Origin of the sequence: Streptomyces sp. NPDC099050 (genome assembly GCF_044759865.1) — a bacterium.
Taxonomy (GTDB): domain Bacteria; phylum Actinomycetota; class Actinomycetes; order Streptomycetales; family Streptomycetaceae; genus Streptomyces.
In genome coordinates, this window is record NZ_JBIWAE010000031.1 from 1 (window position 1) to 57,494 (window position 57,494).

Consider the following 57,494-nt stretch of genomic DNA (forward strand, 5'->3'; position numbering starts at 1 on the left):
GCCGCCGCGATCTGGCACAACCACAAGACCGGCCAACCCGTCACACGATCCTTGATCGCCTACGACCACTGATCACATCGGAATGACTCGTCTAGGGCACAAGGGCCGGAAAAAGGGGACCAAAGCCCGCAAGGGCCTCCACCATGCGTTGTTAGGGTCGCCTTACTCCATTCGAACGCAAAGTGGTCGGCCGCTGCCTGCCCGAGCAAAGGGACAGGTGAGGCATGCGTGGACACCGCCACGCCCAAGAGGCGACCGCCGGCAATCCCTCGGCGAGCGGGCCCGCCGGCACCGCGAGTACGGCCGGCACCGCGAGTACGGCCGGCACCGCGAGTACGGCCGGCACCGCGAGTACGGCCGGCACCGCGAGTACGGCCGGCACCACGGGCACGGCCCCGACTCCCGGCGCGGCCCGCCCCATGCACCGCGCGACGGTCATGCGGTCCCTGGGCCTCGTCGCCCTGGCGGCCCTACTCCAGAACAACCCGAAGGTCGACGCCAAGGCGGGTGGCTCCTTCTTCACGGAGATCTCCCGCGAGGACCTGGACACGCTCGATGCCGACCTCATGATCATGGTGCCGATCGGCGTGCCCGCCGCCAAGGCCGAGGACGACGCCCTCTTCAAGGAGATCCCCGTCGTCAAGGCCGGCCACGACCTCGTCTTCGAGCCCGAGTCGACCCTCAGCTCGGCCTTCGCGACCGACTCCGTCCTCTCCGTCTCCTACGCCCTGGACCAGGTCGTTCCCGAGATCGCCAAGGCCCTGAAGTAGCGGGGGAACCGACCGACCCGCCGGGGAGCCGCGCATGTCCGCGCCCACCGTCCGACCCGTCTGGGGCTCCCTGAACCCCGAGGTCCGGGCCCGTGTCGAACGGGAACTGGGGTCGGGCGTCGCCCGGGCCCGGTCCTGCGGAGACGGGTTCAGCCCCGGACTGGCGTCCAGGCTCCTGCTGGAGGACGGCCGCAGGGTGTTCCTCAAGGGAATCCACGCCCGGCACCCCTGGGCCCCCCGGTACGCGGACGAGATCGCGGTCACCACGGCCCTGCCCGCCGGCACCGGCCCCGGGGTGTGCTGGTCGGCGGCGCCCGAGGAGTCCGGGGGCTGGTGGTGGCTGTGCCTGGAGGACGTACCGGGCACCCACCCGGTCCTCGCTCCGGGAGCCACCGGCACAGCGCGGGCGGTGGCCGCCGTCGACCGGGCCCTGCGGCGGCACACCCCGTCACCCGCCCGGGGGACCCGGCCGGTCGCGGACGTCGTGGGACCGTGGCTCACCGGCTGGTCCGCCCTGCGCACGGCCCCGCCCGCCGGCCTGGACCCCTGGGCCGGCCGGCACCTGTACCGGCTCGCGGCCATCGAGCGGGACTGGTGGCGGGCCTCCCGCGGCGACACCCTGCTCCACTGGGACCTGCACACCGCCAACATGCTCCACCGGCCCGCGGCCGGGAGCGCCGCCGATGAGGTCGTGCTCATCGACTGGTCCTACCGGCTGCACGGCGCGGCCTGGATCGACGCCGCCGTACTGGTGCCCCAGCTGATCCTCGGCGGGCACACCCCGGCCCAGGCCGAGCGGGCGACCGCCCGGCTGCCCCGACCCGCCGCTCCCGGGGCACTGACCGGGTTCGCCGCGGGCCTGGCGGGACTCTGGACCGCGGCCTCGCGCCAGCCACCGCCCGCCACGGCCCCGGCCCTGCGCGGCCACCAGGCAAGGACGGCCGACGCCACGCTCACCTGGCTCCGCCACCGCACGGGCTGGCCCTGACCCCCGGGACTCCTGACTCCCGGACCCCGGACCCGGACCCGGACCCGGACTCCGGACCCCGGACCCGGACCCGGACTCCGGACCCCGGACCCGGACCCGGACTCCGGACCCCGGACCCGGACCCGGACCCCGGACCCGGACCCGGACCCCGGACCCGGACCCGGACCCCGGACCCGGACCCCGGGACCCTGACCCCGGGACCACGACCGGCGGTCGCTCCGGGAGGACGGCCGACCGGCCCTACCCCCGGACCCGGACCGTCACCGCGTGCCATCCGGTGGCGCCGTCGGGGAGGGTTCCGGCGCGGTCCCCCGTCTGTACGGCGCCGCCGCCGTCCGTGGCGCGGACCTCCAGGGTGTGCCCGCCCGGAGCCGCCGCCCAGGGCCACACCCACTGGCGCCAGGTGTCGTTCCCGTCGGGCGTTCCGAGTCGGGCCTCGTGCCACGGGCCCCCGTCCACCCGTACCTCGACCCGCGCGATGCCCCGGTGCGGCGCCCACGCCACCCCGGCGACGGCCACCCGGCCCGCCGCGACCTCGGCGGAGGGGCGCGGGGTGTCGATGCGCGACTGGGTCTTGACCGGGGCCCGCTGCGCCCAGGACCGGCGCACCCAGTACGCGTCGTACGCGGCGAAGGTGGTGAGCCGGAGCTCGCGCAGCCACTTGCACGCGGAGACGTACCCGTACAGGCCCGGCACGATCATGCGTACGGGGAAACCGTGCCGGAAGGGGAGCGGTTCGCCGTTCATGCCCACCGCCAGCAGCGCCTCCCGGCCGTCCATCACGGTCTCGACGGGGGTGCCGAGGGTCATCCCGTCCACCGAGCGGGCCACGAGCTGGTCGGCGCGGCCGCCCTGCGACGGCGGTCGCACCCCCGCCTCGCGGAGCAGATCGGCGAGGCGCACGCCCAGCCAGCGGGCCGTGCCCGCGTACGGGCCGCCGACCTCGTTCGACACGCAGGTCAGGGTGGCGTCGTGCTCGACCAGGGGCCGGGCCAGCAGCTCCCGCAGGCCGAGGGTGAGGGGCGTGGCGACCCCCTCCCCGCGCACGGTCAGCCGCCAGGTGCCCGCGTTCACGCGCGGGACGACCAAGGCGGTGTCCACGCGGTAGAACTCCCGGACGGGTGTGATGAACCGGGTGGCTCCGGGGATCCGCAGGTCCGCTCCGGCCGGGACCGGCGGGGCCGCCGCGGCGGGCGGCGGCAGGACGAGACCGGCCCGCGAGGCCGTGGCTCCCGCGTCCCGGAAGGCGCCGAGCCGCCGCCCCGCGTACCCGGCTCCGGCCGACAGGGCCAGCACGGCGACGGCGAGGCGGCCGAAGCCCCGTCGGTCCAGGGCGCCGGGCGGGTCGGCCCCCGAGGGCCGCAGACGGGGCCGCGCGATGGCTCTGACCAGCAGGTACAGCACTCCGGCGGCCGCGCACCCGCCCACCAGCGAGGGCAGTGCGTCCTGCCAAGCGGCCCCGGGTCGGCCGAGCGCGGCCGCCGCGCCGAGCACACCGAAGGCGGCCGCGAGCGCCGTGCCCGCGGCCGGGCGGCGTACGGCGAGCAGCCCGGCCGCGATCGCCACGACGGCCGGCACGGCGCCGATGCCCAGGGTCAGCACCAGCTTGTCGTCCGTACCGAAGCTGCGGATCGCCCACTCCTTGACGGCGGCCGGGGTGCCGTCGACCACGGCCCCGCCGACGGCGGTGAGCGGGGCCGCCTCGGGCCGGACGGCCGCCGCGACCAGCTGGGCCAGGGCCAGTCCGGCGAAGGCGGCGAGCAGTCCGCCGGCGGCGCCGAGCGCGTACCGGCCCCTGCCCGAGGCGTGGGCCCGACCCGCTCTCGTACGGATCACGCTGAGTCACCGCCCGCCCCGCTCGGTGGGATGGAACCCCCAGGTACCAGGGTGCCTCCGAACCGGGGGTGCGCGCCCGGGGCGAGCGGCCGGGCCGTGCTATCCGAGCGGCCGCGCCGTCCTAGCCGAGCGGCCGGCGCTTGCGCAGTTCCACGATCCCGTCGGTGAGCCGTGCGCGCAGGGCGGAGCGGTACCGGAGCTGCTGCTCCCGGTCCGCGGGCGGGCGTAACCGGCCGGTGGGAGCGGCGGCGGGTACGGGGCCGGGCATGGTGGTCCCGCCGGTGAGGAGCTCCAGCAGCTCCAGCGACGCGGACGTGCGGTGCGGGTCGGTCTCGGACATGGCGGGCGTCCTTCCGGCGATGGCGGGCGTCGGAAAGGGCGGTCGCCGGACGATGGCTCCGGTGACCGCCCCTGCTCCGTTTCCGGCAGTGTCCTTCAGTGAACCCGGTGCCGCGCTAGAGCGTCGGCCGGTCGGCCCGGTTGTCCCCCGGGCGGGTGGGGGGCCTCCCCCCGGAGGGTGAGCGCCGCTTCATCGGGCGATCTCCACCTCCCCCAGGGTGTACGTCAGTTGACAGCGGGAAGGGTGGCGGCGATGCCGGCCGCCAGGACGTACGGGTCACCGGTCGGCCGCACCGGGTGGCGGGTGGTGAGCCTGGCCCAGTCTTCCTCGAAGGCGTGCCAGTCGATCGCCCTCGGTGCGGCGCGCCGCACCAGGGCCTCCTCCAGCGAGGCGAAGTAGGAGGCCCAGCGCCGGGCGTACAACTCGCCGACCAGGCCGCTCCATTCGCGGTTCGCGTAGTCGTGCAGGAAGCCGCCCTCGCTGGTGCTCTGTCGCCCCCACACGCTCAGGAGCGAGCGGGCGTCGTACTCGTACCGGTCCTGCTCGGCCTTGTCCCCGCCGTGCGCGCGGGCCGCCGACAGCCAGGAGCCGAGCAGGAAGTTCGGATCGGATCCGACGAGCGCGTCCAACTGCCGCTCCCAGTAAGCCCAGTCGGCGGTCAGCTCGCGGAACAGGGCCAGGTCCCGGGCCTCGTAGGCCGCCTTGATCCGGGGCAGCAGCACCCGCGAGTGGTTGGCGAGGGCCTGCCGGGCGGTGTCCACCAGGTCGAAGCGGTAGGCGCTGGAGCCGCGAAGCCGGGGGTCCACCTCGAGCAGGTGGTCCAGGGCCCGGCGCACCGAACCCGCCGGATACCGCATCGCCTTGGGGCTCCAGTAGGCCGACCCCACGGCCGTCAGACTCGGCCGGGCGGAGAACAGGCTGTCCTGGGACTCCGACCACAGCCCCGAGGAGGTGCTGTACGGGCCCTTGCGCAGCTCCTCCCAGGCCGCGGCGGCCCGGGCGTCCGGGGCCCCGTACCGGCGGGCCGCGAAGTCCGCGAACCACTTCCGCTGGTCGACGGGGCCGGGCTCCCACGCGAGGTCGGTGAAGAGGTCGAAGGCCGCCGGATTGGTGCCGGTGGCCTCGGGCAGGTAGGCGATGCCCTTCAGCGCGCTGTCGGGCTTCGCCCGCCAGGACTGGAACCGGTCGATCCACACCGAGGTGTTCGCGCCGATCGTCGTGTGCCCGCCGAAGTTGTAGATCGAGCCGATGGCGTACGAGGTCCCGCCCCAACGGGTCTCGCGGTCCAGCCGGTTGTACCGGTCGGAGAGCCCGTCCAGGATCAGCAGCTTCGAGGTGTCCACCCCGGCCAGCAGCTCCTTGGTCGGATCGTCCTGCCAGCCCAGCACCGCCCACAGGGCGCCCGGATGCGCCGCCCAAAGGGCCTGCTGCACCGCCCCGGCGGCCGCCTTCACGTCCACCGAACCGGTCTGGCCGCCCTCGTGCAGCGGGCTCATCCGGTACATCGTGCTGTCCCCGAACACCGCGCGCTGCTCGGCGTAGTACGCGGCCGCCAGTTTGGCGAAGGGCGGCGACATCGGGTCCAGCCAGTCGGGCCGGTCGAAGCCCGCCCAGTCGCCCTGCGGGACCGTGATCGCACCCGGGTTGCGCCCGGCGAAGGCCGGCGGAACCGTCCCGAAGTAGCCCGGCAGGACCGGGGTCATGCCGAGACCGCGCAGCTGCTCGGCGATTCTGCCGCCCAACTCGGCCCGGCCGCGCATCAGTTCCTCGGACACCGGGCCGCCGAAGCCGCTCAGGTTCTGCAGCAGCCACCAGCTCTGGTGACCGGGGCCCGGGATCCACTCCCGCAGCTCCTCGGCGGTGTAGCCGAACCGCTGGAGCGCCTTGTAGTACGGGTACTCGGCGCCGACCTGGACGAACACCTCGTTCATGCCGTGCAGGGCGAGCAGGTCGATCTGCCGCTGGTGTTCCTCGAAGGTGCGGTACGGGCCGCTGTACCCGTCGTCGGTGTCGTTCAGCGCGTACCGGTGCGCCACCTGCGCGGTGCGGGTGACCGGGGAGGGCACCGCCGGCAGCTCGGCGGGCAGCAGGCCGATGCTGTCTCCGGGCCAGCCGATGTCGGCTCCGGCGACGTGCTGGAGGTACCAGCCGACCCCGGTGAGCAGCGTGGCGCCGGTGGAACCCCGGACGGTGATCGCGCCGGCGGTACCGGACACGGTGAAGGCGTCGGGCCCGGATCCCGGGTCGGACACCAGCGTGAACTGCCCCGCGTGGCGCGGCAGCAGCCGCTTCAGGGAGGCCCGGGCGGGGGCGGTGTCGAAGACCCGCGGCCGGGGAGCGGGCGGGGTCGCGGCGTGTCCCGCGCCGGCCGGCGCGGGGGAGCGGGCGGGGGCTCCCGCCGCGGGGGCCGTCGCTCCGGGGGCCGCCCCGGCGAGGGTCAGGGTGAGCAGGGCCGCGGGCAGCGCGGCCAGGGTGATCCGGCGGCGCGCCCGCCGGGCGGCGGCCCGGCCGCGTCGTGGGAGGGGGACCGGCATGCGCGTCGTCCTCGTCTCGGCCGGCCGCGGCGCTGCGGCCGGCTCGCTCGGCTCGGTGGGTGGGTGCTTCCTCGTCTGGTGCCTCGTCGGCTTCCCCATGGGGCGGGCCGTCAGACCGGCAGGGCCCAGGCCTGGTCGACCTGGTGGTCGCCGCAGGGCGTCAGCCGCAGCCGCTCGGCGGGGGTGCCCGGTTCGACCGGGGCCGTCGCGGGGGCGGGCGCCGTCAGGCAGAGTCCGCTCGCGTCCTCGACCAGGGCGCCGTCGCGGCGGGGGGTCCAGCTCTGACCGGGCTCGCGGTGGCGCCGGTCGCCCGAGCAGTCGGCCAGCTCCACGAGGCCCTCCTCGCCCGCCGACAGGCACGCTCCGGCCTGGCGCAGGCTGCCGTCCCGGCCCAGGGTCCAGCGCTGGTCGGGTGCGCCCGTACAGGCGGCCATCACGACGGCGCCGACGCCGGTGGTGTTCGCCCCGTCGGCGCAGGCGGCGCTCGTGCCGGGGCCCCGGCCGGCGATCTGCCCGGTCGGTACGGCCTCGGCGCAGCCGGTGCGCGGGGTGAGCCGCCAGACGCCCGTGTCGTGCGGGGCCAGCGTTCCGGTCAGGGTGTCGGACAGTTCGCGGGTCTCACCGTTCCACAGGTTCTTCGCTTCGACGGTGCAGGAGTCCAGCCCGAGCTCGTCGAGCGGTACGCGGATGTCGCGGGCGGCGCCGGACCGGTTGAGCACGGCGACCGCGCGGTCCCCGTTCGCCAGCGGCCGCACCAGGATGTCGAAGGTGGCGTTCGAGGAGACCACCGCGCCCTGGCGGCCCATCGGGTCCTGGTCCAGCGCGATCAGATCGGTGTTGCCGAGGGCGGCGAGCCCGTCCGCGGAGAGTTCGGAGACCTGCGAGGACAGGATGAACGGCGCGGCCATCATGGCCCACAGGCCGACCTGGCTGCGGCTCTCCGCCGCGGTGAGCCCGGGGGCGCCCGCGATCAGGAAGTCGGGGTCGTTCCAGTTGCCGGGGCCGGCGTACCGGCCGAGCCAGCGGTTGTAGCCGTAGTTGCCCATGACCGAGCTCCAGCGCGAGGTGTCCGGGGCGGTCGGCTTGTAGACCTTGATGTCCCGGCCCTCGCGCCACAGCTGGCCGGTCTCGCCGACCCAGTCGATCACCTTGTGCCAGTCGGATCCGCCCCACTCGCCCTGCTGGAAGTAGGCGGGCGCCGAGGCGGACAGCGCCATGTCCCGGCCGCTGCCGCGCAGGGCCCTGGCCACGGAGTTGTAGGCGTCCCGGTAGGCCTGCTCCTTGGTCTTGCCCTCGGGCACCCAGAGGTTGCAGCCGTCCATCTTGACGTAGTCCACCTTCCAGGAGGCGAACTGCCGCGCGTCGCGGGCGTAGTGGTCGGGGCCGCCGCCTTCGGGGGAGCCGCTGCCGGGGTAGCGCTCGCAGGTGAGGGAGCCGGCGTCCTGGTAGATGCCGAACTTCAGCTTCCTGGCGTGCAGGTACGCGCCGAGCCAGGCCATCCCGTGCGGGAACTTCTGCGTGTCGACGACCAGATTGCCGTCCGCGTCACGGCTCTTGGTCATCCAGCAGTCGTCGATGGTGACGGTGTCGTAGCCCTTGGCTGCCAGGCCGGTGGCCACGAGCGCGTCCGCGTTCGCCACGACCTTGGCCTCGTCGATGTCGCACATGTAGTGCGCCCAGTTGTTCCAGCCCATGGGCGGGGTGAGCGCGAGCGGCGTGTCCGACGTCGCGTGGGGCTCGGCCGTCGCCGGAGCGGGACAGAGCGCGAGGGCGAGCAGGGCGGCCGCGGTCAGGCAGGGGAGCGACGCACGCAGGCGAGGCGGCACGGAGTCTCCTTGACGTGGGGGCTGTCGAGGGCTCAGTGGAGCGGTGTGACTACCCGCTGTCAACATAAGTCGCGGTTTATTGATCAATGACCAGCAATATGGGTGTAGTCGAGCGCGCAGGCGGCGGCTGATACGTCGTACGGTACGGTGTTCGGTACGGCGGTTGTTACGACGGATGTGACAGCGGCTGATACGGTGTATCCCATGCCGAGAAGATCAGCCGCCCTGGACCGTGCCACCCCCGAGGCGATCGCCGCCGCCGCCCTGCGGATCCTCGACGAGCAGGGACCCGCCGCGCTCAGCTTCCGCGCGCTCGCCGAGCGGCTCGACGTCTCGCACGCCACCGTCCAGCGCCGGTGCACCGACCTCGCCGGCCTGCTCGACCTCTGCACCGAGCACCTCGCCGCGCAGCTGCCCCGGATCCCGGCCGCGGTGGGCTGGGCCGAAGCCACCGAGCAGCGGTTCGGCGCCCTCTACCGGCTTCTCGCGGACCACCCCGGGCTGATGATCCTGCGCGGCGGCCGCCCCTGGCTGGGCCGGCAGCTGCTCGCCCGGCTCGTGGAGCCGGCGCTCGCCGACAATGTGGCCGCCGGGATGACCGCCGCCGAGGCGATGACCGCTTACCGGCGGATGTACCTGCTGACCCTGGGCAGCGCGGCCTTCGTCGACCACCGGGACCCGGCCGCCGCCACCGCCGCCTCGCGGGGGGCGCTGGCCGCCCTGGACCCGGCCGAGTTCCCCGTGCTCTCGGGCGGGCTGGCCGACGTACTGCCCGCGCTGACCGACCACGAGGTGTACTACGGCGCCTTGCGGCAGCTGATCGAGGCCAACCGGCCCGCCGGAGCCTGAGGGCGGGGCCGAACCGCTCTGACGGTTCCGAACGATTCCGAGAGTTTCCGAGCGTTTCCGAGAGTTTCGAACGACAGGAGTGCGGGTTCATGGATCAGCAGCCGGACACGGTGCAGCTCGACGGGGTGCCCCTCGACGCGGTGCCCCTCGACTACGGCGCCGTGCGCGCCGCCGCCGCCCGGATCGCCGGGGCCGTGCGGCCTGTCGCGGTGATACCGGCGGGCGGCGGGATCTCGTACGCCCTGGAGCACCTCCAGCACACCGGCTCCTTCAAGGCGCGCGGAGCCCGCAACTTCCTCGCCGCCCACCGCGCCGCCGGCAGCCTCACCGGCGCCGGGGTCACCATCGCCTCCGGAGGCAACGCGGGGCTCGCCTGCGCCTGGGCGGCCCGCGCCGAGGGCGTGCCCGCCACCGTGTTCCTGCCGGCCACGGCCCCGCGCGTGAAGGTGGAGCGGCTGCGCGGCTACGGGGCCGACGTCCGGCTCGTCGGCGACCGGTACGCCGAAGCGCTCGCCGCCTGCCGGGAGTTCGCGGCCGGGAGCGGGGCGCTGAGCAGCCACGCGTACGACCACCCGCTGATCGCCGCGGGCGCCGGGACCCTGCTCGACGAGATCCGCGCCGCCCTGCCCGGCCTGGACGCGGTCGTCGTCGCGGTCGGCGGAGGCGGGCTGTTCGCCGGCATCGCGACCGCCGCGCGGGAACACGGCGTACGGGTCGTCGCGGCCGAGCCGGAGAACTGCCGGGCCCTGAACGCGGCCCTCGAAGCCGGCCGGCCCGTGGACGTCCCGGTGGACTCGGTGGCCTCCGACTCGCTCGGAGCCACCCGGGTCTCCGCGGACGCGCTCGCCGCTGTGCGGCAGCCGAACGCCGTGTCCGTCCTGGTCCCGGACGCGGCGATCACCGCCGCCCGGCGCGCGCTCTGGGACGAGCACCGCATCGTCGTCGAAGCGGGCGCGGCGACCGCCCTGGCGGCCGTACGCACCGCGCCCGGGCCGCTCGGCGAGCGGGTCGCCGTGGTGCTCTGCGGGGCCAACACCGACCCGGCGGACCTGAGCGCGGCGCCGGCCTAGGCGCCGGCCCAGGCGGTGGCCCCGACCGGGGCCGGGGTCCTCAGGCGGAGCCGTCCTCGCGGACCACGACGACCGTGCTGGCCGCGTACTGCACCACCTGCTGGCTCACCGAGCCCAGCAGCGCGCCCTTGATCCCGCCGTAGCCGCGGGTGCCGACGACCGTCAGCGCCGCCTCCTTCGAGGCCTCCACCAGCACCCGCGCGGGCGAGCCCTGCTCCACCCGGCGGAAGACCGGAACGCCCGGCGAGGTGCCGACCGCCTCCGCCACGGTGTCGGCGAGCTTCTGCCGGGCCGCGTCCTCGGCGTGGACGAGCTCGGTCTGCTCGGCCGGGCTGACGCCGAAGGGATTGGTGTTCCACTCCCAGCTCATCACGGCGTGCACGCGGCCGCCGATGGCCTTCGCCTGGGCCACGCCCCAGCGCAGGGCCTGCTTCGAGTGGTTCGAACCGTCCACGCCGACGACGATCAGAGGCTCGGTGTTCTGGCTCACGATGGTTCCTCACGTTTCGTCCGAATGATCGTCCTCGTCCCTGTATACACGCCGCACCCGGTCCGACCTCGAACGACGATCGTTGCGCGGTCCCGAGACTTTGGAGAACAGAAGCGGCCGATCCCGCTTGCGAGAGTCGGGAGGACAAGCAGACAGAGGAACCCAGAGGAACGAGGAGTTCGACGTGGCGCGACGCAAAGGATGTCTGATCGGCTGTGCGGTGGCCGGGGTGCTGGGGATCGGGCTGCTCGTGGCGCTGCTCTTCGGGGTCGGCAAGGTGATGGACGTGGCCGAGAAGACCCTCGTCGACCAGAAGGTGTACGAGTCCGTGAGCGTGGGCGATTCCGAGGCCGAGGTCCGCGCCAAGCTGCCCTCCGGCGAAAGCTTCGTCACCTCGGCCCTCAAGGGCGGCGGCCCCGCCGTGCCCGCCGGCAGCCAGTGCTCCTGGTACCTGTCCGACTCGGGGAACGGCGATACGGTGCTGCGCTTCTGCTACAAGGACGGCAAGCTCGCGGAGAAGGCCGACTACCGCGTGGAATAGGCCCTTCGGCCCCTGCCCGCCGGTCCCGCCCCGCCGGAGGGTGGAGACATGCAGACCAACTCGGCCGCTGCCGCCCCCGTCCGCCCCGCCCGCCCCGTCCTGGCCGCCGTGGACGGCTCGGAACACAGCCTGAGGACCCTGGACTGGGCCCTCGACACCGCCCGTACGCGCGGGGCGGAGCTCTACGTGGCCCACGTACGGCCCGACGCCCCGCGGATCCACGCCCACGGTGAGGCTTTCGTACCGCCGCCCGGCGGGGAGGGCGATCCGGTACTGGACGCGGTACGGGAGCGGCTGGCCGGGCGGGACGACCTGCCGCCGGTCACCTGTGTCTCCCGCGACGGAACCCCCTCCGCCACCCTGATCGAACTCGCGGCGGGAGCGCAGCTCCTGGTCATGGGTTCGCGCGGGCTCGGAGGCTTCGCCAGCCTGCTGCTCGGCTCCAACAGCCGGGTGTGCGCCGCCTTCGCGGAGGCCCGCCGCCGGGGCGCGGTGCTCCAGGTCGTCTCCACGCACCTGGTCCCGCTCTCCTCGCTCACCCTGGTCGGCTCCCTCGTCGCGGAGCGCGGCGGCGGCCACCCGCCGGGCACCGCCGGCGGCGAGGCTACCGAAGCGGCCCGGGAACTCGCCGAGAACCAACGCACGTGACTCCAGCCGTACCTGACGAGGCGTTACCCCGACGTCACCGTCGCAGCGGTCGTCGCCCCCGGTGACCCGGCCGGCCGCCTGGTCACCGTCTCCCAGCGCGCCGAACTCATCGTGGTGGGCCGCCACCGCCGCCGCCTGCGGGCCGACTCCCTGCTGATGGGCTCGGTCTCCAACGCGGTGCTCCTGCACGCCCTGTGCCCGGTGGCGGTGGTTCCCGCACAGGGTTAGGGCGCGCACGAAGGCGGGCCGGCCCCTGTCCGGCGGGCCCTGCGAGGCCTGGCGGGCCCCCGGCCGGCAGGCCCTACGCGGCCTTGCCCGGCGCCGGTCGGGGCAGTTCGGCGTGCCGCACCGCGCCGGAGGCCAGGGCGATGGCCACGCCCAGGCTGCCGAAGGCGCCGCAGCCGACGAAGACCGGGGCGGAGCCCCAGACTCCGATGGCGGCGCCGACGAGCGGGTAGCTGAGAGGGGCGAGCCCGACCATGGTGAGCATGAGGACGGAGGTGACCCGGCCGAGATACGCGGGGTTCGCCGCGGTCTGTATCAGGGCGCTGTTCAGGCCGCCGAAGACGCCCGCGCCCAGTCCGACGACCGCCGCCAGCACCACGGCGATCCACAGGACCGGCACCAGCGCGATGGCGGCCGCGCCCGCGCAGCCCATGAGGAGGGTCCCGCAGAGCACCAGGCCGGCGCGGGGCAGCCGGCCGAGGAGGGCGAGCAGCGCCGCACTGGCGGCCGCTCCCGCGCCGAAGCCGCCGACGATCCAGCCGTAGCCGGAAGCTCCCCAGCCCCGCTCCGCGTTGAGCAGCACCATGCCGACGTTGAGCGTGCCCGTGAGGCCGAGCTCGCAGACGGCGCCGGCGGCGACGAGCGGGCCGATGAGGCGGTGGCGGCGGATGTAGCGCAGGCCGTCGAGCAGGTCCTTCCACGCGGTGCCCGGCTCCGGCGGGGTCTCCGGGGGTGCCTCGACGGGCCGTATGCGTACCGACAGCAGGAGCGGCAGGGACAGCGCGAAGAGGAGGCCCGCGACGGTGAAGGCGGCCGCGGGGCCTCCGAGTCCCATGGCCAGGCCCCCGAGGGGAGGGCTCACGATCTGACCGAGGCGCATGGACAGGGAGCGCATGCCGGTGACGCGGGTGAGCTGATCGGCGCTGGTGATCCGCGGCGGGAGCGCACCGATCGCGGGGACGAACAGGGCGTCGACCGCGCCGAAGACGAGCGCCACGGCCACCAGGAGCCACAAGGCCGGTGCGGTCAGGGCGACGGCGGCGGCCACCGAGAGGAGCAGGACGCAGCGCAGCGCGTCGCTGCCGAGCAGGACCCGGCGGACATCGAACCGGTCGGCCACCACGCCTCCGCCCAGCATCAGCAGGGCCCGGGGCAGCGCCCCGGCGGCCATGATGAGGCCGACCTCGGCGGGACCGGCGGACTTCTGCGCGGACCAGGCCAGGGCGACGAAGTACACGTTGTCGCCGACGAGGGAAGCGGTGTACGCGGCGAGCCAGCGCAGCACGTTGCCGTCGCGGTGGGCGGGCACGGTGGCGTGTCCGGGCAGGGCTCTCTCTGCGGTGGCCAAGGCGGGCTCCAGTGGCTCGGGGGCGCGGGCGGGATCCGGCTCGGGGGCGCGCGCGACACGGCTGGGGGACGCGGGTGCGGGGACGCGGTTCGGGATGCGGCGCGGAGTGCGGAGCGGAATGCGGCGTGGGACACGGCCCGTCAGAGCCGGAACGGGAACCCGTAGAGGTGCACGGACACGTGCTCGCGGTCCTGGGTGTCACCCTCCGCCCGGGCGGCCTTGCCGCGCTCCCGCCAGCGCCGGGTGAGGGCCTCGAACTCGGCGCTCATCTCGGCGAGTTCGACGGGGGTCAGCTCGAGCATCCATTCGGAGGTGAACGCGGCGTCGGTCCATTCCGGGCTCCACGTGCCGGTCTGGTCCAGGTACCCGCGGTACTGCGCGGTGCGGTTGTCGAGGATGCCGCGGGTCACCGCGTCGACGGCGGCGGCCCCTTCGGGCGTCTGCGCGAAGTCCGAGTCGCGGTAGCCCCAGCCCTCGTCGGACGCCACCTGCCACCACCGCTCGCGGCCGTCGGTGCCCCGGCCGCCGGCCTCGGCCACGAAGCCGTGCTCGGCCAGCTTGCGCAGGTGGTAACTGACCAGCGACGGAGCCTGGTCGACCTGCTCGGCCAGCTGGGACGCGGTGGCCGAGCCGGCGGCGTACAGCCGTCGGTAGAGCTGCATGCGCAGGGGGTGTGTGAACGCCTTCAGGCGGGACAGGTCGGTGATCCGCTCGGGCGCGTGCTTCGGCCGCATGCGTGCACGGTAGATCTGAAGCAGAATTTGCGCAATAAACATTTCAGAACTGTCCATGGAGGAGCCCCGGACCGGTCGTCGACCGGTCCGGGGCCCCCGTCCGCGTCCGCGGGGAGCGGACGGATCAGTCGGGGGGTCGCACTGCTGGAGGAGGCCGTCCGCGAGGACCGCCACGCGGTCGCCCATCGTCACGGTCCGCCTCCACCGGGCCTGACCACCGCCGCGGCGCGCCCCCTGGACCGGGGCGCCCAGCGGCGCTGTCCCACCCGTGCCGTATGTTCTGCCTTCCCGCCCCCCCGTGGGCGGGTTTCCGCATGTCACGCACCCGTGGGGGGTCCCTCGTCATGTCCGCCGGTTCCGCAAGACTGTCACCGCTCGGCGCGCCGCCGGCGCGCTCGCTGCTCCGCTCGCCGAAGGGACTGGCGACGGCGCTGACGGTGCTGCTGGGCCTGTGCGGCGCGACCCGGCTGCTCTCGGCGGCCGCCGGGGTCAACCGGTACCGGACGCTGGACAGCTACGGGTTGGCCACGGGGCTGGGGCATCCCGGGACGCTGGTCACGATCTCCGCGAGCCTGGTCATGATGGCGATGGTCCCCACGGCGGTGGTCTTCATCGTCTGGTTCCACCGGGTCCGGGTGAACGCCGGGGTGTACGCGCGGGGAGCCATCCGCGGCGGCGCCGGCTGGGCGATCGGAGTCTGGTTCATCCCGGTCGTGGGCTGGACCGTTCTGCCCTGCCTGATCGCGATGAAGGTGTGGTCGGTCAGTGCGTCGAGGCTGCCGGGCAAGGCCGCGCTGACCTCACCCGCCCCCGTCTTCACCTGGGCCGGAACGTTCGGAGCGGCGCTGCTGGCGTCCGGTGGCGCGAACTGGTTCGCCGGCAGGGCCGCGAGCGATGACGCCGTGGGCGACGCGATCCTGCTCGCCGCGGGATCGGACCTGGTCTACGCGGTGGCGGCGGTGTCGGCCGTCTTCTTCGTACGCCGCCTGTCGGCCCTGCAGTCGGCCGGCTGACCGGAGTCCGGGCCGGATTGCGACCCGGGATCAGGCCGCGAGGAACGCCGCCACGGCCGCCGTGAACTCCCCGGGCGCCGCCGCGTGGATCAAGTGGCCGTACGGGAGGGTGATCAGGCGGGCGTCCGGGATGCGGCGGACCACCTCGTCGAAGGACGCGGGCGGCAGATGGCTGGTGGGGCCGCCGTACACGACCAGGGTCGGGGCCGTGATCCGCGCCAGGTCCGCGAGCCAGGCCGGGTCGGGGCGGTCGAGCTGGGGGCGGACCGCGAGCACCATCGCCCAGTCGAAGGCGAGTTCGCCGCCGGGGCGTTCCGGGATCACGGGCTCGCGGGGGAGCGGCGCGGGTGCGTCCTCCAGGACGAGGCGGCCGATGCGGTGCGGCTGCGCGGCGGCGGCCAGATACGCGACCACGCCGCCCAGGGAATGCCCCACCAGGTCCACCCGGCCGAGCCCGAGGGCGTCCAGGAAGCCCAGTACGTCGTCCCGCATGAGCGGCAGCGAGTACGCCGACGGCCACGAGCTGGCTCCGTGGCCGCGCAGGTCCAGCGCGAACACCCGCCGCTCCCGCGCGAGTTCGTCCCGTACGGACGCCCAGTCCGCGGCGGTCTTGCCCAGCGCCGGGAGCAGGATCACCGGCGGTCCGGCCGGCGGGCCGGCGACCTCGTAGGCGAGGCGCACCCCGCCGTTCACCGTCACGGTGTGCTGCTCGGCCGGCCGGGTGCTGCTGGGCTTCCGCGTCATCCGGCAGAGGGTACCGGGCGGGCGCGGGCCCGGGGGCGGGCCCGGGGGCGGGCCCGGGCGCGGTCGGCGGTGTGGTGGGGAGGCGGCCGCGTCCACTGCGTCCACGGCCTTCGCCGTGTCCACCGCGTCCGCCGCGGACGCCGCGGCCGAGCCGGTCGGTGGCGGACTCGGCGATGGCGCGGCCGACGAGCAGTGCCGTAGCCCGCGGCGGCGGCCGGGGCCGCGCGCAGAGTGGGGGCGCCGTGGCGCACGCGGGCGTCACGGCCCTCGGGGGCGGGGAATGCGGGCATCCCCCCGTCCTTCGCGGTCACCCGGGCCGTGAACTGCGCCACAGGTCCCGCAGGCGCGGGCCCTGGGGCCGGGGAATCCCCGGATCCGGGGGCCGTGGGGTTCCACACTCCCTTGTGCACCTAGTTGCATAATAAGCGCCCGCTCAGCTAGAACAGGTTCATCACCCCCGCGCGAGGAGGCGCCCCTCATGAGTCCCCAGAGCCGGTACCCGCACCTGCTGAGCCCCCTGGACCTCGGTTTCACCACCCTGCCGAACCGCGTGATCATGGGCTCCATGCACACCGGCCTCGAAGAGCACGAGCGGGGCTTCGAGCGCCTCGCCGCCTTCTACGCCGAGCGGGCCCGCGGCGGCGCGGGTCTGATCGTCACCGGTGGCATAGCCCCGAACGACGCCGGCCGGCCCTTCGAGGGGGGCGCCCGCCTCACCACCGAGGAGGAGGCCGCCGAGCACCGCGTGGTCACCGACGCGGTGCACGCCGAGGGCGGGAAGATCGCGATGCAGATCCTCCACTTCGGCCGCTACGCCTACCACAAGGACCTGGTCGCCCCCAGCGCCCTCCAGGCCCCCATCAGCCCCTTCGTCCCGAACGCGCTGACCGACGCCGAGGTCGAGCGCACCGTCGAGGACTTCGTCCGCGCCGCCCGGCTCGCCAAGCTGGCCGGGTACGACGGCGTCGAGATCATGGGCTCCGAGGGCTACCTGATCAACGAGTTCATCGCCGCCGCCACCAACAAGCGCACCGACCGCTGGGGCGGCGCCTACGAGAACCGCGTGCGCTTCCCGCTGGAGATCGTCCGGCGCACCCGCGCGGCCGTCGGCGAGGACTTCATCCTCATCTACCGCCTCTCGATGCTCGACCTGATCCCCGGCGGCTCCACCCTCGACGAGGTCGTCCACCTCGCCAAGGAGATCGAGGCGGCCGGCGCCACCATCATCAACACCGGCATCGGCTGGCACGAGGCCCGCATCCCCACCATCGCCACCTCCGTTCCGCGCGGCGCCTACACCTGGGTGACCAAGCGGCTGATGGGCGCGGTCTCCGTCCCCCTCGTCACCAGCAACCGCATCAACACCCCGGAGATCGCGGAGGAGTTGCTCGCGGACGGCCGCGCCGACCTGGTCTCGCTCGCCCGCCCCTTCCTCGCCGACGCCGATTTCGTCGCCAAGGCCGCCGCCGGGCGCTCCGAGACCATCAACACCTGCATCGGCTGCAACCAGGCCTGCCTGGACCACACCTTCAGCGGCAAGCTCACCACCTGCCTGGTGAACCCGCGCGCCTGCAACGAGACCGAACTCATCCTGTCTGCGACCCAGTTGAAGAAGCGCGTCGCCGTCGTCGGAGCCGGCCCGGCCGGTCTGGCCTGCGCCGTCTCCGCGGCCGGCCGCGGCCACGCCGTCACCCTCTACGAGGCCTCCGGCCACATCGGCGGCCAGCTCGACATCGCCCGCCGGATCCCCGGCAAGGAGGAGTTCGAGGAGACCATCCGCTACTACGGCACCCAACTCGCCGAGCACGCGGTCGAGGTCAAGCTGAACACCCGCGCCGACGTCGAGACCCTGCGCGGCTACGACGAGGTCGTCGTCGCCACGGGCGTCGTCCCCCGCATCCCCGACATCGAGGGCGTCGACGGCCCGAACGTCGTCAGCTACCTCGACGTCCTGCGCGACGGCGCCCCCGTCGGGCAGCGCGTCGCCGTCCTCGGCGCCGGCGGAATCGGCTTCGACGTCGCCGAGTTCCTCACCGACAGCGGTGAGGGCGCCTCCCAGGACCCGGAGGTCTACTTCCGGCACTGGGGCGTCGACACCGCCTACACCGGCCCCGGCGGCCTCACCGCCCCCGAACGCCCCGCACCGCCGCGCCAGGTCCATCTGCTCCAGCGCAAGGCCACCAAGGTCGGCGCCGGGCTCGGCACCACCACCGGGTGGATCCACCGGGCGGAGCTCAAGCACCGCGGTGTCGTCTCCGTCGCGGGGGCCGCGTACGACCGGATCGACGGCGAGGGCCTGCACATCACGGTGGAGGGCGAGCAGCGCCTCGTACCCGCCGACACGGTGGTCCTGTGCACCGGCCAGGAACCGCGACGCGACCTGTACGAGGCCCTGCGCGCGGCCGGCATCGAGGCGCACCTGATCGGCGGCGCCGACGTGGCCGCCGAACTGGACGCCAAGCGGGCCATCCGCCAGGGCACGGAACTGGCCGCCGCGCTCTGAGGCGCGCCTGACGCAAAGGGAGTTGTGGCGGTCCGGGCCGGACCGCCACAATCACCCGGTGACGACGCTGACACCGGCAGACGCGGACAAGATCCTCCACGACAACTTCGCCCCCTGGGTGCTCGCCCTCGGACTCACCGTCCAGGAGACGGGTGACCGGCACGCCGTACTGCGGCTGCCCTGGTCCGACACCCTCGCCCGCGACGGCGGGGGCCTCAGCGGGCAGGCCCTGATGGCCGCCGCGGACACCGCGAGCGTCATCGCGATCTCCGCCGCGCGCGGGGCCTACGGTCCGATGACCACCGTCCAGCAGTCCATCAGCTTCCAGCGGCCGGTGGTCGGCGCCGATGTGCTGATCGACGTACGGGTCACCAAACTCGGCAAGCGGATGGCCTTCGCCGACATCACCATGACGCCCGAGGGCGCCGGGGAACCGGCCGCGAAGGCCTCCACCGTCTACGCCCTGCTGGGGTGAGCGGTCCGCGGAGCGGACTGCGGCACAACCGCCCCTTCACCATCTTCTGGCTCGGCCAGGCCCTCTCGGTGCTCGGCGGCTCGGTATCGATGCTCGCCCTGCCGCTGGTCGTCCTCGACGTCACCGGATCCCTGGTCGGGATGGGCCTGATCACCGCCCTCTCCGGGGTCTGCGCCATCGCCACGGGAACCTTCGCCGGCCACGTGGTGGACCGGGTGGACCGCCGCCGCCTGATGATCGGCTGCGACCTCGCGCGGGCGGTGCTGCTGGGCTCCGTACCGCTGGTGTGGTCCCTCGGCGGCCCGCGGATCTGGTGGCTGTACGTACTGACCGCGCTGGTCACCGTACTGAAGACGCTCTTCGACGTGGCCTACGTGAGCGCCGTGCCCTCCCTGGTCGAACCGGCCGACCTGATCGCCGCCAACGGCCGGCTGATGGGCACCTTCGCCCTCGGCACCCTCCTCGGCCCGGTCGTGGCCGGCCTGCTCGTCGCGGGGGTCGACGGGTCCTGGGCGCTCGCCCTGGACGGAGCCACCTTCCTCGTCTCGGGGATCAGCCTGCGGTGGGTCCGCTTCCGCACCCGGGGGGGCGCGGCCACGGCCCGGCCTTCGCGGCCGGACACCTCACTGCGCGAGGTGTTCGTGGTCGGCTTCCGCTTCCTGTGGTCGCACGCCCTGCTGCGCCCGCTGACGGTCCTGCTCACCCTCCTCACCTTCGTCACCATCGGCGCCACCGACCTGCTGATCTTCCGCCTCCAGGACGACCTCGACCGCACCCCGGCGACCATCGGCTACGTGATGGCCGTGAGCGGCATCGGCGTCGTCTGCGCCTCCTTCGCCGCCGGGCCGCTGCGCCGGACCCTCGGCTTCGGCCCGTGCTGGCTCGGCTCGACCGCGCTGATCGGCCTGTCCGTGGCGGGCATGGGGGTCAGCCGCAGCGTGCCGGTGATCGCGGTGATGGCCGTCCTGTTCATGTTCGGGGTGACGACGGGCGGCGTCTGCTCCATGACCCTGCGCCAGGAAGTCACCCCGGACCACCTGCTCGGGCGGGTCACCTCCGCGTTCTGGACGGTCCACAACGCCTCGGGCCCGGTGGGGGCCGCGGTGCTCACCACCCTGGCGGCCCGGCACGGGGTCCCGTCGACCAGCCTGGCCGCGGGAGCCTTCTGTCTCCTGATCGCCGCCACGGGCCTCCTGACCCCCCTGCGCGCCGCCCGCCCGGGCCCGCCGCGCAAACCGCCGACGGGCACACCGCCGGCGGGTACGGACGGGGGGCCGGCGGACCCCACCGCCACCGCTTCGCGGCGCAGCCCACGACCGGGCCGCCGCCGGTGAGCGGCCGGCCCGGTGCCGGGCGGTTCAGCCGAAGCAGACCCGGTCTCCGTCGGCCGGGTCGCCCGGAGTCACGCACGAGCGGACGCCGGCGGTCCCCCGGGGTACCGGGGCCATCGGAGTCGCCGCGTACCGACCGAGATCCGCCTCGCTCACCCACAGTTCCTGCGGCTCCGGGACACCGGGGACGAACAGCTCCACGTGGTCCCCGGGTCGCAGGCCCGAGGTCCGCACCCACACGGCCTGGCACAAGGCCCCGTACCGCAGTTCGAGCTGACGGGTGCCGGGCCCCGCGTCCGTGCGCAGGTCGGTGACCATGCCCGCACCCCCGCACCCCATGCGCACCGGGTCCTTGCCGGCGCAACTCGCCGCGGAACAGCCGGGGTTGCGAATCGGCTTCTCCGTCGACCCGGCGCCGTCGGCGTGCTGCGGTCCGCTCCCGCGGAGCAGGAGCAGGCTCGCGGTCACGATGAGGGTGATGCCGCCGACCGCGGCGACCGCCGGCACCGTCCGCCGGCGCCGGCCACCCGGTAGGGGGCGGGGTCCGGTGGCGGAGGTGGGAACGGCTCGCCCGCTCCAGGCGGTGTCCGCGAGTTCCCACAGCGCGAGCAACTCGCCGGGCTGCTCGCGTGCGAGAGCGCACAGCGCCTCGACCGCCTGGCGGGGCGGCGGCTGCTTGGCGTTGAGATAGCGCTCCCAGGAGGATTTGCTGAACGGGGTGCGCCGGCCGAGGTCCGCGAGGCTCAGGCCGGTCCGCAGGCGAAGCCGCCGGAGCTCGGCGGCCAGGTGCCCGCACTCCGCCGGCAGGGTCACTTGCGCAGCTCCGCCCAGGTCTTCGGGCCGACGATCCCGTCCGCTATCAGTCCGCGCGCCGTCTGGAACCGGGTGGCGGCGTTCTTGGTGTCCTGGCCGTACAGTCCGTCGGTGCTCTTCGGGTCGAAGCCGTGCTCACGCAGCAGGCACTGGACCTCGACGACGTCGAAGCCCGTGCTGTTGGTGTCGAGCAGGATCTCGCGGCTGGTGCTGTGCCCGGCGCGCAACGCACCCTGTTGCCGGCTGATCTCGCAGTCGTACGCCACTCCGCGCCGGTAGCCGGACGTACCGGCATCCCCGCCACCCGCCCCGTCATCGGCCCAGGCGCCGCCGGCCAGGAGCCCCGCACCGAAGGCCACGACCACGGCCGCCGCGATCCCCGCGAGGAAGGTGCGGAACGGGACGGTGCGCGCTCCCGGGCCGGCCGCGGGCCGGGGCCGTGGCGCCGCACCGTCCGTTGCCCCGGCCGCGGCCGGGGCTTGCTGTCGGGCCCGTACGGCGACGTCGTGCAGGACCACCAGCCGCGTCGGGTCCGCCCCGCAGAGCTGGGCCAGTTCCTCGACGGCCTCGCGGGGCACGGACTGCTTCCCGTTGAGGTAGCGCTCCCACGAAGAGCGGCTGTAGCCGGTCTTCGCGGCGAGGGCGGCCAGGCTCAGGCCGCTGTGGTCCTTCAGGCGCCTCAACTCTGCCACGAGCCGACGTTCCCGGCCGTCGAGGCCGGCAGGCAGTTCCTTCCAACGAGCCACTGTGGCTTCCCCCCTCGATCCAGGGCACAGCATCGGGCCGCCACCCGCGGATTGGCCAGTGCCCCGGGGGCTTTGGCCCGATCCCCCCTCGTCCCGGCGTCCCACCAAGGTGTCCCGGAGCGGCACGTCCCAGCAGTTCAGAGCGTGGGACGTCCCACGCTGACCCCCGTCTCCGGGCTTGCTGGACACCGCCGATGTTGGCGCAGGAGAGTCGCTGCCAGCACCGGGCCGGATGCCCGGTCGTCGACAACGGAGGCACAGCAGATGAACCTTCGCAAGCAGATCGTGGTGACCGTGGCCACGGCCGTCCTCGGTGGCGGACTCGCCCTCGGCGGCGTCGCCAGCGCGGCCCCCGTCCCCTCGGAGCGGAGCGCCGCCCACACCTGCAACTACTACAGCGGCACCGCGCTCACCAAGACGGGCCAGACCGGCACGGAGGCGGTGAAGCGCATCAAGCAGGTGCAGTGCCTGATCAACCAGAACACCAGCTACCCGACCTGGCTCGCGGAGGACGGCCAGTTCGGATCGGCCACCTACAACGCCGTGAAGAGCGTGCAGAGCCACGCCGGCATCTCGGTCGACGGCCAGGTCGGCTCCAACACCTGGAGCAAGCTCCGCGCCGGCGTCTGGTGGTAGTCCGCGCCTGACACGGTCCACCCGACCGGCCACCCAACCGGTCACGCGCACGTGGCACGTACCACCTGCTGCTGCCCCCTGACGGGAGACGGACGTCATCGTGGGACGGAGATGACCGTCTGACCCCGCGGCCACTGCAGGGCGTTCGCCGAACGGTTGCCACAACCGTTCGGCGAACGCGTTCGCGTTTCCGGGCCGGACGAACCCCGGACGAACCCCGGACGAACCCCGGACGAACCCCGGAGGATGCCCTGAGGATCCCCGAACGGCGAGGCGCGCACGCTCCTGTCGAGTTGGTCCCTGCGCCAGAGCCGACGGACGGCGGCCCGGGGCTCCGGCCGGGGGCTCAGGGCCGCTCCTCGCCCGCGACGAGGAGCTCGCCCACCTCCTCCGCGAGCGCGGCGCGGGCGGGCGCGGGCAGACCGGCATCGGTGACGAACCAGTCCGCCTGGCGGAGCGCCGCGAAGCCGCTGAGCCCCACCACCCCCCACTTGCTGTGGTCCGCCACGACGGCGACCCGGCGCGCCGAGGCGACCAGGGCGCGGTTGGTCTGGGCCTCCATGAGGTTGGGGGTGGTCAGGCCGGCGCCCTGCGCCACCCCGTGCGCGCCGAGGAAGAGCAGGTCCACGTGGAGGGATCCGATCGCCAGGTCGGCGAGCGGCCCGACGAGGGCGGCCGAGGGCGTGGGCGAGCCGCCGGTGAGCAGCAGGGTGGGGGAGCCGGCGCCGCGCTCCCGGCCGTCGGCCCACACCAGTTCCGCCACCGGGAGGGAGTTGGTGACGATGGTGAGCCGCGGGATGCCGAGGAGCCGGGCCGCGACCGCGTGCGCGGTGGTGCCGCCCGAGACGGCTACCACGCTGCCCGGTTCCACCAGGGTCGCGGCCGTGTCCGCGATGGCGGCCTTGGCGTCGCCCTCCAGGTCCGACTTGGCCTCGAACCCGGGCTCGTGCGTGCTCGCCCCGGCCGGGGCGACGGCTCCGCCGTGCACCTTCTCCACGAGCCCTTGCCGGGCGAGGGCGTCCAGGTCCCGGCGTACGGTCATGTCCGAGACGCCCAGCTGCCCGACCAGCTCCGCCACCCGTACCGCGCCCTCGCGCCGGACCGAGTCCAGGATCAGCGCGCGTCGCTGGTGGGCCAGTTGGGCAGCCTGCTCGGCCACGGGTCGCTCCCGGGAATCGGCAAAACCGGTCAGAAGGCAGCAAGATAACACGGCAATGTTGTTCAAGTCTGGGGGAAACCTCGGCGCGGGCTGGTGGAAAATGTTCGAGAGTGTTTATTCTCGGTAGGTGAAGAAGACCCTCGCGAAACTCGCGGACGGCCGCGAACTGATCTACTTCGACACCGACGAAGGTGCCGTGCGCGACGCGCCCGACCTGCGCCCACTGGATCCCGTGGACAGCAGGCCGGAACTGCGGCGGGACGAGGCCACCGGTGACTGGATCACCATCGCCTCCCACCGCCAGAACCGGACCTACCACCCGCCCGCCGGCGAATGCCCGCTCTGCCCCTCCCGGGACGGCCGGCTCAGCGAGATCCCCGCCGCCGACTACGAGGTCGCCGTCTTCGAGAACCGCTTCCCCTCCCTCGCGGGCGAGGCCGGACGCTGCGAAGTCGTCTGCTTCACCCCCGACCACGACGCCGGCTTCGCCGACCTCACCCCGGCCGCCGCCCGGCTGGTCCTGGACGCATGGACCGACCGCACCGCGGAGCTCTCCGCGCTCCCCGGCGTCGAGCAGGTGTACTGCTTCGAGAACCGCGGAGCCGAGATCGGCGTGACCCTCGCCCACCCGCACGGCCAGATCTACGCCTTCCCCTTCGTCACGCCGCGCACCGCCAAGATGACGGCCGCCGCGCGGGCGCACCGCGCCGCCACCGGCCGCAACCTCTTCGAGGACCTCCTCGCCGGCGCCCGCGCCGCCACCGACAGGGTCGTGTCGGCCGGGGAGCACTGGACCGCCTTCGTGCCCCACGCCGCCCGCTGGCCGTACGAGGTCCACCTCTACCCCCACCGCCGGGTCCCCGACCTGACCCGCCTCACCGAAGCCGAGCGGGCCGAGTTCCCCGGGATCTACCTCGACTTGCTCCGCCGCTTCGACCGGCTGTTTCCCGTACCGCAGGCAGAGGCGGCGGCGCCCACCCCGTACATCTCCGCATGGCACCAGGCGCCCCGCACCCACGGCGGGGAACTCGCGCTGCACTTGGAGCTGTTCACCATCCGGAGGACACCCGACAAGCTCAAGTTCCTCGCCGGGACGGAGTCCGGGACGGAAGCCTTCATCAACGACGTGGCCCCCGAGACGGCCGCGCGACGACTGCGGGAGGCCCTGGCGTGAACCGGACCGAACAGGCCGCGAGGACCTTCGCGAAACTCTTCGGCGGTTCCCCCGACGGGGTCTGGGCGGCGCCCGGCCGGGTCAACCTGATCGGTGAACACACCGACTACAACGACGGGTTCGCGCTGCCCATCGCGCTCCCGCAGACCACCCTGCTCGCCGCCCGGGCCCGTACGGACGGCCGGCTGCTGCTGCACAGCGCGCAGGGCGACGGCCGGATCACCGAACTGGCCGTGGCCGGCCTGACCCCCGGAACCGTGCCGGGCTGGGCCGCGTACCCGGCCGGAGTGGTCTGGGCCCTCGCCGGGGCCGGACACCCGGTCGGCGGCGCGGACCTCCACTTCGACAGCACCGTGCCCACCGGCGCGGGGCTCTCCTCCTCCGCCGCGCTGGAGTGCGTGGTCGCGGTCGCCTACGACGAGGTGTAGGGACTGGGCCTGGCCCGGCCCGAACTGGCCCGGATCGCCCAGCGGGCGGAGAACGCCTTCGCCGGCGTCCCCTGCGGGATCATGGACCAGATGGCCTCCATGTGCTGCACCACCGGGGCCGCCCTCCACCTCGACGCCCGCACCCCCGAGGGCCACCGGCAGGCCCCCCTCGACCTCCCGGGGCAGGGGCTCGGACTGCTCGTGATCGACACCCGGGTCTCGCACGACCTGGGCGACGGGGCGTACGCGGCCCTGCGCGCGGGCTGTGAACGGGCGGCCGGGCTGCTCGGCCTGCGCGCCCTGCGGGATCTGCCCGCCCGGGACCTCGCGGGGGCCCTGGAGGAACTCCCGGGGGAGCTCGTACCGCTGGTCCGTCACGTGGTGACCGAGAACGGTCGGGTCACCGAGGCCGTGGCCCGGCTCCGGGAGGGCGACGCGGCGGCTCTCGGCCCGATCCTGACGGCCGGTCACGCGTCGCTCCGCGACGACTTCCGGGTCTCCTGCCCGGAGACCGACCTGGCGGTGACCGCCGCGCTGGGCGCCGGGGCGCTCGGCGCCCGGACGACGGGAGGCGGCTTCGGCGGCTCCGTCATCGCGCTGGTGGAGGCGGGGCGCGAGAACGCGGTGGGCGATCGCGTCACGGCGGCCTTCGGCGCGGCCGGCCACCGCTTCCCGCGGCTCCTCACCGTCACCCCGGCGGAGGGCGCCCGACGGCTGTAGCCAGGGCGGGGTCCGGCGGCCCGCCCGGTCGGGCGGTGAAGAGCGGCCCGCCCCGCCGGGCGGGGAACAAGTGTACGAACTCCCGCCGGAGCGCACCGTTCCCGGGCCGACCGGCACCACTTGGGCGGGCCCGGGTAGTGACCCGGGCCCGCCCAAGTACGGCCTGCCGAGCGGCTACCAGAGGACGGGGAGCCGCTCGGGGAGGCGCTTCATGAACCGGGTGCGCCAGACGAGCTGGTCGACCGGCACGGCCAGCTGGAGGCGGGGCATCTTCTCCAGGAGCACCTCGATGGCGATCTCGGTGTGCCGCTTGCCGAGGGCGGTGGCGGGGCAGTAGTGCGGCCCGCCGCCGAAGGAGAGGTGGGTGGCGGCGTTCTGCCGGTCGATGTCGACCACGTGGGGATCGCTGAACACGGCCGGGTCCGTGTTGGCGGCCTCGACCAGCACGAGGAGGAGCTCCCCCTTCTTCACCTCGACGTCCCCGAGGGTGACGTCCTCGAGGGCCAGGCGGGGCAGCCCGTCACCGATCGAGAGGTTGACCCGCAGGAGTTCGTCCACGGCGCCCGGGATCTTCTCCGGCGCCTTCCGCAACTGCTCCCACACGTCCGGGTTCTGGAGGAGGGAGAAGACCGCCATCGTCAGGAAGCCCATGGTGGAGATGACCCCGGCGCCGAACAGGGTGACGCCGACCGTGGCGAGCATCTCGTCGGTGAGGTGCGCGTATTGGGGGTCCGGGCGCAGGGCCGCCAGCTCGGAGACGAGACCGGTGGTGGAGGGGTCGTCGAGGCGTTCGACCATATAGGCGATGTCCCGGTCCCAGTTGAGCTTGGCACCGGTGACGGGGCAGGCCGAGTTCATGAACGCGATGTCGAGGCTGGACGCCAGGCGCGGGGCGTCGGCCACCGGTATGCCGAGGATGCGGCAGTGCAGGTTCTCGGCGTACGGGTTGGTGAACTGGCCGCGCAGGTCGACCGGGGCCCCGTGGGTGAGGAGGCCGTCGACGAGGGCGGAGGCCTCGGCGCGCATCCAGTCGGTGAGTCCGTCGGTCTTGGGGTTGATCGCCTTGAGGACGGCCTTGCGCAGACCGGCCCCGGTGATGTTGCCCATGTTGTTGACGACCTCGGGCGGGATCGTCAACGCGTACTGGCGGGGCACCCCGGGGGCCGAGGTGTCCTTCAGGCTGAACCTGGGATCTTCCAGGACCTGCTTGCACAACTCGTAGGAGGAGACGAGCCAGGCTTCGTCACCGGCGATCGTGCGGACCCGCTTGACCGGCTCGTCGCGCAGCTCCTCCACCTCGGCGGGAAGCTGGTCGCCGCGCGCGGAGAACGGGAAGTCGAGAAGGGTCTCAGTGGACATCGGGTGCTCCTTCGGCGGGGGTGATGACGGCGTGTCCCTGGTTGCGCGAGGCGCGCAGGCCGGAGCCGCGTGAGTAGAGCAGTTCCGCCATCGGCAGGAGCTGGTGGTAGCAGTTGAGGGAGGACGGCACCCCGAGGATCGCGGGGGTGTCCAGGAAGAGCGGCGCCTCGGCGCAGACGTACTCCAGGCAGACTTCGCGCTGCCGCGTGGTGGCGGTCTTGCCGCCCAGCACCTTGGAGGAGAGGAACGCGTCGACCAGGGAATTGCAGGTGCTGCGGAACTCCGGGTCGGTGTCGAGCAGGTTGTACAGGTGGGTGTGGAGCGCGCGGTACGCGGGAATGTCCGTGAGGGCCGACATGGGCCGCGCACGCAGACGCGTACCGGTGGGGTCGGCTTCCGCCGCGGCGTTGTTGACCTTGGCGCGGACGCCCCGCAGGTTCTTGACCGCCTTGCGCCGGGCTTCGTCGGCGTCGTAGCCGAGGGCCTCGTACATCTCGGCCACGTGCAAGTCGGTGTAGATGAGATCGACCTGCGCGAAATGACGCATGCCCCACTGGGCGAGGTCGAGAACGCGCTGGGCGGAGAAGTAGCTGTTTCCGGGCGAGATGCCGATCACGGCGTGATCGCCTTCGGCGTGAATCACCTGGCAGTGCGGGGTGTACGGCCGGACTGTGAAGACTTCGGTCAATGTCGTCAACAGGTGTCGGGTCCTTCGCGCCGCAAGTCCCATGGGGCCCTGTGCCCCGGGTGTGGCGGCGACGTGACGGAAAGGTACCGGACGAGTGCGCACGGTCCTATGCCTTCCGGCCGGTAACTCACCTGCTGGACAGCACGGTTGCCCGGGGCTACGAGCAGGTGGCGGGCCTTGCGGCACCTGGAAGAGCGCTCGCCGCCCCGGGCCCGCGGCGCGTACGGGAGGTCACCCGCCGCACGGAGACGGCCTCCGAGGGTGACCGGTTACCGCCCTGCGGGGTGGTGCGGGCGCCGCCAGTGACCCGCGAGGTCGCCTCCGGGAGCCCAGACGCTGAGGGTGACCCACCCCGCGCCGGCACGCGTCGGCGCGGTCACGCGTCCGCGGCGGCGGTGAGCTGCTGTTCCAGCGCCGCCAGCGTCCGGTAACAGGGAAGGACCTGGGCGATGGACGAGTTCGGCTCGCGGCCCTCGCGGATCGCGGCGACGAACTCGCGGTCCTGGAGCTCGATGCCGTCCATCGACACGTCGACACCGCTCACGTCGATCGGCTCGTCCTTGCCCGTGAACAGGTCGTCGTACCGGGCGATGTAAGTGCCGGTGTCGCCGATGTAGCGGAAGAAGGTGCCCAGCGGCCCGTCGTTGTTGAAGGACAGCGACAGCGTGCAGATCGCGCCGCCGGCCGCGCGCAGCTGGATCGACATGTCCATCGCGATGCCCAGCTCGGGGTGGATCGGACCTTGCACCGCGTTGGCCTGCACGATCGGTGAACCGGTCTGGTACGCGAACAGATCCACCGTGTGCGCGGCGTGATGCCACAGCAGGTGGTCGGTCCAGGAGCGCGGCTCCCCGAGCGCGTTGAGGTTCCCCCGGCGGAAGAAGTACGTCTGCACGTCCATCTGCTGGATGTTGAACCGACCGGCCTCGATCCGCCGGTGCACCCACTGATGGCTGGGGTTGAAGCGGCGGGTGTGGCCCACCATCGCGACGAGCCCGGTGCGCTCCTGCGCCGCCCGGCACGCCTCGGCATCGGCGAGGGAGTCGGCGAGCGGGATCTCGGTCTGCACGTGCTTGCCCGCGTCGAGGCAGGCCAGGGTCTGCGCTGCGTGCATCTGGGTGGGGGTGGCGAGGATGACGGCGTCGATGTCGTCCATCGCCAGCACTTGGTCCAGGGAGGCGGCGGCGCGGCCCACGCCCTGCTCGGCGGCGAACTTCTGGGCCCGTTCGGGGCTGCTGCTCACGACGGCGGCCACTTCGACGCCCTCGATGCGGCGAGTGCGGCAGCGTGCTTGGCGCCGAAGGCGCCGCCGCCGGCCAGGGCGATCCGCAGGGGGGCGAAGGTAGGGGCGCATCAGCCCGACCCGGCCCATCGCCTCGTGGATCGTCGCGACGCCGTACTTCGACAGCTCGGCGACGGCATCGGGGTCGGCCCGGTCGATCTTGGTGTGGACGACGCCGATCCGGGTGTGTTCCATGGGTGCTTCTCCTGGGGTCAGCGGCCGGCCGCGGCGAGGCGGGCGGCGAGTCGGGGGTAGACGCGCAGGGCGTTGCCGGCGTAGACGGCGGCGCGTTCCCCGTCCGACAGGTGCGACGTGGCGTCAACGTAGCGCTTGGTGTCGTCGAAGTGGTGGCCGGTGCGCGGGTCGATGTCGCGGACGGCGCCGATCATCTCGCTGGCGAACAGGACGGACCGGCTGGGGATCACGCGGGTCAGCAGGTCGATGCCGGGCTGGTGGTAGACGCAGTCGAAGAAGACGTGGTCGAGCAGCGTCTCCGGGTCCGGCCTGCCCAGCGCCATCGCCAGGCCGCGGAACCGGCCCCAGTGGTACGGCACGGCCCCGCCGCCGTGCGGGATCACGAACCGCAGCGTCGGGAAGTCGGCGAACGGGTCGCCCTGGACGAGCTGCATGAACGCCGTGGTATCGGCGTTCATGTAGTGCGCGCCGGTGGTGTGGTGGCCCTCGACGGCCCGGCGCAGGTCGTCGTCGGTGATGACGAGGCCGTCGGGGTCGGGCGCGTCCGCGGGGGAGCCGACGGCCGCGATCTGCCGGTCGCGCCACTCGGCCAGCTGCGCCGGTGCGGTGGTGAAGTGACCGTGACAGTCGATGATCATGGGAGGTCTCCTGGGGTGCCGGGGCGGGAGCCGGGCTGGGGACGCGATCAGTCCCGGGCGCCGGCGGGCCAGCCCGTGTACTGCTCCGAGAGGTACGTCCGTCCGGCGCGCGTGCCCACCACGTTGTCGAGTTCGCCGAGCTGGCGCCGCAGGTCGAAGGCCGAGGCGCCGGGCGCGGTGTGGAGCAGCCGGGTCATCCAGTACGAGAAGTTCTGCGCCCGCCACACCCGCTGGAGGGCCCGCGGCTGGTACTCGTCCAGCGCGGCCCCGCCCTCGCGGCCGAGGGCCCGCGGCAGCACGTCGGCGAGGACCTTCACGTCGTGCAGCGCCAGGTTGAGTCCGCGGGCGCCGGTCGGCGGCACCGTGTGCGCGGCGTCACCGGCGAGCACCATCGAGCCCCAGCGCATGGGCTCCTGCACGAACGAGCGGAACCGCAGCACCGTCTTCCCGAGGACCGGCCCCCTCCTTCAGCCGGAAGCCGGCCTCACCGGCCACCCGCGCCTGGAGGGTCTCCCAGATGCGGTCGTCCGACCAGGCGTCGACGGACTCGTCCGGGGAGCACTGGAAGTACATGCGCTGCACGGCCTCGGTGCGCTGACTGATCAGCGCGAAGCCGTGCTCGGAGTGGGCGTAGATCAGCTCGGGTGCGCTCATCGGCGCCTCGGCGAGGATGCCGAACCACGCGAAGGGGCACTCCTTGCCGTACCGCGTCCGCCGCTCCTCCGGCACCATGTCGCGGCACATGCCGCGGGACCCGTCCGCGCCGACCACGTACCGCGCGCGGATCTCGTGCCGGGACCCGTCGGCCGCCGTGTACCGGACGCGCGGGGCGTCGGTGGTGATGTCGAGGACCTCGGTGTCCCTGACGCCGAAGTGGACCGTGCCGCCGTCGCGCTCCCGCGCGTCTGCCAGGTCGATGAGCACGTCGGTCTGCGGGTAGAGCCACACGGACTCACCCACCAGGGCCTTGAAGTGGATACGGTGCGCCCGGCCGCCGAACCGGAGCTCGGTGCCCTCGTGCTCGTGGCCGTCCCGCAGGATCCGGTCGGAGACACCGGTCTCGACCAGATCCCGGGCCACGTCGGCCTCCAGGATCCCGGCGCGCTGCGTCGTCTCTATCTCGCGCCGGGTACGGGTGTCGAGCACGATCGTCCCGACCCCCGACCCCCGACCCCCGACCCCCCGCGCGCCCGAGCCGGTGCGCCAGCATCAGGCCGGCGGGACCGGCGCCGACCACGGCCACGGGGACCGAGGCGACGGTGTCGACAGGGGCATCGGCCGTGGCATCTCCTGAGCGACTGCGAACGTTCCGAACACCCCGAACGTTGACACCCGTTCCGATGCCAGGTCGCTGCTGTTTCCGTCAGGCGGAAGCCCGTCCCGTCCCGATCCGGGACTTCAGGAGGTCGTACGGGTACGCCGGCCCAGCTCCTGCGAGATCCCGTGCGCGGCCCGCAGCAGCGGATCCCACAGCCGGCGCGCACGGCTGGCGCCCTGCGCGGTGATCACCACCCCGAGAGCGGCGCTCACCGGCCCGGCCCGCCCGATCCGCACGGGCGCGGCCACCGCGACCGTGCTCTCCGACAGCTGACGGTCGCTGACGAAGACGTGCTCGCGGCGGATCCGGTCCAACTCCCCCCGCAGCGCCTTCGGATCCACGACCGTGTGCGGGGTCCACGCTCGCAGCGGCGCGTCGAGGACCTCCTCCTGGATGTCCTGCGGCGCGTGCGCGAGGAGCACCCGGCCCATCCCTGTGGAGGCGATCGGGAAACGCGTCCCGACCATCGTCAGCAGCTCCACCGACCGGTGCCCGGCGATCCGCTCGACGAACACGAGCTCCGTGCCCTCACGCACCGCGAGCTGGACGTTCTCGTGCGTGACCTCGTACAGGTCCTGCATGAACGGCAGCGCCACATCGCGCAGGATCTGGGTGCGCGGGCACCCCGAGGCGATCTCCCAGAGCCGCAGCCCCACGTGCCACGACCCGTCCTCGGCCCGCTCCAGCACGCCCCAGCCCGCCAGCTCGGCCACCACCCGGTGCGTGGTGCTCAGGGCCAGCCCCGTGCGCTGAGCGATCTCCGACAACGTCTGCGCCGCGTGCTCGCGGTCGAAGGCCGAGAGGACCTCCAGGACCTTTCCAGCCGCCGTGCTCCGGGTTGTGCTCACATCATCAGTCTCGCAGACCGGCGTTGAGGCACGCGGCCGGGCACCGTACCATCTGCCGGACACCAGGGAGGCGAAGTGGACCAAGACATCTCCGGGCTGTCTTCGATGGCGACGCGGCCCCTACTGGCCGAGCTGTCCGAACACATCCGGCTCACTCACGGGCTCCCCGTACATTTCGATTCCGCCGGCGGGGTCGAGATCGCGCGGCGGGTGCGCGAAGGGGCCGAGGCCGACCTGCTCGTCCTCGCCGACGGCGCACTGGCCGAGCTGGAGAAGGAGGGGCACATCCTCGAGGGCACGACACGACCGCTGTGGATCTCGCAGGTCGTCGCCGCCGTGGCGGAAGGAACACCCGTTCCGGCCCTCGGCTCGGAACCCGACCTGCGAGCCGCGCTGACGTCCGCGGAGGGGATCGCCTACTCCACCGGCCCCAGCGGCACGGCCCTCATCGATCTGATCACCCGGCTGGATCTCGCCGAAACGCTGTCTGATCGGCTTGTTCAAGCGCCACCGGGGGTGCCGGCGGGCAGCCTGCTGGCGTCCGGACGAGCCGACCTGGCCTTTCAACAGCACAGCGAGTTGATGGACCTGCCGGGCGTCGCCGTCATCGGCCCGCTGCCGGGTGACACCGCCATCAGCTCGACGTTCAGCGGGGGTGTACTGACCGCCTCCAGCCAGCGGAGCCTCGCCCGCGAAGTCCTTGACCTCCTCGGCTCCGACGCGGCGTCGAGGACCGCCCACCTCAGGGGCATGCGGGCGCCTGGGTACTGAAGGCGCTGCGGAAGGCGGTATCCGGGGTGCAGTGCTCCGCAAGCCCGCGGCCGGCTTCTCGCCGGGTCAGGGCGATGGCCCGGCCGAGCGCAGGCGAGACGTCCCGGGGCGCGAGCGCCGGACATCTGGACGAACGCGCCGCAGTCCTGGGTGGCTTCGCCCAGGACTGCGGGCATGGCCTCATCGTGGCGGGGTGAAACCGCCCCACACCGAGAGGGCGCCGCGGGGGCCGTCGGCGTCGACGCGGTAGCCGTCGTGCTCGACCTCGCGTGCGCCGGCGGCGTGGTTGTACTGGCCGGCGAAGACATGCTGTCCGGCCGGTACCGTGCGGCCCGGCTTGAGGATCCAGCGGTAGACCACTGCTCCGCCCTCGTTCTGCACGGTGACGGTGAAATCCTCGGGGGGCAGAGTCCGCCAGTGGCCGGTGCTCCGTACTGCGCCGGTCTGCGCGATGCGCAGTTCCACGGTGAGTGCGGTAAGCGGCTGGGTGGACTTGAGGGTGATGTTGCTCTGCGCCCAGAAGCTGTTGCCGTTCGTGCCCAAGGAGCCGGCCGACGACAGGGACCCGTCCTGGACGCGCGTTCCGCCGGGCCGGGCCGGGCCGCCTGAGGAGCCGGACGCAGAAGGGCTGGGTCCCGCCGGGGACGAACGGTCCGGCGTGGTCGGGCGGCCGGTGGCGGGCGCCGACGGTGTAGCCGGCGCCGAGGGTGTCGACCGGGGCGTCCCGGACGGCGCCGACGGCGCGGCGGGGGTGGCCGAGACGCCCGGCCGGGCCGGCGGGGACTGGACGATGGCGGCGACGGCGAAGCCGCCGACCGCCAGAGTGCCGGCCGCTGCCAGGGAAGCGAGCGCGATCCTGGGCCAGGGCCTCGCACCCGAGGACTCGCGGTGGCGGACGGGGGCGCCGGACGTGCCGCGTTCCACGCGTGCCAGGATCCGGGCACGGTCGGGCTGGTGGGCCTCGGCGGCCGCGCGCAGCCGCCCGGTGAGTTCCTCGTTCAACGGCTCCTCCTCCCCGCCAACAGTTCCCCGGCTGCTCCTGTGCTGCCCAGCATCCGTTCCAGCTCGGCCATCCCCTTCGAGGTCTGGCTCTTCACCGTACCGACCGATATTCCGAGCGCCAGAGCGGTGTCCCTCTCCGACAGGTCGAAGGCGTGCCGCAGGACCACGCACGACCGCTTCCGGAACGGCAATCGGGCGAGAGCGGTCCGCACGTCCACCACGGCGGCCACGTCCGGACCGTGCGACGGCTCCGCACCGCGGGACCAGAACAGGGCGATCCGGCGGCGCTCGCGCACCGTGCTGCGGATCCGCGACCGTGCCAGGTTGGCGACCACGCCACGGGCGTAGGCGAGTGGGTACTCGGCCCGGCGCAGCCGGTCCCAGCGCTGCCACAGTGCGATCAGGGCGTCCGCGGCCAGATCGTCGGCGCCGTCCGCCTCGCCCGTCAGGAGATGGGCGAACCGGGCGAGTTCGGCGTAGTGGCGTTCGAAGAAGTCGTGGAACTCCGCGGACGCGTCATCGAGGACCATGTCCGTTGGTCGTCCTCTCCGAAAATGTGTGCGCTAACATCCGGGCGGCAGCGTACCAGTGCCCGGTTGACCGGGGCGCGCCGATGCGGCGTACCCGGCTCCGCCCCCTGCGGTGCGGTTTCAGTGCGCGGCGAACTGGACCCGGGTCGGTTGTGCGACGTTGGGCAGCAGCGCGGTCCCGTCGACCGTCAGCCGCTCTCCGTAGATGTCGGTGATCCTCATCGCGCCACCGCACCCACCGCCGTCGGCGGAGAGGAAGTAGTTGTAGTCGGTACGGGGCAGCTTCCGCCAGCCCTTGCCGGTGCGTACCTCCAGCCGTGCGACCGGATTCCGGTGGTCGATCACCTGGATGCCGCACCAGTGGGCGCTGGACCCGGTTTTGTACCGGAGGGAGAGGGTGTCGGAGGTGCGGGGGCTCACCAGGCTCCAGGTGATCGGGATACGGCCGACCTTGAGCTCGGCCAGTTTCGCGAAGGCCTGTTCACTGAGGTCCAGTTGTCCGGGCGCGCAGGGGAGCGGGCATTCGTTGGTGATCCGGACCGTGATCGAGGCGCCGTTCGCGGCGCGGACGCGCACGTACGCGCCGCAGGCCCTGGACGACTCGTAGTCGGTGGTGTTCATCGCCGCGATCATGAGGTCGTCGCTCGGGCCGAACAGGCAGGCGCCGTTGCCGTCGGCGGCGGCGTAGGCGGTGGCGACGCCCTTGTAGGTGGTACCCGGCCGGATACGTCCTGCCGAGGGCGCCGGGGTGGACGCCGCCGGTGGGGTCTTCTTCGCCGTTGGCGGGGGCGCCGCCGCCGCGCTGGTTGCGGCGGCGCTCGCGCTCGGGGTCGCCGGGGCACGCGACCCGGCCGCCAGGGGCGCTGGGCTCGTCGGGGCCGAGGGCGCGGCTCCCGCAGGGGTGGCGGCGGGGGCGGCCACGTCGGCCCCGGCGCCGGCCCCGGCCGTGGGGCCGGGGAGCATGGCCGTCACCAGGCAGAAGAGGACGCCCGCGGCGGTCAGTATCACCGCTGTACCGAGCATCAGCCTGTGTCTGTGCCTGCGCTGCCGCGCGGCCTGCCGTGCAGTCTGCATGTCCGTCCGTTCGAAGATCCGAGTCGAGGTGCACTGCCTAGTCGCCGCAGGACGCGAAAAGGTTGCCGACGGTGGGAAGCAGGCGCGCGGCGGGTCCTGACCGGCGACGAGGACTCCGAACCCGACCACTGGGTGACCAGGGTCGCCAACCGCCCCGCGGAGGTGCGGGCATGACGACCGGAGCTGGCAGGCCGCTCAGCCGATCCCGCCGTACCCGGGTCATGAGTACGACGTCTCCTTCCTCAAGCACGAGCCTTCTTCGAGCGGACCGTCGACGCGCGAGCGGAGCTGCGGGAGGCGTGCTCCCGGTAGGCGGGGCACCCCTCCTCGTGCGGGCGGCGGCATCGAGGAGGGGCAGAGGCAGGGGCAGGGATCAGGCTCCGGCCTTGCGCTTGTTGTAGACGTCGAAGCCGACCGCCGCCAGCAGCACCAGGCCCTTGATCACCTGCTGGTAGTCGGTACCCACGCCGACCAGCGACATGCCGTTGTTCAGTACGCCCAGCACCAGACCGCCCGTGAGCGCGCCGATGACGGTTCCCACACCGCCGCTCGCGGAGGCGCCGCCGATGAAGGCGGCGGCGATCGCCTCGAGCTCGAAGTTGATGCCGGCCTGCGGCGTACCCGCGTTGAGCCGCGCGGCGAAGACCATCCCGGCCAGGGCCGCGAGGACACCCATGTTCACGAAGGCCAGGAAGACGACCCGCTTGCTCTTCACCCCGGACAGCCTCGCCGCCGCCTCGTTTCCGCCGATGGCGTAGGTGTGCCGGCCGAGGATCGAGTTGCGCATCACGTATCCGAAGCCGACCAGCAGGACGCCGAGGATCAGGAGGACGATCGGCACCCCGTGGTAGCTGGCCAGCAGCAGCGTGAAGGCCACCACGGCCGTGGTGATCGCGCCGAGCTTCAGCAGGAACAGTCCGGCCGGGAGCGGTTCCAGCCCGTACGAGGCGGCCCGCCGCCGTCCGCGCACCTCCTGCAGGATCGCGACGGCCAACACCACGAAGCCGAGCAGCAGGGTGAGGTTGTGGTAGTTGGTGTGGGGGCCGACCGCGGGGAGGAAGCCGCTGCTGATGTTCTGGAAGCCCTTGGGGAACGGGGCCACCGACTGTCCCTGCAGGAGGATCTGGGTCCCACCGCGGAAGAGCAGCATGCCGGCCAGCGTGACGATGAACGAGGGGATTCCGAGATAGGCGATCCGGAACCCCTGCCAGGCTCCGGCGAGAGCCCCGATCAGCAGCGCGGCCACCAGCGCCACGGGCCACGGCGCGTGGTGTTTGACCATCATCACCGCCGCGGCCGCCCCGACGAAGGCGGCGAGCGAACCGACCGACAGGTCGATGTGCCCGGCGATGATGACGATCATCATGCCGATGGCCAGGATGAGGATGTAGCCGTTCTGCTGGATCAGATGGGTGATGTTGAGCGGCTGGAGCAGGATGCCGCCCGTCCAGAACTGGAACAGCAGCACGATCAGCGCCAGCGCGAGCAGCATCCCGTACTGGCGCAGGTTGCCGCGCAGCGCCCGGGCCAGTACGGCACCGGCCGACGGTCGTCGGCCGGGCTCCGGTGTGCGGGGCGTGGTGTCTGGGGTGGTCTTGGTCTGGGCCATGCCTCACACCTGCTTGTCGGGGTATGCCGCGCTCATGGTCATGAGCCGCATGAGGGATTCCTGGGTGGCTTCCGCGCGGTTGACCTCACCGGTGATCCGGCCTTCGGCCATGGTGTAGATCCGGTCGCACAGGCCCAGGAGTTCGGGGAGTTCGGAGGAGATGACGAGCACCGCCTTGCCCTGGGCGGCGAGTTCGGCGATGACGGTGTAGATCTCCGCCTTGGCGCCGATGTCGATGCCCGGGTGGGCTCGTCGAGGATCAGCACCTCCGGCCCGGCGAAGATCCACTTGCTGAGGACGACCTTCTGCTGGTTGCCGCCGCTGAGTTTGCCGGTCTGCGCGAACACCGAGGGGGCCTTGATGTTCATGGTCCGCCGGAACGATTCGGCGACCCTCGCCTCCTCGTGCCGGTCGACCCAGCCCCGCCGGGCGACCTTGCCGAGGGCGCTCAGAGAGATGTTCCGGCTGATGTCGTCACCCAGGTTGAGGCCGAGCTGCTTGCGGTCCTCGGTCACGTACGCGATGCAGTGCCCGATCGCCTCCGGCACCGTCCGGGTACGGATCTCCCGGCCGTCCAGCCGCACCCGGCCGCCGGTCCACCGTCCGTACGAGCGGCCGAAGACGCTCATGGCCAGTTCGGTGCGGCCGGCGCCCATGAGGCCGGCGATGCCGACGATCTCGCCTCGACGGACGTTGAGCGAGACGCTGTCGACCACCTTGCGCCGGTGGTCGATCGGGTGCTGGACGCTCCAGTCCTCGATCTCGAAGGCGACCTCACCGATCTCTGAGGTGTGCTCGGGGTAGCGGTGCTCCAGGTCGCGGCCGACCATGCCGCGGATGATCCGCTCCTCGGAGATGCCCTCGGGACCGATCGCGAGGGTCTCGATGGTCCGCCCGTCGCGCAGGATGGTGACGGCATCGGCGACCCGGGCGATCTCGTTCAGCTTGTGCGAGATGAGGATGCAGGAGATGCCCTGGGCCTTGAGTTCGAGGATCAGGTCGAGCAGCTTGCGGCTGTCCTCGTCGTTCAGGGCGGCCGTCGGCTCGTCCAGGATGAGCAGCTTGACCTTCTTGGCGAGCGCCTTGGCGATCTCGACCAACTGTTGTTTGCCCACGCCGAGATCGGCGATCCTGGTGTGAGGGCTCTCGTCGAGTCCGACCTGCCGGATCAGTGCGGCGGCGTGGGTCAGCGTCCTGTGCCAGCTGATGACGCCCCGGGTGGCGTGCTCGTTGCCGAGGAAGATGTTCCCGGCGATGGACAGGTAGGGCACCAGCGCGAGTTCCTGGTGGATGATCACGATGCCGTGCTGCTCGCTGGCCCGGATGTCCCGGAACCTGCAGGGCTCGCCCTCGAAGTAGATCTCGCCCTGGTAGCCGCCGTGGGGGTGGACCCCGCTGAGTACCTTCATCAGCGTGGACTTGCCGGCGCCGTTCTCACCGCAGACGGCGTGCACCTCACCTGCGGCGACGGTGAGGTTGACCTCGGAGAGGGCCTTGGCACCGGGAAACGTCTTGCTGATCGACCGCATCTCGAGAACGGGTCGGGCCATGGTTGTGCATCCGTATCGTCGGGGCGGTGCGGTGCGGGGCGGTCCCGCGGGAGTCGCACCGCCGTTTCATCGCCGCCGGACCCGTCGGTCGGGCTGCGTGGGTTACTTGAGCTGGTCCGCGGTGTACTGGCCGCTGTCCACCAGGACCTTCTGGTAGTTCTCCTTGTCGACGCTGACCGGCTGGAGCAGCTGCGCCGGTACGGTCTTGAAGCCGTTGTTGTACTGGCTGGTGTCGTTGACTTCGGGCTTGCCGCCCGTCAGCAGCGCGTCGCCCATCTGGACTGCGGACTTGGCCAGTTGGCGGGTGTCCTTGTAGACGGTCTGGGTCTGCTCGCCCGCGATGATCGACTTCACCGAGGCCAGCTCGCCGTCCTGGCCCGTGACGACGGGAATGGGCTGGCCGGTGCCGTAGCCGACGCCCTTGAGCGAGGAGATGATGCCGATCGAGATGCCGTCGTACGGCGAGAGCACGGCGTCGACGCGGGCGGCGGTGTACGACTTGCTCAGCAGGTTGTCCATCCGGGACTGGGCGAGGCCGCCGTCCCAGCGCAGCGTGGCGATCTGAGTGAAGGAGGTCTGGCCGCTCTGCACGACCAGCTTCTTGTCGTCGATGTACGGCTTGAGGACGCTCATCGCACCGTTGAAGAAGAACGTGGTGTTGTTGTCGTCCGGTGAGCCGGCGAACAGCTCGATGTTGAACGGGCCCTTGCCGTCCTTGAGACCGAGCTTGTCGACGATGTAACTGCCCTGGAGGACGCCGACCTTGTGGTTGTCGAAGGTCGCGTAGTAATCGACGTTCCCGGTGCCGCGGATCAGCCGGTCGTAGGAGATGACGGGGACGTGGGCGTCGGCGGCCTTCTGCAGCACGTTGGTGAGGGAGGAACCGTCGATGGCGGCGATCACCAGCAGCTTGGCGCCCTTGGTGATCATGTTCTCCACCTGGGAGACCTGGTTCTCCACGACGTTGTCGCCGTACTGGAGATCGGTCTTGTAACCCTTGGCCTGGAACTCCTTGACCATGTTGTTGCCGTCATTGATCCAGCGCTCCGACGACTTGGTCGGCATCGCGATGCCGACGGGGCCGCCCTTGGCCTCCCCGCCGCCCCCGTCGGCCCCACCCTCGCCCGCGCCGTTGGCGCTCTGGCCGCAGGCTGCCAGCGACAGCGTCAGACCCAGGGTGACAAGGCCCGCTGAAAGCTTCCGCACAGTTCCTCCAGTGATGTTCCGCGACCGGCACGGTGCGACCCGGTCGGGAGAAACCGGAAGCGGTCGAGCGGGGCCGGCCGGGAGCCGTTCCTCGTACTGTGTGAAGTCCGGGTTCGCGGCGGCTCCGGCCTGGCGTTACCTGAGTGTTAACGCTCACAAATATGCCGTCAAGGGTCTGCTCGGATCGCCGTTGAGGCAACGACGGCGCGGGGATCTTCTTTCTCCGCGATGCCTCCGGAGTCCACGAACTGGAACTGCTGGTTGGTCCCGTCGTATCGGGCCCACTGCGTGAGCGCGGCGCCGTCCGCGGAGCTCGCGCCCGCCACGTCCAGTGCCTTGCCGCTGTTGCGGTTGACCATGACGTACCAGGCGTTCGTGTCCACAGGGCCCGGTTGAGCCGCCGGCGCGCACGCGCTCAACTCGAAGCGTTCCACCCGCACTTTGCCGCCGAGGGCCTTGGTGGCGTGGTTGAAGACGGCGAAGCGGTAGCCCATGAAGAACTCCCACGCCCGGCTCATGGTGAAGGCCGGGCCGAGCGGTGTGAAGGTGGTGCCGTCGGTGCTGTAGGAGAACGCCGCCTGGCGGCCCGGCCCCGGGCTGATGTCGGCGGTGGCGCGCAGCCAGACGCGGCTGCCGGAGGCGGGGAGGTCGGCGCGGGCCTGCTCGGTGCCGGTGCCGCTGGTGTTCCAGCGGGCGTCCATGGCCAGGCCGTCGAACATCACCAGCCTACTGACGCCGTTCTGCCGCGTGACGCCGATCCAGGCGGAGGAGTCGCGCAGCATCGCCAGCCCGGCCCGGTCGCCGTCCGCCATCCCGGAGCAGTCGAGCACGACGGTCGCGGTGGAGGCGGGGCCCTGGATACGGCGGGTGAGGGTGTTACGGGCGTTGTAGAGGTCGTTGGTGACGGTGGCGGTCCTGAGGGTGAGCCCGTTGTCGACGGTGAACGCGGCGGTGTCGGGGTTGTGGTTCCACTCCCAGTACGGCGCCAGCGCCGGCCCCCGGAAGGTGTCGGCGCCGGTCATCGGCGGGAGCGGGTGCGGGGTGACCGGGTAGGGGTATGTCTTGCCCCACGCGCCGTCGACGGTCTGGAGCTCGGGCCAGCCCTCGGCGTTCCAGGTGACCGGGGCCAGGGCGGGGACGCGGCCGCCGGGATAGGCGTCGATGAAGCCCATGTAGTACCAGTCGCCGTTCGGGGTGTCGACCAGCGCGCCCTGGTGCGGCACGCCGCCGCCGGGGATCGGGCGGGACAGGTCCCACAGCACCTCCCGCATCTCGTACGGGCCGAAGGGGCCTGAGGTGGACTTCCAGATGTACTGCCCGGCGGTGCCGTCGGCCGGGCGGGTGACGAAGATGTAGTAGTTCCCGTTGATCTTGTAGAAGCGGGAGCCCTCCATCAGGCCGAACTCGGCGGGCTTGGTGAGCACGTGCTGGGACCTGACCTCGGTGCGCATGTCCGGTGAGAGCTGCGCGACGCGGATCTCGTTGGCGCCGTACGCCACGTAGGGGGTGCCGTCGTCGTCGAAGAGCAGCCCCGCGTCGTAGTAGATGCTGCCGATCACGGCGTGCCGGGTCCAGGGGCCCGCAGCATCGGTGGCGCTATACACGTACGACCGCTGCCAGCCGATCTGGCCCAGCCAGTAGAAGGTCTTGTCGCTGGGGCGGTAGCGCATCGAGGACGCCCAGATGCCCCCGACGTACGCCCGTCCGCCGTTGAGGTCGTACGCGTCGCCGAAGTCGAGGACCGGCACCGAGTGGCCGATGAACTCCCAGTTGACCAGGTCGTAGGAGCGCAGGACGGGCGCGCCCGGCGAGTAGTGCATGGTCGAGCCGGTGTAGTAGTACGTGTCGCCGACGCGGATGACCTCGAGGTCGGCGAAGTCCTGCCAGATCACAGGGTTGGTGAACCGCTCCTGCTGGGCCGTCGGGGCCGCCGCCGCGCGCATCGCCGGCAGCGTGGCGCCCGCTACCAGGCCGACGGTGACCGCCATGACTTTCCGGCGGCTGTGGGGGTGTTGGAGCCAGGACATACGCGATCAGCTTCCTCACGAGTGGGGGGCCGAGAATCAAAGTGTTAGCGTTAACATTTCTGAGGACGAGCCGTGCAGGGGGTGATCTAGGTATCCCTCGGCATGTGCAGGAGCAGCCAGAGTGTTTGTCGCTTCTGTCTGCAAGAGGCCATCAAGGAGAAGCGGATGCTCCGCATCGGAACGGGCAAGGGACCGAGAGTCGAAGTTCGATGTATCGGACCTGACTCTGAATGCCGAACGGGAATCTAGGAGGGGGCAGGAGGGGTGTCAAGACCGGGCGATCAGCGGGTGGTCAGCCGCTCGCCCACGGCGGTCGTCGTTCGATGATCGTGTACGCATCGGGGCTCTCGAAGTCGTCCGGGTCAACTCCTCCTCCTCGTACACCTCAAGGGTGCCGAGGCGTCAGCCGAGACGGGCCGTGCTGTCCCGTAGGCCAGGATCGTGGCCAGTTCGACGCGGGGCGGCCCGCTGCGCGATCGGCTCCGGGGTGGAGGGCGCCATCGATGAGTCCGCTCACGGACACGGCATGCGTCGCTCCCGCTGCCGGGGACGGCCCGAAGCCCACCTGCATCACGTACTCACGGCTGTCGCCGTCAACATCGAACGACTCGGCAGCCGAACGCCGGCCGAGGAAACCTCCATATCGAGACAACCGACCGCCTTCCAGACCTTCCTGGACCAGCAGGGGATGCCCCGGCCGCGGTCCTGGCGACTCCTCGGCACCTGGCCGCGACCATCAAGATCACCGACAGGGTCAGGCTGACTGTCGCCTGCGCCGAAGGGTGTGAGCGTTCACGTCGGTGCCGTCAACAACACTGACAGGAGCAGATTCTGGTGACGCCTCGGTAGCAGGCATGTTACGACGGGGTGCTTGACGGTCCCTCATGTCCCGTGCTTTTCTCCCTGCAACGCGCCGGATGTTCGACCTTCAAGTTGTTAGCGCTAACAATGTGCCGTAGAGCCGGTGCCCCCCACCCCGCAGGGGTCACGTCCTGCCGCCGCCTCGGACGTGCCGTGCCCGGTCCGCACGCACCGAGAAGGACCGACCCCTGCCCAAGTCACCTTTAGGAGGGTGCAGATGAACGCTCTTGGTACAGCTCCACGCACCTCACGGCGAGGATGGCGGCCGCGGATGGCCGCCCTGCTCTCGATGGTCTTCGTGGCCGGCTTCCTCGCCATGGTGAACCCGTCGTCCGCCTCGGCGGCTTCGGTCGACACCGGCAAGTGGTACGTCCTGGTCAACCGCAACAGCGGCAAGGCGCTGGACGACTACAACTTCGCCACCGCCAACGGTTCGCCCGTCGTCCAGTGGACCCGGACCGGCAACGAAGCCCAGCAGTGGCGCTTCCTGGACTCCGGCAGCGGCTACTACCGCCTGCAGAACCGTAACTCCGGCAAGGTCCTGGACAACTACAACTGGTCCTCGGCCGACGGCACCGACGTCCTCCAGTGGAGCGACCTCAATGCGACCAACCAGCAGTTCCGCCTCGCCGACTCCGCCGACGGCTACGTCCGCCTCCTGAACCGCCACAGCAACAAGGCCCTCGAGGTCCAGAGCGCCTCCACCGCCGACGGCGGCAAGATCGTCCAGTACGCCGACTGGGGCGGCGCCAACCAGCAGTGGCAGCTCGTCCCCGTCGCCGACACGGGCACCGGCACGTGCGCTCTTCCGTCGACCTACCGGTGGACCTCGTCGGCTCCGCTGGCGCAGCCGGCGAACGGGCAGGTCGCGCTGAAGGACTTCACCACCGTGAAGTACAACGGCAAGCACCTGGTCTACGGGACCACCTCCAACGGAACGTCGTGGGGCTCGACGGGGTTCAGTCCCTTCACGAACTGGTCGGACATGGCGACGGCCACCCAGACCCGGATGAACGACACCGCGGTGGCGCCCGAACTGTTCTACTTCGCGCCCAAGAACCTCTGGGTGATGGTGGACCAGTGGGGTCAGTGGCCGTTCTACTACCGCACGTCCAGCGACCCCACCAACCCCAACGGCTGGTCCGCCCGGCAGCCGTTGTTCACCGGCAGCCTCCCCGCCGGCGAAGAAGGCGGCCCGATCGACCCGACCATGATCGCCGACGACCAGAACATGTACCTGTTCTTCGCCGGTGACAACGGCAAGATCTACCGGGCGAGCATGCCGATCGGGAACTTCCCGGGCAACTTCGGCTCCTCGTACACGACGGTCATGAGCGACACGACGAACCTTCTGTTCGAGGCGCCGGAGGTCTACAAGGTCAAGGGCCAGAACCAGTACCTCATGATCGTCGAGGCGCAGGGTTCGAACCGCTACTTCCGCTCGTTCACCGCCTCCGGCCTGAACGGTCCGTGGACCGTCCAGGCCGGCAGCGAGAGCAGCCCCTTCGCGGGCCAGGCCAACAGTGGTTCCGACTGGGCCCAGGGCGTCAGCCACGGCGACCTGGTCCGCGACAACCCCGACCAGACCATGACCATCGATCCCTGCAACCTGCAGTTCCTCTACCAGGGCCTCCTCAAGGACGTACCGCCGAACACCTCCTACGCGAACCTGCCGTACCGGCCGGGTCTGCTCACCCTGCAGCGCTGACCCGCCTGATCCACGGTGATCGCGATGTGGTGCGGTCCGCCGACGGGTGGACGAGCGGTTCACGGCGTGGGCGACTCCACCTGCTGACCGAAACGCGGTGTCGTGCTCCAGAAGCAACTGGAGCTCGGCATCAAGGGCCCCGGTCACCACTCGGTGGTGCGGGCGCCGGCACCGACACCTGGTACATCGCCTACCACCGGTTCGCCGTGCCAGGTGGCAACGGCACCAACCGTGAGGTCACCGTCGACCGCATGACGTTCAACGTCGACGGCACCATCACCCCGATCGTCCCCACCCTCTGATGCGAGGAGAAGAACCCGTGAAACGAACACTGTCGCGGATCGGCGCGATGCTGGGTGCGATGGTCCTGATGATCAGCGCCCAGGTCCTGTTCGCCGTGGACCGCGCGTCCGCAGCGGACCCGTTCACCGGCTACCTGATGGTGCACTTCACCGGTGAGAGCACGACCGGTGAGCAGATCTACCTCGCCCACAGCCGCGACGGCCTGCACTGGAACGACCTGAACAACGACGCTCCGGTCCTGCTGTCCACCGTGGGCACCGGCGGGGTGCGCGACCCGGCGATCGTTCGCTCGCCCAACAGCGACAAGTTCTGGATCATCGCCACCGACCTGCGCATGGCGAGCGGCACGTCGTGGAGCGACGCGGCCAACCGGGGCAGCACCCAGCTCGTCGTCTGGGAGTCCACGGACCTGGTGAACTGGTCGGCGCCGCGCCTGCTCGACGTGGCCGGCGCGATCTCCGGCGCGGGTGACGCGTGGGCACCGGAGGCGATCTTCGACCCGGCGACCGGTGACTACGTCATCTACTGGGCGACGAACGCTACCCTCGACGGCGTCAAGAAGCACCGCATCTACTACACCCGGACCACCGACTTCCGGACGGTCACCGCGCCGACGCTCTACATCGACCGGGGCGCGGGCCAGGGCATCATCGACACCCAGATCGTGGAGTCGCCCACCAGCGTCGGCGGCTTCCGCTACTACCGCGCCTCCGCCGACGGGCAGATCACCATCGAGGGCAGCAATTCGATCCTCGGCTCGTGGACGCGGATCGGCGACCTGTCCCACATGGGCATCTCCAACGATTGGGCGGACGACGGCAACGTGGTCGAGGGCCCGATGTGGATGCCTGTCAACGGCCGCAACGAATGGGGCCTGTGGCTGGACCAGTTCAAAACCGGCCGCGGCTACATGCCGCTGACGTCGACCAACCTCGGCAGCACGAACAACTTCCGCACGGTGTCGGACTACGCGCTGGGCAGCACCCTCAAGCGCCACGGCGGCATCATGAGCCTGACCGCCGCCGAGGAGAGCCGCGTGCTGGCCAAGTGGGGCGTGAGGCCGGTCAACCGCCTGCAGTCGTTCAACTTCCAGGACCGCTACGTGCGCCACGCCAACTTCGACGTGGGCATCGACCCGAACGTCAGCCCGCTGCAGGACTCCCAGTTCCGGATCATGCCCGGCCTGGCCGACTCCTCGGCGGTGTCGTTCGAGTCGGTCAACTACCCCGGCTACTACCTGCGGCACGTCAACTACGACTTCGTGCTCGCCTCCTACGACGGCACCACGCAGTTCCAGGCCGACGCCACGTTCCGCCAAGTCGCCGGGTTGGCGTCCTCGACGTGGAGCTCCTTCCGGTCCTACAACTACCCCGACCGCTACATCCGCCACAGCGACTACCAGCTCAAGCTCGACCCGATCACCACCGCGATCGCGCGCAACGACGCCACGTTTCGCCTGACCAACTGACCAACTGACCAGCTGGCCAAGCCGAACAGCATTAAAGGGGTGGACGTAAGCGTCCACCCCATTAATGCCGTGCAGAGTTCTCGCGGGCGAGGCGGCGGTGGGCGGTGATCCACGAGAAGGTGCGCTCGACTGCCCGCCGCTTGGGCTGGACCTGGAACCCGCGCTGGTCCGGGGCCTTGCGCACGATCTCCAGCTCACGGCCGAGGATCGTGCGGGTCCACTCCACCAGGCGGCCGGCGAAGCCCTGATCCGCCCAGATCTTCTGAACTCCCGGATGGTCGAGGCGAGTCCACAGCAGCGTGTGCTTGGCGCCATCGCGGTCCTGGATGTTCGCGGCGACCACATGCACAGCCAGGAGCAGACCGAGGGTGTCGGTGACGATGAACCGCTTACGGCCCTTGACCTTCCTTCCCGCGTCGAAGCCTCTGGTAGTGACCGGGACGGTGTCGGCCGTACGCACGGACTGCGAGTCGATCAGCCCGGCGCTCGGCTCGGCACTCCTGCCGTCGGCCTCGCGGACCAGGCCGCGCAGGGCGTCGTGGATCCGCTCGACAGTGCCGTCGTCGTGCCACCACGTGAAGTACCAGTACACCGTCGGCCACGGCGGGAACTCCTCCTTCGGCAACTACCGCCAGGCACAGCCGGTCCGCACCACGTAGAAGATCGTGTCCACGACCCTCCGACGTGGGTGCTTCTCCCGCCGCCCACCCTTCGGGCCCACCCGCGCCGGGCGCAGGGGAGCGGGGCCGTGGAACGCCACGGCCCGGCTCTTGGGTACACCGGCTCAGCGGGCGCCGAGGAGGTGTTCGAGGGCGAGCTGGTCCAGCTGCTCGAAGGCCATGCCGCGGCGGGCGGCGGCGTCGACGTCGAACTCGCCGAAGGCGGACGGGTCGGCCATGAGGCCGGCCAGGCCGTCTTCGGCGGTGGGGAGGGCGAGTTCGGGCAGTCGGGAGGCGGCGAGTGCGGCCCGGACCTCCGGATCGGACCGGAAGGCACGGGCGCGCTCCGCCAGGAGCAGGTAGTTGCGCATGCAGGCGGCCGCCGAAGCCCAGACGCCGGCGGAGTCCTCGGTGCGCGGCGGCTTGAAGTCGAAGTGACGGGGGCCGTCGTAGCCGGCCGACTCCAGCAGGTCGACCAGCCAGAAGGCCTGGCGCAGGTCGCCCGCGCCGAAGCGCAGGTCCTGGTCGTACTTGATGCCGGTCTGGCCGTTGAGGTCGATGTGGAACAGCTTGCCGTGCCACAGGGCCTGGGCGATGCCGTGCGGGAAGTTCAGCCCGGCCATCTGCTCGTGGCCGACCTCCGGGTTGAGGCCGACCCCCTCGGGCCGCTCCAGCTCGTTGATGAACGCCAGGGCGTGGCCGATGGTGGGCAGCAGGATGTCGCCGCGCGGCTCGTTGGGCTTGGGTTCGATCGCGAAGCGCAGGTCGTATCCCTGGCTCTCGACGTACTCGCCCAGCAGGTCGAAGGCCTCCTTCAGCCGGTCGAGGGCGGAGCGCACGTCCTTGGCCGCGCCCGACTCCGCGCCTTCGCGGCCGCCCCAGGCGACGTAGACCGAGGCGCCGAGTTCCACGGCCAGGTCGATGTTGCGGATCGTCTTGCGCAGCGCGTACCGGCGCACGTCCCGGTCGTTCGCGGTGAAGGCGCCGTCCTTGAACACCGGGTGGGTGAAGAGGTTGGTGGTGGCCATCGGCACCTTCAGCCCGGCCGTGTCGAGTGCGGTGCGGAAGCGCTTGACCGCCTGCTCGCGGGCGGCGTCGCCGGCGCCGAAGGGGATCAGGTCGTCGTCGTGGAACGTGACGCCGTAGGCGCCGAGCTCGGCCAGCCGCTCCACGGTCTCGACGGGGTCGAGGGCGGGTCGGGTGGCGTCGCCGAAGGGGTCCCGGCCCTGCCAGCCGACGGTCCACAGGCCGAAGGTGAACTTGTGCGCGGGGGTGGGGACGAGCGGGTCGCTGGTCATGAGGCGCTCCGGATCTGGGCCGAGGGCTATTTGTAATGGCGAAAAACAAATTAGTATGCCGAGACGCCAGAAGGAACCCCGCCGGAGGAACGCATGTCTGCTCAGCGTGTCGTGATCGGTGTCGACAGCTCGACCCAGTCCACGAAGGCCCTCGCCGTCGACATCGACACGGGCGCCGTCGTGGGCGAGGGCCGCGCCGCACACGCCGTCAGTGAGGGCCCCGGCCGCGAGAGCGACCCCGAACAGTGGTGGCGGGCGCTCGGCGAGGCCATGGCCGGCACCGGCTGGGCGGACCGCGCCGCCGCCTGCTCGATCGCCGGCCAGCAGCACGGCCTGGTCACCCTCGACGCGGCCGGACGGCCGGTGCGCCCGGCACTGCTCTGGAACGACGTCCGCTCCGCCCCGCAGGCCGCCGAACTCACGGCCGCGTTCGGCACGGCAGAGCTCGCCCGCCGCACCGGAAGCGTCCCCACGGCCGCCTTCACGGCCGCCAAGTGGGCGTGGCTGCACGCGAACGAGCGTGCCGCCGCCGACCGCGTCGCGGCCGTCCGGCTTCCCCACGACTTCCTGACGGAACGGCTGACCGGTGAGGCGGTGACGGACCGCGGAGACGCGTCGGGAACCGGCTGGTGGGGCCCGGACGGCTACGACCGGGACGTCCTCGGCCGGATCGGCCTCGACTCCGGGCTGCTGCCGCAGGTCCTGGCGCCGGGCGCCCGGGCGGGCGTCGTCCGGGCCGGGATGCCGCTGCGCGAGGGCGCACTGGTGGCCACCGGGACCGGCGACAACATGGCCGCCGCCCTCGGGCTGGGCCTGACTCCCGGGCGGCCGGTGCTGAGCCTCGGCACCTCCGGCACCGTCTACGCCGTCGGCCGGACCCGGCCCGCCGACCCGGGCGGAACCGTCGCCGGCTTCGCCGATGCCCTCGGCGGCTGGCTCCCGCTCGCCTGCACGCTCAACTGCACCCTCGCCGTCGACCGCTTCGCCGCCCTCGTCGGCCGCGACCGCGAGGACGTCGAGGGAGGCGGCACGGTGGTGGTGCTTCCCTACCTGGACGGCGAGCGCACTCCGGACCTCCCGGGCGCTTCCGGCCTGGTCCACGGCCTGCGCCACGACACCACGCCGGGCCGGCTGCTCCAGGCCGCCTACGACGGCGCCGCCCACGCCCTGCTCGCGGCCCTGGACGACGTACTGCGCGCCGGGGGCGAGAGCCCCGCCCCCGACGAACCCCTGCTGCTGATCGGCGGCGGAGCCCGTGGCAGGGCCTGGCAGCGGACCGTCCTGCGGCTGTCCGGCCGAGCGGTCCAGGTGCCCGAGGCCCGGGAACTGGTCGCGCTCGGGGCCGCAGCCCAGGCCGCCGCACTGCTCACCGGCGAGCCCGCCGACACCGTCGCGCGGCGCTGGCGGACCGCCGAGGGCCGGGTACTGGAGCCCGTACGCCGTGACGACGACACGCTCGAACGGATCACCAGTACGCTGCGGCGGGCGCGGGCCTTGCAGGAGGTCCCGCCGGGAGAGCGATAGGAGGGTCGGGCCGATGACGGGGACCGGCAGGGCGAGCGGGGGCGCGGAGGCCGCGCCCGCCTCGCAGCAGGGGATGCGCCGTCGGAACCTCGCGGTGGTGATCGGCGTGGTCGCCGCGCACGGACCGCTCTCCCGGGCGGACGTGGCCGGGCACACGGGCCTGACCAGGCCGGCTGTCTCCTCCATGGTCGACGAGCTCATCGGCCGGGGAGCGCTGACCGAGACGGAGACCGCGCCCAGCGGACGGGTCGGCCGCCCCGGACGGGCGCTGGCCCTGAACGATCGGGGTCCCGCGGGCCTCGGCCTGGAGATCGGCGTCACCCATCTCGCCGCGTGCGTCGTGGACCTGCGCGGTGAACCCCGGGTGTGGCGTCGGGTGGAGCGGGCCAACGCGGGCCGGCCGGCCGCAGAGGTGCTGGCGGAGGCCGCCGCGCTGGGCGCCGAAGCGGAGTCCGAGGCCGCGGCCCTCGGCCTGCGCGTCGAGGGCCGCGTCCTGGCCGTGCCGGGGGTGGTGCCGAACGCTCCGAGCGGGCTGGTCGCGAACGCGCCGAACCTCGGCTGGCAGGCAGTGCGCCCCGCCGACCACTGGCCCGACCCCGATACCGCGCCCGAGCCGGAGAACGAAGCCAACCTCGGGGCGCTGGCCGAGCAGTGGCACCGGGGCAACCCGGCCGAGACCTTCGTACACGTCTCGGCGGAGGCCGGAATCGGTGCCGCACTGGTGATCGGCGGGCAGCTGTTCCGGGGCGCCCGCGGCTTCGCGGGCGAACTCGGCCACCTGCCCGTCCACCCGGAGGGCGCCCCTTGTGCCTGCGGGGCACGCGGCTGCCTGGAGCAGTACGCGGGCGAAGCGGCCGTGCTGCGCGAGGCCGGGCTGGGACTCGTAGGCGACCCGGTGGCCCTGCTGGCCGAGCGGGCAGCCGCCGGGGACGCGGCGACCCTGCGTGCCCTGGACCGCGCGGGCCGGGCCCTGGGCCTCGCCCTGACCTCGGCGGTGAACCTGATCGACCCGGACGGTCTTGTCCTGGGCGGCGCCTACGCCGAACTCGCCGACTGGCTCCTCCCGTCGGTACGTGCCGAACTGGCCGCCCGGGTCACCGTCCGGCCCTGGAACCCGGAGGCGGTACGCCCCTCCGCCCTGGGGCGCCGCGGACCGGTCCTGGGCGCGGCATGGTCGACGGTCCAACAGATCATCGCCGACCCCACCCGCCTGCCCATCCGCTGACCGGTGCTGTGACCGGAAAGGGGCACCGTGCCAGGGCGCCCGGCACGGCCCGGCGCCCGGCAGCTCCGTGTACGACGAGGCCGGGCAGCCCGCAAGGGCCTGCCCGGCCTCTGCGCGTCCATCCGTCACCCGCTCGCCCGGAAGCCCGGGCCGCGTCGTTACCGGTGACGGCGGGACGCCCCGGGCTTCGAGCGGTTCACAGCCCCAGTGCCAGCCGGTGGTACGCCTGGTTCCAGCGGAGATCGCGCCGGAACTGCTTCGGGGTGGTGGTCTCGTCGATGAGGGCGAGTTCCAGGCGGAGCATTTCCGCCAGGTCGTCGAGGTGGTCGGAGGTGAGGGCGGTGCTGAGGACGGTGTGGTGCGGTCCTCCGGCCGTCAGCCAGGATTCGGTGGAGGTCCGCAGGTCGGGGCGGGGCCGCCAGACCGCGCGGGCAACGGGCAGGGCGGGCAGCGGGTGCGGGGGAGCCACCACGTCGATGTCGTTGGCGATCAGGCGGAAGCGGTCGCCGAGGTCGGCGAGTCCGACCACCACGGCCGGGCCGGGGGCCGCGTCGAACACCAGGCGCACCGGGTCCTCCCGCCCGCCGATGCCGAGGGGGTGGATCTCGCAGCTGGGCCTGGCGGCGGCGATGGTGGGACAGACTTCCAGCATGTGCGCGCCGAGGATGAGCTCGTTGCCGGGTGTCAGGTCGTAGGTGTAGTCCTCCATGAAGGAGGTGCCGCCCGGGAGGCCGGCGGCGGCCACCTTGAGGGCGCGCAGCAGGGTGGCGGTCTTCCAGTCGCCCTCTCCTCCGAAGCCGTACCCCCGGGCCATGAGCCGCTGTACGGCGAGGCCGGGCAGCTGGCGCAGTCCGCCCAGGTCCTCGAAGTTGGTGGTGAAGGCCCCGAAGCCGCCCGTTTCGAGGAAGGTGCGCAGGCCGGCTTCGATGCGGGCCGCGTAACGCAGCGCGTCGTGCCGTTCGCCGCCCGGTCGCAGCGCCGGCGCCAGTTCGTACAGGTCGGCGTACTCCTCGACGAGGGCAGCCACCTCGGTCTCGTCCGCGCTGTCGACGACCTCCACCAGGTCGTTGACGCCGTAGGTGTTGACGGAGACGCCGAAGCGCAGCTGGGCCTCGACCTTGTCGCCCTCGGTGACGGCCACGTCGCGCATGTTGTCGCCGAAGCGGGCGACCTTGAGGGTGGCCAGTTCGGATCGTGCGGCGGCCGCCCGCGCCCAGACCGCGACGCGTGCGCTCGTCACCGGATCGGTGACGTGGCCGGCCACGGTCTTGCGGGGTACGCCGAGACGGGTCTGGATGTGCCCGAACTCGCGGTCTCCGTGGGCGGCTTGGTTGAGGTTCATGAAATCCATGTCGATGGTGTCCCAGGGCAGGGCCACGTTCGACTGGGTGTGGAGGTGCAGCAACGGCTTGCGCAGTGCGTCCAGTCCGGCGATCCACATCTTCGCCGGCGAGAAGGTGTGCATCCAGGCGATGAGTCCGATGCACCGGTCGTCGGCGTTCGCGTCGAGGCACACCCGGCGGATGGCGTCGGCGCCGGTCAGTACCGGCTTCCACACCACGCGCGCGGGAATGCCGGAGGCGTCGCCCAGCGCGGTGGCTATCTGCAGCGACTGTTCGGCGACCTGCTTCAGCGTCTCCTCCCCGTACAGGCCTTGGCTGCCGGTGAGGAACCAGATCTCCTGGGCGGGGGATGTTCGGCTGGGCACATGGACTCCTGAAGGTGACGTCCCGCAGCGCTGGTGAGGGCGGCTCGCGGGTGGGGATTCGGGAACGGGCACGGGGGCGGGGCGAGGGTCAGCCCGCAGTGTGGTTCGTGTCGCGGATGTGCCGCAGGCGGTGCAGCAGGCCACCCGTGGCGAAGTGGTCGTGCAGGAGCCGGTATTCGGCGAAGAGGGCGTCGTAAGCGTCGGCCCGATGGGCGTCGGGCAAGTAGACGGCCGGCAGCCGGCGGCCCATGGCGGCGGTGGCCGTCCGTACGTCGGCGTGCGCGCCGGCGGCCACGGCGGCGTGGATGGCCGACCCGAGGGCGGGGCCCTGGTCGGACGCGGCGAGGGAGACGGGGCGGCGCAGCACGTCGGAGTAGATCTGCATCAGCAGTTCGTTCTTGGCCAGTCCGCCGGCGACGATGAACTCGTGGACCGGTACGCCGCCCGCCTCCAGGGCCTCCACGATGACGCGGGTGCCGAACGCGGTGGCTTCGAGCAGTGCGCGGTAGACGTCCTCGGGGCGGGTCGCGAGGGTGAGACCCACGATGACTCCGGAGAGGTGGTGGTCGACGAGGACCGAACGGTTGCCGTTCAGCCAGTCGAGGGCGACCAGTCCGTGTCCGCCGACCGGCTGGCCGGCGGCCTTCCGGGTCAGCAGGGCGTGCAGGTCCTCGCCGCGCTCGGCGGCCTCGGCGAGGTAGTCCGGCGGGACGCCTTGGTCCAGCACCCAGGCGAAGATGTCGCCGACCGCGCTCTGGCCGGCCTCGTAGCCGTAGGTCCCCTCGACGATCCCGCCGGCCACGACACCGCAGATGCCGGGGACGTCGGCGAGGACGGGGGCGTTCACGACGTGGCAGGTGGACGTCCCCATGATGGCGAGCAGTTGTCCGTCCTCGACGGCCTGCGCCGCCGCCGCGGTGACATGCGCGTCGACGTTGCCCGCGGCCACGGCGATGCCGGGCCGCAGCCCTGTCCACGCTGCCGCCTCCGTACTGAGCGAGCCCACTCGTGAGCCCAGAGCGGAGAGGGGGAACTCGAGGCGGGTGCGTGCGAAGTCGGCGAACCGGGGGTTCAGCGCGGCCAGGTACTCCTCGCTCGGGTAGGCGCCGTCCTGGTGGATGCCCTTGTATCCGGCGGTGCAGGCGTTGCGGGACTCGGTTCCGGTGAGCTGCCACACGATCCAGTCGGCGGCCTCGATCCACCGCGCGCAGTTGTCGTAGACGAGCGGATTTTCCTCCAGGACCTGGAGGGCCTTGGCGAACTGCCACTCGGCGGAGATCCGGCCGCCGTAGCGGGCGATCCACTTCTCCCCTCGGGCGTGGGCGAGTTCGTTGATGCGGTCGGCGTGCGACTGGGCGGCGTGGTGCTTCCACAGCTTGGGCCACGCGTGCGGCCGTCCGGCGAGCTCGGTCTCGGCGAGGGGAGTCCCGTCGGCCAGCGTGGGCAGGACGGTGCAGGCGGTGAAGTCGGTGGCGATGCCGATCACCGCGGCGGGATCGATCCCCGCCGCCGCCAGGGCCTGCGGGACGGCGTGACGCAGTACGTCCCGCCAGTCCTGGGGGTGTTGCAGGGCCCAGTCCGGAGGCAGTGGCGCACCGCCTCGCGGCAGGTATCGGTCGATGACGCCGTGCCGGTAGGGGTGGACCGCCGCGGCCAGTTCCTGACCGTCGCGAACCCGCACCACCACGGCGCGGCCCGACAGCGTGCCGAAGTCGACGCCGACCGCGTACTGCTCCGATTCCTCGGAACGCGGGGTGGGCGCGAGGAGAGGGGGGTGACGTCAACAGAGTGCCTTTCGAAGCGCGGCCCGCACACATCTCGGACCGACCGGAAGATTGTCGACCAGGTATGGATGTTGGCGTTCACATTGTGCAGCGTTGATCACATGTTGTGGGCGGGAATCTTCTCGTACCTCTTGAGATTACTGTTTGTTAGCGCTCACAATCTGATCGGGGCGGCCGAGGTGGGCCAACCGCGACGCCTGCTGCGGCCCCCGATCAGTCCAGCCCACGCATGCGCGACCGCGGGGCCCGCCGGGCATCGGTCCCGGAGGAACCCGCCGCGCATGCCGGAGAGACGGTGAGAGCGTAGTGAGCGAGACCTCCCTGGGGGACCTCCGTCGTGAGGTCCTCGCGGCCAACCTGCGCATCCCGGAGGCCGGTCTGGCCACCCTCACGTGGGGAAACGTCAGCGGAGTGGACCGAGACGCCGGCGTCTTCGTCATCAAGCCGTCCGGGGTCTCCTATGCCGACCTCACCGAGGAGGACCTGGTGGTGGTGGCACTGGAGGACGGGCGAGTCGTCGAGGGACGCCTCAGGCCGTCCACCGACACCGAAACCCATCGGTGCCTCTACCGGGCCTTCCCCTCCATCGGCGGCGTCACCCACACGCACTCGACGCACGCCGTCGCCTTCGCCCAGGCGCGCCGCCCGATCCCCGTACTCGGCACGACGCACGCCGACACCTTCAACGGGCCGGTCCCCGTGACGGAGGACCTCACCGCCGAACAGTGCGCGCGGGACTACGAGTACAACACCGGACAGGTGATCGTCGCCCGGCTCGACGGCGACCCCCGGCTGGCCGACGAGGTTCCCGGAGCGCTCGTCTCACGACACGGACCCTTCACCTGGGGTGCCACCGCGAAGGCGGCGCTGGAGAACGCCGTCGTCTGCGAGGCCGTGGCGGAGATGGCGCTGCACACGCTGGCGCTGGGGTCCCGCCTCGGGGAAGCCTCCGAACCGCCGAAGCACCTGCTGGAGCGGCACTTCACCCGTAAGCACGGACCGGACGCCTACTACGGCAACGTCCCTCACGCCCCGAGCGTCTGAAGCCGCGCACCGTCTCCGGTTGAACGTGCGCCGAGGCTGGGGTGGTGGTCGGCCCGTTCCCGGATGGAGGACGGTCAACTACCGGTGCGGGCAGGTTGCTTGACGTCCACGTCAGGTTCCTGGCTTGATTGGGAGCGCTCCCACTTTGAGCCCCCACCCCCCCGAGGAAGGCTCCACCGTGCCTCCTGTCACCTCCGCCCGCGGCGTGCCGCGCCGCGCGGCCGCCGTGCTCGCCGGTTTCGCGCTGGCCGTCGGCGGCCTGTCCGCGACCGCCCTGACCGTTCCGGTCGCGGCTGCCGCCGGCGTGACCGCCGCGGCCGACACGCCCGTCCGGGTCAACCAGCTCGGCTACCTGCCCGACGGCCCCAAGCGGGCCACCGTGGCCGGCTCCGCGACCGCCCCGCTCGCCTGGCAACTGCGCGACGCCTCCGGCACGGTGGCCGCTTCGGGCGCCACCGCGGTGCGCGGGGCCGACCAGGCGTCCGGCCAGTCCACGCACCTGGTGGACTTCGGCGCGTACACCGGTACCGGCACTGGCTTCACCCTGGTCGTCGACGGCCGGAGCAGCCACCCCTTCGACATCTCCGCATCGCTGTACGACGGACTGCGCGCCGACAGCATGTCGTTCTTCTACCAGCAGCGCAGCGGCATCGCGATCGACGCGGCTCTGGCGGGCGGCAGTGCCTACGCCCGCCCCGCCGGGCACCTGGGCGTTGCCCCGAACAAGGGTGACACCAGCGTCCCCTGCCAGGCCGGGGTGTGCGACTACCAACTGGACGTGCGCGGCGGCTGGTACGACGCGGGCGACCAGGGCAAGTACGTGGTCAACGGCGGCATCTCCGTCTGGGAGATGGTCAACTCCTTCGAACGGGCCCGCCGCTCGGGCGGCGACGCGGCGCTCGGCGATGCGACGCTGCGGGTGCCGGAGCGGGGCAACGGGACGCCGGACGTGCTGGACGAGGCGCGCTGGGAGCTTGAGTTCCTGCTGCGGATGCAGGTTCCGGCCGGAAAGCCGATGGCCGGGATGGCCTTCCACAAGATGCACGACGCCAAGTGGACCGCCCTGCCGACCCGGCCCGAACTCGACTCCGAGCAACGCGAGCTGCACAAGCCGTCGACCGCCGCGACGCTGAACCTGGCGGCCTCGGCCGCGCAGTGTGCCCGGGTGTACGCGCCCTACGACGCCGCGTTCGCCGCGCGCTGCCTGGACGCGGCCCGCCGCGCCTGGACGGCTGCCAAAGCCAACGCGAACGTGCTCGCGCCGGCGACCGACAACACCGGCGGCGGTGCGTACGAGGACGCGGACGTCTCCGACGAGTTCTACTGGGCGGCGGCGGAACTCCTGGCCACCACCGGCGAGTCGCAGTACCGGGACGCCGTCACTTCCTCTGCGCACCACACCAAGCCCGTCGACGGGTTCTGGTGGGGTGGCACCGCGACGCTCGGCCGGATCACCCTCGCCACCCTCCCCGGCGTGGCCCTGCCCGCCGGCGACGTGGCCCGGCTGCGCGGCCTGCTGACCACGGCCGCCGATGGCCACCTGTCCACCATGGCCGGACAGGGCTACGCCGTGCCCCTCGCCGCCACCGGGTACGGGTGGGGCTCCAACAGCTCCGTCACCAACAACGCGATGGTGCTGGCCGTCGCATACGAGCTCACCGGTCAACAACGCTACCGGGCAGGAGCGCTGGAATCCCTGGACTACCTGCTCGGCCGGAACGCGCTCGACCTCTCCTACGTCACCGGCTACGGCGACCGCTACGCCCAGAATCAGCACCACCGGTTCTGGGCGTACCAGAACGACGCCTCGCTGCCGCACCCGCCGGCCGGTTCCTTCGCGGGCGGGCCGAACGCGGGGCTGGAGGACCCGGTGG

48 protein-coding genes and 4 pseudogenes (1 of these 52 running past the window's edge) are annotated in these 57,494 nt (G+C 72.3%); 22 read left to right on the forward strand and 30 right to left on the reverse strand.

Translation table 11 applies throughout. From position 1 onward, the window contains the following. The first annotated feature begins 224 nt into the window (after nt 1–224). Together ACIQV3_RS35425 and ACIQV3_RS35430 are read left to right on the forward strand one after the other, a co-directional pair. Nucleotides 225–770, forward strand: coding sequence for a hypothetical protein (locus ACIQV3_RS35425; RefSeq protein WP_403719931.1), 546 nt, complete (start codon nt 225–227; stop codon nt 768–770). A 34-nt stretch (nt 771–804) separates the two neighbouring features. Next, entirely contained in the window at nt 805–1,758 is a 954-nt protein-coding gene (locus tag ACIQV3_RS35430; protein ID WP_403719933.1) for a hypothetical protein, read from the forward strand. A gap of 240 nt (nt 1,759–1,998) precedes the next feature. Here ACIQV3_RS35430 and ACIQV3_RS35435 read toward each other — a convergent pair whose 3' ends face one another. The 4 genes from ACIQV3_RS35435 to ACIQV3_RS35450 form a co-directional block, all read right to left on the reverse strand. After that, nucleotides 1,999–3,594, reverse strand: a complete 1,596-nt coding sequence (locus ACIQV3_RS35435; RefSeq protein WP_403719935.1) for a molybdopterin-dependent oxidoreductase — start codon at nt 3,592–3,594, stop codon at nt 1,999–2,001. Nucleotides 3,595–3,715: 121 nt separating this feature from the next. Further along, on the reverse strand, nt 3,716–3,934 hold the full coding sequence (locus tag ACIQV3_RS35440) for a hypothetical protein (RefSeq protein WP_403719936.1): 219 nt from the start codon (nt 3,932–3,934) through the stop codon (nt 3,716–3,718). Between the two features lie 224 nt (nt 3,935–4,158). Continuing rightward, entirely contained in the window at nt 4,159–6,468 is a 2,310-nt protein-coding gene (locus ACIQV3_RS35445; protein ID WP_403719937.1) for an alpha-N-acetylglucosaminidase, read from the reverse strand. Nucleotides 6,469–6,578: 110 nt separating this feature from the next. Next, entirely contained in the window at nt 6,579–8,294 is a 1,716-nt protein-coding gene (locus ACIQV3_RS35450) for a ricin-type beta-trefoil lectin domain protein (RefSeq protein ID WP_403719941.1), read from the reverse strand. Between the two features lie 204 nt (nt 8,295–8,498). Between ACIQV3_RS35450 and ACIQV3_RS35455 the strand changes: the two genes are divergently transcribed. Beyond that, nucleotides 8,499–9,143, forward strand: coding sequence for a TetR/AcrR family transcriptional regulator (locus ACIQV3_RS35455; protein ID WP_403719944.1), 645 nt, complete (start codon nt 8,499–8,501; stop codon nt 9,141–9,143). Between the two features lie 89 nt (nt 9,144–9,232). Next, on the forward strand, nt 9,233–10,213 hold the full coding sequence (locus ACIQV3_RS35460) for a serine/threonine dehydratase (RefSeq protein WP_403719946.1): 981 nt from the start codon (nt 9,233–9,235) through the stop codon (nt 10,211–10,213). Between the two features lie 40 nt (nt 10,214–10,253). Here the strand turns inward: ACIQV3_RS35460 and ACIQV3_RS35465 are convergent, their stop codons facing one another. Further along, complete coding sequence (locus ACIQV3_RS35465; protein WP_327303144.1) at nt 10,254–10,703, reverse strand: universal stress protein; 450 nt, start codon at nt 10,701–10,703, stop codon at nt 10,254–10,256. A gap of 184 nt (nt 10,704–10,887) precedes the next feature. On the opposite strand from ACIQV3_RS35465, the gene ACIQV3_RS35470 reads away from it, so the two are divergent. From ACIQV3_RS35470 to ACIQV3_RS35480, 3 genes are read left to right on the forward strand one after another with little or no spacing between them, the layout of a single operon-like run. Continuing rightward, a complete protein-coding gene (locus ACIQV3_RS35470) occupies nt 10,888–11,244 on the forward strand; it encodes a hypothetical protein (RefSeq protein ID WP_403719950.1) in 357 nt (118 codons plus the stop codon). A 48-nt stretch (nt 11,245–11,292) separates the two neighbouring features. Then, complete coding sequence (locus tag ACIQV3_RS35475; RefSeq protein WP_403719951.1) at nt 11,293–11,892, forward strand: universal stress protein; 600 nt, start codon at nt 11,293–11,295, stop codon at nt 11,890–11,892. Between the two features lie 12 nt (nt 11,893–11,904). After that, nucleotides 11,905–12,120: a universal stress protein gene (locus ACIQV3_RS35480; protein WP_403720098.1), complete on the forward strand. Its 216-nt coding sequence runs from the start codon at nt 11,905–11,907 to the stop codon at nt 12,118–12,120. 73 nt (nt 12,121–12,193) lie between these two features. On the opposite strand, the gene ACIQV3_RS35485 is transcribed toward ACIQV3_RS35480, so the two are convergent. Further along, nucleotides 12,194–13,465, reverse strand: a complete 1,272-nt coding sequence (locus ACIQV3_RS35485; RefSeq protein WP_403719953.1) for an MFS transporter — start codon at nt 13,463–13,465, stop codon at nt 12,194–12,196. Nucleotides 13,466–13,605: 140 nt separating this feature from the next. After that, nucleotides 13,606–14,199 (reverse strand): ArsR/SmtB family transcription factor, encoded by a 594-nt coding sequence (locus ACIQV3_RS35490; protein WP_403719955.1) that lies wholly within the window; start codon nt 14,197–14,199, stop codon nt 13,606–13,608. Between the two features lie 314 nt (nt 14,200–14,513). On the opposite strand from ACIQV3_RS35490, the gene ACIQV3_RS35495 reads away from it, so the two are divergent. Beyond that, the gene (locus tag ACIQV3_RS35495; protein ID WP_403719956.1) at nt 14,514–15,212 is read left to right on the forward strand and encodes a DUF4328 domain-containing protein; all 699 of its coding nucleotides are present in this window, start codon (nt 14,514–14,516) and stop codon (nt 15,210–15,212) included. Nucleotides 15,213–15,242: 30 nt separating this feature from the next. Here the strand turns inward: ACIQV3_RS35495 and ACIQV3_RS35500 are convergent, their stop codons facing one another. Next, on the reverse strand, nt 15,243–15,956 hold the full coding sequence (locus ACIQV3_RS35500) for an alpha/beta fold hydrolase (RefSeq protein ID WP_403719959.1): 714 nt from the start codon (nt 15,954–15,956) through the stop codon (nt 15,243–15,245). A 478-nt stretch (nt 15,957–16,434) separates the two neighbouring features. Between ACIQV3_RS35500 and ACIQV3_RS35505 the strand changes: the two genes are divergently transcribed. The 3 genes from ACIQV3_RS35505 to ACIQV3_RS35515 are packed head-to-tail and all read left to right on the forward strand — an operon-like array spanning nt 16,435 to nt 20,268. Next, nucleotides 16,435–18,459, forward strand: a complete 2,025-nt coding sequence (locus tag ACIQV3_RS35505; RefSeq protein WP_403719962.1) for an FAD-dependent oxidoreductase — start codon at nt 16,435–16,437, stop codon at nt 18,457–18,459. A gap of 58 nt (nt 18,460–18,517) precedes the next feature. After that, a complete protein-coding gene (locus ACIQV3_RS35510) occupies nt 18,518–18,934 on the forward strand; it encodes a PaaI family thioesterase (protein WP_403719965.1) in 417 nt (138 codons plus the stop codon). Beyond that, nucleotides 18,931–20,268: an MFS transporter gene (locus ACIQV3_RS35515; RefSeq protein WP_403719968.1), complete on the forward strand. Its 1,338-nt coding sequence runs from the start codon at nt 18,931–18,933 to the stop codon at nt 20,266–20,268. Before ACIQV3_RS35510 ends, ACIQV3_RS35515 begins: the two co-directional genes overlap by 4 nt. Nucleotides 20,269–20,292: 24 nt before the next feature. Here the strand turns inward: ACIQV3_RS35515 and ACIQV3_RS35520 are convergent, their stop codons facing one another. Together ACIQV3_RS35520 and ACIQV3_RS35525 are read right to left on the reverse strand one after the other, a co-directional pair. Next, complete coding sequence (locus ACIQV3_RS35520) at nt 20,293–21,078, reverse strand: helix-turn-helix domain-containing protein (RefSeq protein WP_403719972.1); 786 nt, start codon at nt 21,076–21,078, stop codon at nt 20,293–20,295. Beyond that, a complete protein-coding gene (locus tag ACIQV3_RS35525; protein ID WP_403719975.1) occupies nt 21,075–21,770 on the reverse strand; it encodes a helix-turn-helix domain-containing protein in 696 nt (231 codons plus the stop codon). Before ACIQV3_RS35525 ends, ACIQV3_RS35520 begins: the two co-directional genes overlap by 4 nt. Before the next feature lie 318 nt (nt 21,771–22,088). On the opposite strand from ACIQV3_RS35525, the gene ACIQV3_RS35530 reads away from it, so the two are divergent. Continuing rightward, entirely contained in the window at nt 22,089–22,460 is a 372-nt protein-coding gene (locus ACIQV3_RS35530; protein WP_403719978.1) for a peptidoglycan-binding protein, read from the forward strand. Between the two features lie 346 nt (nt 22,461–22,806). On the opposite strand, the gene ACIQV3_RS35535 is transcribed toward ACIQV3_RS35530, so the two are convergent. After that, the gene (locus ACIQV3_RS35535) at nt 22,807–23,619 is read right to left on the reverse strand and encodes a DeoR/GlpR family DNA-binding transcription regulator (RefSeq protein ID WP_403719981.1); all 813 of its coding nucleotides are present in this window, start codon (nt 23,617–23,619) and stop codon (nt 22,807–22,809) included. Nucleotides 23,620–23,746: 127 nt separating this feature from the next. Between ACIQV3_RS35535 and galT the strand changes: the two genes are divergently transcribed. Then, a complete protein-coding gene (gene galT / locus ACIQV3_RS35540; RefSeq protein WP_403719984.1) occupies nt 23,747–24,793 on the forward strand; it encodes a galactose-1-phosphate uridylyltransferase in 1,047 nt (348 codons plus the stop codon). Beyond that, a pseudogene (galK, locus tag ACIQV3_RS35545) lies at nt 24,790–25,941 on the forward strand (galactokinase). The gene galT and the pseudogene galK overlap by 4 nt, the downstream one beginning before the upstream one ends. A 174-nt stretch (nt 25,942–26,115) precedes the next feature. Here galK and ACIQV3_RS35550 read toward each other — a convergent pair. The 7 genes from ACIQV3_RS35550 to ACIQV3_RS35580 form a co-directional block, all read right to left on the reverse strand. Next, the gene (locus tag ACIQV3_RS35550; protein ID WP_403719987.1) at nt 26,116–27,300 is read right to left on the reverse strand and encodes a cytochrome P450; all 1,185 of its coding nucleotides are present in this window, start codon (nt 27,298–27,300) and stop codon (nt 26,116–26,118) included. Next, nucleotides 27,290–27,997, reverse strand: a complete 708-nt coding sequence (locus tag ACIQV3_RS35555; protein WP_403719989.1) for a tRNA-dependent cyclodipeptide synthase — start codon at nt 27,995–27,997, stop codon at nt 27,290–27,292. The genes ACIQV3_RS35550 and ACIQV3_RS35555 overlap by 11 nt, the downstream gene beginning before the upstream one ends. A gap of 367 nt (nt 27,998–28,364) precedes the next feature. Then, nucleotides 28,365–29,465 (reverse strand): Gfo/Idh/MocA family oxidoreductase, encoded by a 1,101-nt coding sequence (locus tag ACIQV3_RS35560; RefSeq protein ID WP_403719991.1) that lies wholly within the window; start codon nt 29,463–29,465, stop codon nt 28,365–28,367. A 17-nt stretch (nt 29,466–29,482) separates the two neighbouring features. Then, a complete protein-coding gene (locus ACIQV3_RS35565) occupies nt 29,483–30,103 on the reverse strand; it encodes an amidohydrolase family protein (RefSeq protein ID WP_403719994.1) in 621 nt (206 codons plus the stop codon). 47 nt (nt 30,104–30,150) lie between these two features. Next, nucleotides 30,151–30,510 carry an FAD-dependent monooxygenase gene (locus ACIQV3_RS35570; protein WP_403719999.1) on the reverse strand — a complete coding sequence of 120 codons (360 nt, stop codon included), beginning with the start codon at nt 30,508–30,510 and terminating at the stop codon, nt 30,151–30,153. Further along, nucleotides 30,479–31,249: an FAD-dependent monooxygenase gene (locus ACIQV3_RS35575; protein ID WP_403720002.1), complete on the reverse strand. Its 771-nt coding sequence runs from the start codon at nt 31,247–31,249 to the stop codon at nt 30,479–30,481. Before ACIQV3_RS35575 ends, ACIQV3_RS35570 begins: the two co-directional genes overlap by 32 nt. A 252-nt stretch (nt 31,250–31,501) precedes the next feature. Beyond that, nucleotides 31,502–32,269 (reverse strand): IclR family transcriptional regulator, encoded by a 768-nt coding sequence (locus ACIQV3_RS35580; protein WP_403720006.1) that lies wholly within the window; start codon nt 32,267–32,269, stop codon nt 31,502–31,504. A 75-nt stretch (nt 32,270–32,344) separates the two neighbouring features. Between ACIQV3_RS35580 and ACIQV3_RS35585 the strand changes: the two genes are divergently transcribed. Beyond that, on the forward strand, nt 32,345–33,040 hold the full coding sequence (locus ACIQV3_RS35585; RefSeq protein WP_403720013.1) for a substrate-binding domain-containing protein: 696 nt from the start codon (nt 32,345–32,347) through the stop codon (nt 33,038–33,040). Nucleotides 33,041–33,220: 180 nt separating this feature from the next. Here ACIQV3_RS35585 and ACIQV3_RS35590 read toward each other — a convergent pair whose 3' ends face one another. From ACIQV3_RS35590 to ACIQV3_RS35620, 7 genes and pseudogenes are all read right to left on the reverse strand, one after another. After that, nucleotides 33,221–34,042: a hypothetical protein gene (locus tag ACIQV3_RS35590; protein WP_403720016.1), complete on the reverse strand. Its 822-nt coding sequence runs from the start codon at nt 34,040–34,042 to the stop codon at nt 33,221–33,223. Beyond that, nucleotides 34,039–34,572: a SigE family RNA polymerase sigma factor gene (locus ACIQV3_RS35595; protein WP_403720019.1), complete on the reverse strand. Its 534-nt coding sequence runs from the start codon at nt 34,570–34,572 to the stop codon at nt 34,039–34,041. The genes ACIQV3_RS35590 and ACIQV3_RS35595 overlap by 4 nt, the downstream gene beginning before the upstream one ends. A gap of 120 nt (nt 34,573–34,692) precedes the next feature. Next, complete coding sequence (locus tag ACIQV3_RS35600) at nt 34,693–35,595, reverse strand: expansin EXLX1 family cellulose-binding protein (RefSeq protein ID WP_403720021.1); 903 nt, start codon at nt 35,593–35,595, stop codon at nt 34,693–34,695. A gap of 424 nt (nt 35,596–36,019) precedes the next feature. After that, the gene (mmsB, locus tag ACIQV3_RS35605) at nt 36,020–37,255 is read right to left on the reverse strand and encodes a multiple monosaccharide ABC transporter permease (RefSeq protein ID WP_403720024.1); all 1,236 of its coding nucleotides are present in this window, start codon (nt 37,253–37,255) and stop codon (nt 36,020–36,022) included. Between the two features lie 3 nt (nt 37,256–37,258). Next, nucleotides 37,259–38,805 (reverse strand): annotated as a pseudogene (gene mmsA / locus ACIQV3_RS35610) (multiple monosaccharide ABC transporter ATP-binding protein). Between the two features lie 102 nt (nt 38,806–38,907). Continuing rightward, nucleotides 38,908–40,011 carry a multiple monosaccharide ABC transporter substrate-binding protein gene (gene chvE, locus ACIQV3_RS35615; protein ID WP_403720026.1) on the reverse strand — a complete coding sequence of 368 codons (1,104 nt, stop codon included), beginning with the start codon at nt 40,009–40,011 and terminating at the stop codon, nt 38,908–38,910. A gap of 167 nt (nt 40,012–40,178) precedes the next feature. Then, the gene (locus tag ACIQV3_RS35620; RefSeq protein WP_403720030.1) at nt 40,179–42,038 is read right to left on the reverse strand and encodes a family 43 glycosylhydrolase; all 1,860 of its coding nucleotides are present in this window, start codon (nt 42,036–42,038) and stop codon (nt 40,179–40,181) included. A gap of 1,132 nt (nt 42,039–43,170) precedes the next feature. Between ACIQV3_RS35620 and ACIQV3_RS35625 the strand changes: the two genes are divergently transcribed. The 3 genes and pseudogenes from ACIQV3_RS35625 to ACIQV3_RS35635 all read left to right on the forward strand — a co-directional run bounded on the left by ACIQV3_RS35625 (nt 43,171) and on the right by ACIQV3_RS35635 (nt 46,378). Beyond that, nucleotides 43,171–44,607 (forward strand): non-reducing end alpha-L-arabinofuranosidase family hydrolase, encoded by a 1,437-nt coding sequence (locus ACIQV3_RS35625; protein ID WP_403720035.1) that lies wholly within the window; start codon nt 43,171–43,173, stop codon nt 44,605–44,607. A gap of 90 nt (nt 44,608–44,697) precedes the next feature. Further along, a pseudogene (locus tag ACIQV3_RS35630) lies at nt 44,698–44,909 on the forward strand (family 43 glycosylhydrolase); the annotation flags it as partial. A 17-nt stretch (nt 44,910–44,926) separates the two neighbouring features. Beyond that, nucleotides 44,927–46,378 (forward strand): glycoside hydrolase family 43 protein, encoded by a 1,452-nt coding sequence (locus ACIQV3_RS35635; protein ID WP_403720036.1) that lies wholly within the window; start codon nt 44,927–44,929, stop codon nt 46,376–46,378. A 61-nt stretch (nt 46,379–46,439) separates the two neighbouring features. Here the strand turns inward: ACIQV3_RS35635 and ACIQV3_RS35640 are convergent, their stop codons facing one another. From ACIQV3_RS35640 to xylA, 3 genes are read right to left on the reverse strand one after another with little or no spacing between them, the layout of a single operon-like run. After that, nucleotides 46,440–47,003: an IS5 family transposase gene (locus ACIQV3_RS35640; RefSeq protein WP_403720038.1), complete on the reverse strand. Its 564-nt coding sequence runs from the start codon at nt 47,001–47,003 to the stop codon at nt 46,440–46,442. Continuing rightward, complete coding sequence (locus tag ACIQV3_RS35645) at nt 47,004–47,138, reverse strand: transposase (RefSeq protein ID WP_403720041.1); 135 nt, start codon at nt 47,136–47,138, stop codon at nt 47,004–47,006. Nucleotides 47,139–47,162: 24 nt separating this feature from the next. Beyond that, a complete protein-coding gene (gene xylA / locus ACIQV3_RS35650) occupies nt 47,163–48,335 on the reverse strand; it encodes a xylose isomerase (RefSeq protein ID WP_403720043.1) in 1,173 nt (390 codons plus the stop codon). 93 nt (nt 48,336–48,428) lie between these two features. On the opposite strand from xylA, the gene xylB reads away from it, so the two are divergent. After that, complete coding sequence (gene xylB, locus ACIQV3_RS35655; protein WP_403720046.1) at nt 48,429–49,859, forward strand: xylulokinase; 1,431 nt, start codon at nt 48,429–48,431, stop codon at nt 49,857–49,859. A 13-nt stretch (nt 49,860–49,872) separates the two neighbouring features. Further along, nucleotides 49,873–51,084 (forward strand): ROK family protein, encoded by a 1,212-nt coding sequence (locus tag ACIQV3_RS35660; protein WP_403720049.1) that lies wholly within the window; start codon nt 49,873–49,875, stop codon nt 51,082–51,084. Nucleotides 51,085–51,280: 196 nt separating this feature from the next. On the opposite strand, the gene araA is transcribed toward ACIQV3_RS35660, so the two are convergent. Together araA and araB are read right to left on the reverse strand one after the other, a co-directional pair. After that, on the reverse strand, nt 51,281–52,792 hold the full coding sequence (araA, locus tag ACIQV3_RS35665; RefSeq protein WP_403720051.1) for an L-arabinose isomerase: 1,512 nt from the start codon (nt 52,790–52,792) through the stop codon (nt 51,281–51,283). 88 nt (nt 52,793–52,880) lie between these two features. Next, nucleotides 52,881–54,518: pseudogene (araB, locus tag ACIQV3_RS35670) on the reverse strand (ribulokinase); the annotation flags it as partial. Nucleotides 54,519–54,882: 364 nt separating this feature from the next. On the opposite strand from araB, the gene araD reads away from it, so the two are divergent. Next, entirely contained in the window at nt 54,883–55,620 is a 738-nt protein-coding gene (araD, locus tag ACIQV3_RS35675) for an L-ribulose-5-phosphate 4-epimerase AraD (RefSeq protein WP_403720055.1), read from the forward strand. Between the two features lie 178 nt (nt 55,621–55,798). Next, nucleotides 55,799–57,494, forward strand: partial view of a glycoside hydrolase family 9 protein gene (locus ACIQV3_RS35680; protein WP_403720058.1) — the 5' portion only. 776 nt of this gene lie beyond the right edge of the window; only the first 1,696 of its 2,472 coding nucleotides appear in the window; the start codon lies at nt 55,799–55,801; its stop codon lies beyond the right edge, outside the window.

What these genes read in the sequence shown, in the direction of transcription:
- ACIQV3_RS35425 (WP_403719931.1), top strand. Translation starts at nt 225, where the DNA reads ATGCGTGGACACCGCCACGCCCAAGAGGCGACCGCCGGCAATCCCTCG.
- ACIQV3_RS35430 (WP_403719933.1), top strand. Translation starts at nt 805, where the DNA reads ATGTCCGCGCCCACCGTCCGACCCGTCTGGGGCTCCCTGAACCCCGAG.
- ACIQV3_RS35440 (WP_403719936.1), bottom strand. Translation starts at nt 3,934, where the DNA reads ATGTCCGAGACCGACCCGCACCGCACGTCCGCGTCGCTGGAGCTGCTG.
- ACIQV3_RS35445 (WP_403719937.1), bottom strand. Translation starts at nt 6,468, where the DNA reads ATGCCGGTCCCCCTCCCACGACGCGGCCGGGCCGCCGCCCGGCGGGCG.
- ACIQV3_RS35455 (WP_403719944.1), top strand. Translation starts at nt 8,499, where the DNA reads ATGCCGAGAAGATCAGCCGCCCTGGACCGTGCCACCCCCGAGGCGATC.
- ACIQV3_RS35460 (WP_403719946.1), top strand. Translation starts at nt 9,233, where the DNA reads ATGGATCAGCAGCCGGACACGGTGCAGCTCGACGGGGTGCCCCTCGAC.
- ACIQV3_RS35475 (WP_403719951.1), top strand. Translation starts at nt 11,293, where the DNA reads ATGCAGACCAACTCGGCCGCTGCCGCCCCCGTCCGCCCCGCCCGCCCC.
- ACIQV3_RS35490 (WP_403719955.1), bottom strand. Translation starts at nt 14,199, where the DNA reads ATGCGGCCGAAGCACGCGCCCGAGCGGATCACCGACCTGTCCCGCCTG.
- ACIQV3_RS35495 (WP_403719956.1), top strand. Translation starts at nt 14,514, where the DNA reads ATGTCACGCACCCGTGGGGGGTCCCTCGTCATGTCCGCCGGTTCCGCA.
- ACIQV3_RS35500 (WP_403719959.1), bottom strand. Translation starts at nt 15,956, where the DNA reads ATGACGCGGAAGCCCAGCAGCACCCGGCCGGCCGAGCAGCACACCGTG.
- ACIQV3_RS35505 (WP_403719962.1), top strand. Translation starts at nt 16,435, where the DNA reads ATGAGTCCCCAGAGCCGGTACCCGCACCTGCTGAGCCCCCTGGACCTC.
- ACIQV3_RS35530 (WP_403719978.1), top strand. Translation starts at nt 22,089, where the DNA reads ATGAACCTTCGCAAGCAGATCGTGGTGACCGTGGCCACGGCCGTCCTC.
- ACIQV3_RS35550 (WP_403719987.1), bottom strand. Translation starts at nt 27,300, where the DNA reads ATGTCCACTGAGACCCTTCTCGACTTCCCGTTCTCCGCGCGCGGCGAC.
- ACIQV3_RS35560 (WP_403719991.1), bottom strand. Translation starts at nt 29,465, where the DNA reads ATGGAACACACCCGGATCGGCGTCGTCCACACCAAGATCGACCGGGCC.
- ACIQV3_RS35565 (WP_403719994.1), bottom strand. Translation starts at nt 30,103, where the DNA reads ATGATCATCGACTGTCACGGTCACTTCACCACCGCACCGGCGCAGCTG.
- ACIQV3_RS35570 (WP_403719999.1), bottom strand. Translation starts at nt 30,510, where the DNA reads ATGCGCTGGGGCTCGATGGTGCTCGCCGGTGACGCCGCGCACACGGTG.
- ACIQV3_RS35595 (WP_403720019.1), bottom strand. Translation starts at nt 34,572, where the DNA reads ATGGTCCTCGATGACGCGTCCGCGGAGTTCCACGACTTCTTCGAACGC.
- ACIQV3_RS35600 (WP_403720021.1), bottom strand. Translation starts at nt 35,595, where the DNA reads ATGCTCGGTACAGCGGTGATACTGACCGCCGCGGGCGTCCTCTTCTGC.
- mmsB (WP_403720024.1), bottom strand. Translation starts at nt 37,255, where the DNA reads ATGGCCCAGACCAAGACCACCCCAGACACCACGCCCCGCACACCGGAG.
- ACIQV3_RS35620 (WP_403720030.1), bottom strand. Translation starts at nt 42,038, where the DNA reads ATGTCCTGGCTCCAACACCCCCACAGCCGCCGGAAAGTCATGGCGGTC.
- ACIQV3_RS35625 (WP_403720035.1), top strand. Translation starts at nt 43,171, where the DNA reads ATGGCCGCCCTGCTCTCGATGGTCTTCGTGGCCGGCTTCCTCGCCATG.
- xylA (WP_403720043.1), bottom strand. Translation starts at nt 48,335, where the DNA reads ATGACCAGCGACCCGCTCGTCCCCACCCCCGCGCACAAGTTCACCTTC.
- xylB (WP_403720046.1), top strand. Translation starts at nt 48,429, where the DNA reads ATGTCTGCTCAGCGTGTCGTGATCGGTGTCGACAGCTCGACCCAGTCC.
- ACIQV3_RS35660 (WP_403720049.1), top strand. Translation starts at nt 49,873, where the DNA reads ATGACGGGGACCGGCAGGGCGAGCGGGGGCGCGGAGGCCGCGCCCGCC.